Source organism: Salmonella sp. SG203 (assembly GCF_013350575.1).
Lineage (GTDB): Bacteria > Pseudomonadota > Gammaproteobacteria > Enterobacterales > Enterobacteriaceae > Salmonella > Salmonella enterica.
The window spans coordinates 1-54,874 of the sequence record NZ_SNMT01000012.1 but is presented as its reverse complement, the minus strand read 5'-3'; the positions used below and the strand labels follow the sequence as shown (position 1 = coordinate 54,874).

At 54.7% G+C, this 54,874-nt stretch carries 68 protein-coding genes, 1 other RNA gene and 1 pseudogene (1 of these 70 cut by a window edge); 13 read left to right on the top strand and 57 right to left on the bottom strand.

From position 1 onward, the window contains the following. The 19 genes from HV477_RS17225 to terL all read right to left on the bottom strand — a co-directional run. Positions 1-218 carry the 5' portion of a phage GP46 family protein gene (locus HV477_RS17225; RefSeq protein WP_175065230.1) on the bottom strand. 133 nt of this gene lie to the left of the window's left edge, so only the first 218 of its 351 coding nucleotides appear in the window; its start codon is at positions 216-218; its stop codon lies beyond the left edge, outside the window. Positions 219-303: 85 nt separating this feature from the next. Continuing rightward, on the bottom strand, positions 304-1,041 hold the full coding sequence (locus HV477_RS17220) for a phage baseplate assembly protein V (RefSeq protein ID WP_175065229.1): 738 nt from the start codon (positions 1,039-1,041) through the stop codon (positions 304-306). A 5-nt stretch (positions 1,042-1,046) separates the two neighbouring features. Beyond that, entirely contained in the window at positions 1,047-2,231 is a 1,185-nt protein-coding gene (locus HV477_RS17215; RefSeq protein WP_309224833.1) for a phage baseplate assembly protein, read from the bottom strand. Beyond that, positions 2,215-3,615, bottom strand: coding sequence for a DNA circularization protein (locus HV477_RS17210; RefSeq protein WP_175065227.1), 1,401 nt, complete (start codon positions 3,613-3,615; stop codon positions 2,215-2,217). The genes HV477_RS17215 and HV477_RS17210 overlap by 17 nt, the downstream gene beginning before the upstream one ends. Then, positions 3,612-5,885: a phage tail tape measure protein gene (locus HV477_RS17205; protein WP_175065226.1), complete on the bottom strand. Its 2,274-nt coding sequence runs from the start codon at positions 5,883-5,885 to the stop codon at positions 3,612-3,614. Before HV477_RS17205 ends, HV477_RS17210 begins: the two co-directional genes overlap by 4 nt. 160 nt (positions 5,886-6,045) lie before the next feature. Continuing rightward, positions 6,046-6,432: a phage tail assembly protein gene (locus HV477_RS17200; RefSeq protein WP_175065225.1), complete on the bottom strand. Its 387-nt coding sequence runs from the start codon at positions 6,430-6,432 to the stop codon at positions 6,046-6,048. Next, positions 6,429-6,803, bottom strand: a complete 375-nt coding sequence (locus HV477_RS17195; RefSeq protein WP_175065224.1) for a phage tail protein — start codon at positions 6,801-6,803, stop codon at positions 6,429-6,431. Before HV477_RS17195 ends, HV477_RS17200 begins: the two co-directional genes overlap by 4 nt. An 8-nt stretch (positions 6,804-6,811) precedes the next feature. Further along, positions 6,812-8,227, bottom strand: coding sequence for a phage tail sheath subtilisin-like domain-containing protein (locus HV477_RS17190; RefSeq protein WP_175065223.1), 1,416 nt, complete (start codon positions 8,225-8,227; stop codon positions 6,812-6,814). Then, positions 8,220-8,414 carry a DUF2635 domain-containing protein gene (locus tag HV477_RS17185; protein WP_175065222.1) on the bottom strand — a complete coding sequence of 65 codons (195 nt, stop codon included), beginning with the start codon at positions 8,412-8,414 and terminating at the stop codon, positions 8,220-8,222. Before HV477_RS17185 ends, HV477_RS17190 begins: the two co-directional genes overlap by 8 nt. After that, positions 8,374-9,066, bottom strand: a complete 693-nt coding sequence (locus HV477_RS17180; protein ID WP_175065221.1) for a DUF1834 family protein — start codon at positions 9,064-9,066, stop codon at positions 8,374-8,376. The genes HV477_RS17185 and HV477_RS17180 overlap by 41 nt, the downstream gene beginning before the upstream one ends. After that, complete coding sequence (locus HV477_RS17175; RefSeq protein ID WP_175065220.1) at positions 9,063-9,488, bottom strand: gp436 family protein; 426 nt, start codon at positions 9,486-9,488, stop codon at positions 9,063-9,065. Before HV477_RS17175 ends, HV477_RS17180 begins: the two co-directional genes overlap by 4 nt. Positions 9,489-9,498: 10 nt before the next feature. Next, positions 9,499-9,942, bottom strand: coding sequence for an HI1506-related protein (locus HV477_RS17170; protein ID WP_175065219.1), 444 nt, complete (start codon positions 9,940-9,942; stop codon positions 9,499-9,501). Beyond that, positions 9,939-10,850 (bottom strand): Mu-like prophage major head subunit gpT family protein, encoded by a 912-nt coding sequence (locus HV477_RS17165; protein WP_175065218.1) that lies wholly within the window; start codon positions 10,848-10,850, stop codon positions 9,939-9,941. The genes HV477_RS17170 and HV477_RS17165 overlap by 4 nt, the downstream gene beginning before the upstream one ends. Before the next feature lie 9 nt (positions 10,851-10,859). Next, positions 10,860-11,261 carry a hypothetical protein gene (locus tag HV477_RS17160; protein ID WP_175065217.1) on the bottom strand — a complete coding sequence of 134 codons (402 nt, stop codon included), beginning with the start codon at positions 11,259-11,261 and terminating at the stop codon, positions 10,860-10,862. Beyond that, positions 11,258-12,427, bottom strand: coding sequence for a phage protease (locus tag HV477_RS17155; RefSeq protein ID WP_175065216.1), 1,170 nt, complete (start codon positions 12,425-12,427; stop codon positions 11,258-11,260). The genes HV477_RS17160 and HV477_RS17155 overlap by 4 nt, the downstream gene beginning before the upstream one ends. A 217-nt stretch (positions 12,428-12,644) precedes the next feature. Continuing rightward, positions 12,645-13,196 carry a phage virion morphogenesis protein gene (locus HV477_RS17150; protein WP_175065215.1) on the bottom strand — a complete coding sequence of 184 codons (552 nt, stop codon included), beginning with the start codon at positions 13,194-13,196 and terminating at the stop codon, positions 12,645-12,647. Further along, on the bottom strand, positions 13,177-14,337 hold the full coding sequence (locus HV477_RS17145; protein WP_175065214.1) for a phage minor head protein: 1,161 nt from the start codon (positions 14,335-14,337) through the stop codon (positions 13,177-13,179). Before HV477_RS17145 ends, HV477_RS17150 begins: the two co-directional genes overlap by 20 nt. Further along, positions 14,327-15,916 (bottom strand): DUF935 domain-containing protein, encoded by a 1,590-nt coding sequence (locus tag HV477_RS17140; RefSeq protein ID WP_175065213.1) that lies wholly within the window; start codon positions 15,914-15,916, stop codon positions 14,327-14,329. Before HV477_RS17140 ends, HV477_RS17145 begins: the two co-directional genes overlap by 11 nt. 9 nt (positions 15,917-15,925) lie before the next feature. Further along, positions 15,926-17,566 (bottom strand): phage terminase large subunit, encoded by a 1,641-nt coding sequence (gene terL, locus HV477_RS17135; protein ID WP_175065212.1) that lies wholly within the window; start codon positions 17,564-17,566, stop codon positions 15,926-15,928. Between the two features lie 121 nt (positions 17,567-17,687). Between terL and HV477_RS17130 the strand changes: the two genes are divergently transcribed. Next, the gene (locus HV477_RS17130) at positions 17,688-17,858 is read left to right on the top strand and encodes a hypothetical protein (RefSeq protein ID WP_175065211.1); all 171 of its coding nucleotides are present in this window, start codon (positions 17,688-17,690) and stop codon (positions 17,856-17,858) included. 13 nt (positions 17,859-17,871) lie between these two features. After that, the gene (locus tag HV477_RS17125; protein WP_175065210.1) at positions 17,872-18,339 is read left to right on the top strand and encodes a hypothetical protein; all 468 of its coding nucleotides are present in this window, start codon (positions 17,872-17,874) and stop codon (positions 18,337-18,339) included. A gap of 6 nt (positions 18,340-18,345) precedes the next feature. Here HV477_RS17125 and HV477_RS28475 read toward each other — a convergent pair whose 3' ends face one another. The 27 genes from HV477_RS28475 to HV477_RS16990 form a co-directional block, all read right to left on the bottom strand. Next, a complete protein-coding gene (locus tag HV477_RS28475) occupies positions 18,346-18,660 on the bottom strand; it encodes a hypothetical protein (RefSeq protein WP_254621678.1) in 315 nt (104 codons plus the stop codon). 45 nt (positions 18,661-18,705) lie between these two features. Continuing rightward, the gene (locus HV477_RS17115; protein ID WP_175065209.1) at positions 18,706-18,921 is read right to left on the bottom strand and encodes a hypothetical protein; all 216 of its coding nucleotides are present in this window, start codon (positions 18,919-18,921) and stop codon (positions 18,706-18,708) included. Next, the gene (locus tag HV477_RS17110) at positions 18,908-19,408 is read right to left on the bottom strand and encodes a DUF1804 family protein (protein ID WP_175065208.1); all 501 of its coding nucleotides are present in this window, start codon (positions 19,406-19,408) and stop codon (positions 18,908-18,910) included. Before HV477_RS17110 ends, HV477_RS17115 begins: the two co-directional genes overlap by 14 nt. After that, positions 19,408-19,665 (bottom strand): hypothetical protein, encoded by a 258-nt coding sequence (locus tag HV477_RS17105; protein WP_175065207.1) that lies wholly within the window; start codon positions 19,663-19,665, stop codon positions 19,408-19,410. The genes HV477_RS17110 and HV477_RS17105 overlap by 1 nt, the downstream gene beginning before the upstream one ends. After that, the gene (locus HV477_RS17100) at positions 19,643-20,221 is read right to left on the bottom strand and encodes a hypothetical protein (RefSeq protein WP_175065206.1); all 579 of its coding nucleotides are present in this window, start codon (positions 20,219-20,221) and stop codon (positions 19,643-19,645) included. Before HV477_RS17100 ends, HV477_RS17105 begins: the two co-directional genes overlap by 23 nt. After that, the gene (locus HV477_RS17095; protein ID WP_175065205.1) at positions 20,206-20,733 is read right to left on the bottom strand and encodes a lysozyme; all 528 of its coding nucleotides are present in this window, start codon (positions 20,731-20,733) and stop codon (positions 20,206-20,208) included. The genes HV477_RS17100 and HV477_RS17095 overlap by 16 nt, the downstream gene beginning before the upstream one ends. Before the next feature lie 2 nt (positions 20,734-20,735). Further along, entirely contained in the window at positions 20,736-20,936 is a 201-nt protein-coding gene (locus HV477_RS17090; protein ID WP_175065204.1) for a phage holin, read from the bottom strand. A 116-nt stretch (positions 20,937-21,052) separates the two neighbouring features. Further along, entirely contained in the window at positions 21,053-21,361 is a 309-nt protein-coding gene (locus HV477_RS17085; RefSeq protein ID WP_175065203.1) for a hypothetical protein, read from the bottom strand. A 38-nt stretch (positions 21,362-21,399) separates the two neighbouring features. Next, positions 21,400-21,867: a Mor transcription activator family protein gene (locus tag HV477_RS17080; RefSeq protein WP_175065202.1), complete on the bottom strand. Its 468-nt coding sequence runs from the start codon at positions 21,865-21,867 to the stop codon at positions 21,400-21,402. Positions 21,868-21,979: 112 nt separating this feature from the next. After that, entirely contained in the window at positions 21,980-22,423 is a 444-nt protein-coding gene (locus HV477_RS17075) for a regulatory protein GemA (protein ID WP_175065201.1), read from the bottom strand. Between the two features lie 18 nt (positions 22,424-22,441). Then, complete coding sequence (locus tag HV477_RS17070; protein WP_175065200.1) at positions 22,442-22,993, bottom strand: SANT/Myb-like DNA-binding domain-containing protein; 552 nt, start codon at positions 22,991-22,993, stop codon at positions 22,442-22,444. Positions 22,994-23,097: 104 nt separating this feature from the next. Then, entirely contained in the window at positions 23,098-23,475 is a 378-nt protein-coding gene (locus HV477_RS17065; protein ID WP_254621677.1) for a hypothetical protein, read from the bottom strand. Continuing rightward, positions 23,472-23,783 carry a hypothetical protein gene (locus HV477_RS17060; protein ID WP_175065199.1) on the bottom strand — a complete coding sequence of 104 codons (312 nt, stop codon included), beginning with the start codon at positions 23,781-23,783 and terminating at the stop codon, positions 23,472-23,474. Before HV477_RS17060 ends, HV477_RS17065 begins: the two co-directional genes overlap by 4 nt. Further along, a complete protein-coding gene (locus tag HV477_RS17055; RefSeq protein WP_175065198.1) occupies positions 23,780-24,124 on the bottom strand; it encodes a hypothetical protein in 345 nt (114 codons plus the stop codon). The genes HV477_RS17060 and HV477_RS17055 overlap by 4 nt, the downstream gene beginning before the upstream one ends. 184 nt (positions 24,125-24,308) lie before the next feature. Then, positions 24,309-25,001 (bottom strand): DUF4406 domain-containing protein, encoded by a 693-nt coding sequence (locus HV477_RS17050; RefSeq protein ID WP_175065197.1) that lies wholly within the window; start codon positions 24,999-25,001, stop codon positions 24,309-24,311. Beyond that, complete coding sequence (locus tag HV477_RS17045; RefSeq protein WP_175065196.1) at positions 24,998-25,219, bottom strand: hypothetical protein; 222 nt, start codon at positions 25,217-25,219, stop codon at positions 24,998-25,000. The genes HV477_RS17050 and HV477_RS17045 overlap by 4 nt, the downstream gene beginning before the upstream one ends. 2 nt (positions 25,220-25,221) lie before the next feature. Continuing rightward, complete coding sequence (locus tag HV477_RS17040) at positions 25,222-25,494, bottom strand: hypothetical protein (protein ID WP_175065195.1); 273 nt, start codon at positions 25,492-25,494, stop codon at positions 25,222-25,224. Between the two features lie 249 nt (positions 25,495-25,743). Next, the gene (locus HV477_RS17035) at positions 25,744-25,971 is read right to left on the bottom strand and encodes an ANR family transcriptional regulator (protein ID WP_175065194.1); all 228 of its coding nucleotides are present in this window, start codon (positions 25,969-25,971) and stop codon (positions 25,744-25,746) included. A 1-nt stretch (position 25,972) separates the two neighbouring features. Further along, entirely contained in the window at positions 25,973-26,686 is a 714-nt protein-coding gene (locus tag HV477_RS17030; protein ID WP_175065193.1) for a DUF3164 family protein, read from the bottom strand. Then, a complete protein-coding gene (locus tag HV477_RS17025) occupies positions 26,676-26,882 on the bottom strand; it encodes a hypothetical protein (RefSeq protein WP_175065192.1) in 207 nt (68 codons plus the stop codon). Before HV477_RS17025 ends, HV477_RS17030 begins: the two co-directional genes overlap by 11 nt. Positions 26,883-26,895: 13 nt before the next feature. Further along, positions 26,896-27,102, bottom strand: coding sequence for a hypothetical protein (locus HV477_RS17020; protein WP_175065191.1), 207 nt, complete (start codon positions 27,100-27,102; stop codon positions 26,896-26,898). A 12-nt stretch (positions 27,103-27,114) separates the two neighbouring features. Then, positions 27,115-27,336, bottom strand: a complete 222-nt coding sequence (locus HV477_RS17015) for a hypothetical protein (RefSeq protein ID WP_175065190.1) — start codon at positions 27,334-27,336, stop codon at positions 27,115-27,117. Positions 27,337-27,350: 14 nt separating this feature from the next. Beyond that, complete coding sequence (locus HV477_RS17010; protein WP_175065189.1) at positions 27,351-27,632, bottom strand: hypothetical protein; 282 nt, start codon at positions 27,630-27,632, stop codon at positions 27,351-27,353. Next, positions 27,625-27,927, bottom strand: a complete 303-nt coding sequence (locus tag HV477_RS17005; RefSeq protein ID WP_175065188.1) for a hypothetical protein — start codon at positions 27,925-27,927, stop codon at positions 27,625-27,627. Before HV477_RS17005 ends, HV477_RS17010 begins: the two co-directional genes overlap by 8 nt. Before the next feature lie 28 nt (positions 27,928-27,955). Next, positions 27,956-28,891, bottom strand: a complete 936-nt coding sequence (locus tag HV477_RS17000; protein WP_175065187.1) for an AAA family ATPase — start codon at positions 28,889-28,891, stop codon at positions 27,956-27,958. Between the two features lie 11 nt (positions 28,892-28,902). Next, entirely contained in the window at positions 28,903-30,906 is a 2,004-nt protein-coding gene (locus tag HV477_RS16995; protein ID WP_175065186.1) for a Mu transposase C-terminal domain-containing protein, read from the bottom strand. A gap of 9 nt (positions 30,907-30,915) precedes the next feature. Next, positions 30,916-31,188, bottom strand: a complete 273-nt coding sequence (locus HV477_RS16990) for a helix-turn-helix domain-containing protein (RefSeq protein ID WP_175065185.1) — start codon at positions 31,186-31,188, stop codon at positions 30,916-30,918. Positions 31,189-31,355: 167 nt separating this feature from the next. Between HV477_RS16990 and HV477_RS16985 the strand changes: the two genes are divergently transcribed. After that, positions 31,356-31,979, top strand: a complete 624-nt coding sequence (locus HV477_RS16985) for a helix-turn-helix transcriptional regulator (RefSeq protein ID WP_175065184.1) — start codon at positions 31,356-31,358, stop codon at positions 31,977-31,979. A 261-nt stretch (positions 31,980-32,240) separates the two neighbouring features. On the opposite strand, the pseudogene mscK reads toward HV477_RS16985, so the two are convergent. Both mscK and acrR read right to left on the bottom strand, forming a co-directional pair. Next, positions 32,241-35,330 (bottom strand): annotated as a pseudogene (gene mscK, locus HV477_RS16980) (mechanosensitive channel MscK); the annotation flags it as partial. 118 nt (positions 35,331-35,448) lie between these two features. After that, positions 35,449-36,102 (bottom strand): multidrug efflux transporter transcriptional repressor AcrR, encoded by a 654-nt coding sequence (gene acrR / locus HV477_RS16975; RefSeq protein WP_000101755.1) that lies wholly within the window; start codon positions 36,100-36,102, stop codon positions 35,449-35,451. A 141-nt stretch (positions 36,103-36,243) separates the two neighbouring features. On the opposite strand from acrR, the gene acrA reads away from it, so the two are divergent. The 6 genes from acrA to HV477_RS16945 all read left to right on the top strand — a co-directional run bounded on the left by acrA (position 36,244) and on the right by HV477_RS16945 (position 43,042). After that, the gene (gene acrA / locus HV477_RS16970) at positions 36,244-37,437 is read left to right on the top strand and encodes a multidrug efflux RND transporter periplasmic adaptor subunit AcrA (protein WP_001039202.1); all 1,194 of its coding nucleotides are present in this window, start codon (positions 36,244-36,246) and stop codon (positions 37,435-37,437) included. A 22-nt stretch (positions 37,438-37,459) separates the two neighbouring features. Beyond that, complete coding sequence (gene acrB / locus HV477_RS16965) at positions 37,460-40,609, top strand: efflux RND transporter permease AcrB (RefSeq protein WP_001132508.1); 3,150 nt, start codon at positions 37,460-37,462, stop codon at positions 40,607-40,609. A gap of 495 nt (positions 40,610-41,104) precedes the next feature. After that, positions 41,105-41,479: an Hha toxicity modulator TomB gene (gene tomB / locus HV477_RS16960; protein ID WP_000344807.1), complete on the top strand. Its 375-nt coding sequence runs from the start codon at positions 41,105-41,107 to the stop codon at positions 41,477-41,479. 27 nt (positions 41,480-41,506) lie between these two features. After that, positions 41,507-41,725 carry an HHA domain-containing protein gene (locus HV477_RS16955; protein ID WP_001280991.1) on the top strand — a complete coding sequence of 73 codons (219 nt, stop codon included), beginning with the start codon at positions 41,507-41,509 and terminating at the stop codon, positions 41,723-41,725. Between the two features lie 178 nt (positions 41,726-41,903). Beyond that, entirely contained in the window at positions 41,904-42,455 is a 552-nt protein-coding gene (gene maa / locus HV477_RS16950) for a maltose O-acetyltransferase (protein WP_001278792.1), read from the top strand. Between the two features lie 116 nt (positions 42,456-42,571). Further along, positions 42,572-43,042: a YlaC family protein gene (locus tag HV477_RS16945; protein WP_000136181.1), complete on the top strand. Its 471-nt coding sequence runs from the start codon at positions 42,572-42,574 to the stop codon at positions 43,040-43,042. Between the two features lie 55 nt (positions 43,043-43,097). Here the strand turns inward: HV477_RS16945 and ykgO are convergent, their stop codons facing one another. Both ykgO and HV477_RS16935 read right to left on the bottom strand, forming a co-directional pair. Beyond that, on the bottom strand, positions 43,098-43,238 hold the full coding sequence (gene ykgO, locus HV477_RS16940; protein WP_001197749.1) for a type B 50S ribosomal protein L36: 141 nt from the start codon (positions 43,236-43,238) through the stop codon (positions 43,098-43,100). A 5-nt stretch (positions 43,239-43,243) separates the two neighbouring features. After that, entirely contained in the window at positions 43,244-43,504 is a 261-nt protein-coding gene (locus HV477_RS16935; protein WP_000801415.1) for a type B 50S ribosomal protein L31, read from the bottom strand. Between the two features lie 224 nt (positions 43,505-43,728). Here HV477_RS16935 and HV477_RS16930 point away from each other — a divergent pair, with 224 nt between their 5' ends. Further along, positions 43,729-45,279 carry an EAL domain-containing protein gene (locus HV477_RS16930; protein ID WP_000213145.1) on the top strand — a complete coding sequence of 517 codons (1,551 nt, stop codon included), beginning with the start codon at positions 43,729-43,731 and terminating at the stop codon, positions 45,277-45,279. 49 nt (positions 45,280-45,328) lie between these two features. Here HV477_RS16930 and ffs read toward each other — a convergent pair. Further along, positions 45,329-45,425, bottom strand: an RNA gene (gene ffs / locus HV477_RS16925) — signal recognition particle sRNA small type. Between the two features lie 84 nt (positions 45,426-45,509). Here ffs and HV477_RS16920 point away from each other — a divergent pair. Further along, complete coding sequence (locus HV477_RS16920) at positions 45,510-45,899, top strand: MGMT family protein (protein ID WP_079899370.1); 390 nt, start codon at positions 45,510-45,512, stop codon at positions 45,897-45,899. A 32-nt stretch (positions 45,900-45,931) separates the two neighbouring features. Here HV477_RS16920 and HV477_RS16915 read toward each other — a convergent pair whose 3' ends face one another. Then, positions 45,932-46,501, bottom strand: a complete 570-nt coding sequence (locus tag HV477_RS16915; RefSeq protein ID WP_000779802.1) for a YbaY family lipoprotein — start codon at positions 46,499-46,501, stop codon at positions 45,932-45,934. A gap of 214 nt (positions 46,502-46,715) precedes the next feature. Here HV477_RS16915 and tesB point away from each other — a divergent pair, with 214 nt between their 5' ends. Continuing rightward, positions 46,716-47,576 carry an acyl-CoA thioesterase II gene (gene tesB / locus HV477_RS16910; protein ID WP_079899371.1) on the top strand — a complete coding sequence of 287 codons (861 nt, stop codon included), beginning with the start codon at positions 46,716-46,718 and terminating at the stop codon, positions 47,574-47,576. A gap of 99 nt (positions 47,577-47,675) precedes the next feature. On the opposite strand, the gene amtB is transcribed toward tesB, so the two are convergent. From amtB to decR, 5 genes are all read right to left on the bottom strand, one after another. Continuing rightward, entirely contained in the window at positions 47,676-48,962 is a 1,287-nt protein-coding gene (amtB, locus tag HV477_RS16905) for an ammonium transporter AmtB (RefSeq protein ID WP_000684912.1), read from the bottom strand. Positions 48,963-48,993: 31 nt separating this feature from the next. Next, entirely contained in the window at positions 48,994-49,332 is a 339-nt protein-coding gene (gene glnK, locus HV477_RS16900) for a P-II family nitrogen regulator (RefSeq protein ID WP_000780341.1), read from the bottom strand. 212 nt (positions 49,333-49,544) lie between these two features. Then, positions 49,545-51,326: a SmdB family multidrug efflux ABC transporter permease/ATP-binding protein gene (locus tag HV477_RS16895; RefSeq protein WP_001256070.1), complete on the bottom strand. Its 1,782-nt coding sequence runs from the start codon at positions 51,324-51,326 to the stop codon at positions 49,545-49,547. After that, positions 51,319-53,091 carry a SmdA family multidrug ABC transporter permease/ATP-binding protein gene (locus tag HV477_RS16890; RefSeq protein WP_001235572.1) on the bottom strand — a complete coding sequence of 591 codons (1,773 nt, stop codon included), beginning with the start codon at positions 53,089-53,091 and terminating at the stop codon, positions 51,319-51,321. The genes HV477_RS16895 and HV477_RS16890 overlap by 8 nt, the downstream gene beginning before the upstream one ends. Before the next feature lie 40 nt (positions 53,092-53,131). Next, on the bottom strand, positions 53,132-53,590 hold the full coding sequence (gene decR / locus HV477_RS16885; protein WP_000884593.1) for a DNA-binding transcriptional regulator DecR: 459 nt from the start codon (positions 53,588-53,590) through the stop codon (positions 53,132-53,134). Between the two features lie 112 nt (positions 53,591-53,702). Here decR and cdsH point away from each other — a divergent pair, with 112 nt between their 5' ends. Beyond that, positions 53,703-54,758: a cysteine desulfhydrase gene (gene cdsH / locus HV477_RS16880; RefSeq protein ID WP_000987849.1), complete on the top strand. Its 1,056-nt coding sequence runs from the start codon at positions 53,703-53,705 to the stop codon at positions 54,756-54,758. Positions 54,759-54,874 lie beyond the last annotated feature (116 nt).

The window sequence follows — 54,874 nt, the reverse complement described above, 5'->3', positions numbered from 1 at the left end:
TGCAGCGGGGCAAGCGCCTGTTCCGCGTACTGGCGCGCCAGCACAAACACGCGTGACAGGTCTTTCTCGCGAACCAGCTCATGCAGGCGCGAGCCAAGAACCTTATCGGCCCACCACGACCCCAGCGGTGTGACAAGCCGCAGGTATGCCGCGTTGTGCAGACTGGTTGTGCGGGTGCCGGTATAATCACCGGTATCGGGTGAGAGCATTCTGTCCATGCGGGCAGCATGACAGGAAAGGCATCAGGTGAGCAGGTGACGGTGTTCAGCGGTTCGATACCGCTGAACGATGAGTGAGGAAAGGTTACATCGGGCCACCGGTAGGCGCGCCATTGTGGCCGTATGGGTGCTGGTGACCGTTAAGCGAGGTTTTTGCGGTGCTGACGTCACCGTCGGTATTAAAGCTGCCGCCGCGCTGGTTAAGATTACCCTCAAAACTGGAACCTTTGCCACCCTTAACGCTCATACCGCCGTTACCGGAAATCAGCCCCTGCGCCGTCAGGTTCTGGCTGGCGCTCAGTTGCGGGGTGGTGAATGCCGCGCTGGTGCTGGCCTGCGTCTTCCAGGTGTTGCAGTTGACCACAGCCTGCTCGCTCTTAACTGTAAAGCCCGTACAGTTGATATCGGCTTTATTTTTGCTGTTCACTTCAAAATCGGTACAGTTCACACGGAAGGTCTCACAGTCGGCCTCAATGAGTTTACCGCGTTTAAGCACGATTTTAGCGCCTTCGTCGGTATAAAGGGCCACCTCTCCGGGCTTCAGGCTTTTAAGGCGGTATGCGCCGTGCTCGGTGGCGATAATGATACTGTGTGAGCTGACGCCGCCGAGCGGCAACACGATACCCATCGTGCCGGGCTGCGGGTGCGATGTAAAGCCGTACTGCTGGAACAACTCAGCCCCGCGCAGGCTTTCATTACCGATACCCTGTGCCTGAATGCGCTGCACGGCGGCCTCGCTGTCAGTTGCACCCAGGCGGATACGAAACGCCTGACGAATACGCGCCAGCGCCTGGTTAATACGCTGGCTGATGATATGCATCATGGCTGTTACTCCCATACCGGCACGACGGCCGTCTCGTTTTTCGCGTGCTTTTTGCCGCGTTTTTGTGACGGGTACGCATCGGGGATCCAGATACCGTCCTCCTTAAAGCGCAGTTGCGTTATCTGACCGTCGGGCAGACCGCCGGAAAAGGTGCGTCCCATCAGGAAAAGTATCTCGTCAGTGCCGTGGGGTTCGCTTATCACTCGTACCCGCTGTCCGGGCGTCCACAGTACGCCTCCGGGGGTGCGGTGGCCGCTGACCTGGGTCACCACGTCAAGACCGCTCAGGCGGGCGTCCGCCATCGCCTTGCGGGCCTTGTATTCGAGCTGCTGGCGGTTATCAATATCGCCGGTGATGATGATTTGTGGCCGGTAATAAGGCACGGTCGGGTCGTGTTCGGTGTGGCTGCGGTTGTAATGACCGGTCTCTCCGCTGGTGTCATCCATCTGCAGGCCGTCATCGACGCTCACATCACCATCGAGCGGCGCGGTCACATCCACCGGGGCGAATTTCTCACCCCCTCCGGGCAGGGCGTGACTCTGGGCCAGTACCGTAAGATCGGAAAAGCAGCCCTGGATATTACGGATGTCAGACAGTGACATGACGTTGCTTTTGCCCGGTTCCCGACTCAGTACCAGCGTTGCCACCGGCGGCGCGGTATAGTCCGGGCCGCCGATAACCAGCGTGCCGTCAGGATCCATCCACGGCCACAGCCCGCGCCCGGATGCCAGCTTTATCAGCGCATCCCACGCCCGTTCGCCGGGTTCAAGGTGAATACTGTCATGACGGGTCATGCCCTGCGCCTGAATACGTATGCGGGTTATCCCCAGCGGGCGAACGATGGCCGCGATACCTTCATCAAGGGTCAACTGGCGGGCGCTGAATATCGGCGCGGCGCAGTCAACCAGTATCGCCGCCAGATCGCGCCCGGACAGTAGCAGGGTCAGGCCCTTACGCGACACATCCCGGCGTACGCTGTCAATACGTCCGGTCAGAATGACCTCATCGCGCACTTTAACCTTCACCGGCGCACCGCGTACCGCATCAACCGGGAAGACCTGATCCGGCAGACCGAGCTGCAGTTGCCAGGCATCCGCGCCTTTGAGGAAGTCAGAATCAATACGGTAGCGTTGCCATGTGCTGTACTGGCGGCCACCGAGCAGCAGCGTGATGTTATCGGGCGTAAGCACTGAGCGTATCCCCCCGGTGTATGTCATTAGGATCACGTATCTGCGGATTAAGACGCAGCAACTCCTGCGCACGGGTGTAATCCTGATACCAGGTATGCGCCAGCAGGTGCAGGTTACCGTCCTGCGTGGCCGTCCGGGTCGTGAGCGGCGGACGTGTCGCCATAATGGCCTCTGCCATCTTCTGGATGGTCAGCGCGGACTCTTTGAGGTCTTCCACCACAGGACGCCACAGCAGCCCTAATGGTTGTGGATCCTCGCTTAACCGCTCCGTTGCTTCCCGGTAGTTCTCGCGGGTGGCCGTGATGGCCTGCTGAATAAACCCGCGCACGTCGTTTGTCACACTTTCCAGATCCTGCTGCGACAGACCGGCGACGCGCTCATCATCCATAAACAGCATCGCGGCCATCTCTGCGGCCTGTCGGGCGACCAGCGTTTTATGCAGGGTGACCAGTTCGCGCACGTCGGTCGTGATGGCGTTCTCAGGAACCGGCACGCTGCCGCTGACCTCCGCGCGCAGTATCGCCTCCGGCAGCGACACAATCCGGTTCAGGGTGCCGGTCGTCTCCCGCCATGCCGACATGACCGGGGCCGGGCCGTTCGCCTCCGGTACAGCGGATGATACGCCGGGGGCATGGTAGCCTGTGGTCGGTGGTTGTGCGGCTCCCTGCGGGGTAAAGGTGACGGACGGGGCGGCATTGTGTTTATGGTGCAGCAGTCGCCCCAGCGGCAGCGTGCGCGGATCCAGAATGGCAAGCAGGTCATTAATATAATTCCCCGGCGCGTTGAGGTAATTTATGCCAGCCCGGATAGTGCCGCTCAGGTCGCCGCGCATCACATCGAGGGTATTGAGCATGGCTGATGCCATTGTCTGGCCCTTGCTGAACAGGGCGCGTACGCTGTTTACGGGAGCCATTGCCTGCGAAAAGAGCATCTGTGCGCGGTCTTTCAGGCCGTCAAGACGGTTAAAGAGCGCATCACCCCATTGTTCAGGGGCAGCGGGAGCCTCTGACGCCGTGCCGGTGACGGACTCCAGAAACACCAGACCAACCTCCGCATAGTCCGGGCTGTTCGCGTCGTGTTTAACCTGGTACTCAATTAACTGTACTTTCGGGACGGAACCGTACACCGGATGAATAAGCTCACCTGCGCCGGGCTTGTCCAGTTCAGCGGTAAATTGCTGCATCCGGGTATCATAATCATCACCCCAGAAAACAGCGTTTAAACGGAAGTTACGTGCCTTGCGGCCGAGGTCGTGGACGTCCTCACCATCCGTCCAGGGGTAACCATGATCCGCATGATCGCGGGCAACACTGTCCTGAGCGCTGACCACATCAAAGCGCACGCCCCGGAAGGACGCATCCTGTAAATTATCCTGCCAGCTCAAAAGTCACCTCCTGTACTGCGTAGCGCATCATAGCCGTTGTATTCGTTGACTGTTTCGGCAATCTCCCGCCCGTCGAGGTGCAGGTGGGTGTGAACCTCAAAGGGGCGGGACGCATTCGTCGCGCTGATATCGGTGGCGGACGTCGTGCCGCTGCGGGATGTGTTAACGCCGGGAACCTGATCCGGCATCACGATATCGTTACGCGCAGCAGGACGGGGAACCGCGCGGGGCGGTATAGTGTCCTTTTCTTTATTGCCGGTCAGGTCATGCCACCATCCGCGCCATTCGTCGAACACATCGCTTAACCCCGGACTTTCCACCACATTTTTAATTGCATCAGGGGTGGGGCCATATTTTTCCTCCACCCTCTGGCGCTTCTCTTTACCGCTTTCAAGCTGCACTAGAGGGAAGTCCTCAGCGCCTTTTTCATAGACGTAGCCTTCCAGCAGCATCCAGGGCGCTCTCAGCAGCCCGGATAATCCCAGCCCCCGCAAACCGGATCCTTTCGGCATTTCCGGCGAGCCGGGGGTTTTGGGCATACCAGGAATGCCCGGCATTTTATTACCAAGCAGCAGCTTTAACCCGGCGAACGTCACCGCTGCAGCCGTCATCGACTGGATGGCAAGCGAAGCGGATTCGGCCGCCTGAGACAGGCCGGGGAACTTCTGATTAAATTCGGAAACCACGCCTGCAAATTTACCGGCAGCATCGGCGACGGGCTTCATGGCGTCCATCTGCGACAGTTCGCGCAGACTCTTCGCCTGGTCAGTCTTAAAGTCACTGGTGCCGCTGATGGTCTGAAAATTCACCTCGGCCGCGCCCTGACCCTCCGGCAAATCGCGCTGGCGCTGTGTGAGGGCCAGATTGTCCGCGCGGGCCTGCCGCTGGTTACGAAGGGCCGTCATCGCGCGTACCGAGAACGGATCGCCGAGCAGCTTTGTCAGCCAGTCGTTTTCCATCGTCTGCAGGGCGTCGCGGGTGCTGGCCGCCTCGCTGTCACTGAGGTTGCCGCTGTTGAGCTTTTTGCGCAGCGCGCGGATTTTGGGGTCTTTGTCAATAATGCGATCGGAAAGACCAACCAGCGCGTCAAGCGGTGACATACCGTGCAGTTGTGCCTGCGCCAGCGTCCCGTGCAGGTCGATACCCTTACCGCCGATTTTAATGCGCTGCGCGGCCATCTCCGCCCGGTTGCCGTAGATACGCTGCAGCAGCGCGTTGACCTGTGCGCCTGCCTCGTCAACGTTGCCCGACGTGGTGAGCGAGACCTGATCCGCTGAGAGCAGTTGCGCTAACCCGTCAAGGCCGCGCAGCCCCGCACGTCCGGCCTGCTCAAGCTGGCCCGGCAGAATGCGCGCAATGTCTGCCAGCTCCACGCCGCCCGCCTGACCGGATGCCACCATCATATTGACAGCCCGTTTGAGGTCGTCCGCCGAGTCCACACCAAGATGACGACGCAGGGCGTTGGCGATATCGCCCAGCGTCTCACCGCTGACGCCGGTGCCGCTGGAGACCTGCTGCAGGAACGGTAAACGCTCTTTGATTTCATCGAATGAGAAGGTGTTAAGCAGCCTGCCGGTTGCCGCCTGCGCGGTGTCTTTCGTGCCGCCGCCCTGTACGATGGCGTCATGTATCAGGGCGTTAAGCTCCGGCAGACGGGCCAGACGGCCCTCAGCGTCCTGCTGATAAAAGGCGGTATTGGCAAGATTTGCCTGCGAATGCTCGTAAGCCATCTGGTTTCTGACGGGGGCCACGAAGGGCAGCGCGGCCGCTGTAATACCGCCCGCTATAGCCCCCAACTGACCGCCTGTCATACGCACACGCTCAAGGCGCGTCAGGTTACCCATCTCGCCATTGAGTGCGGCGACCTGGTTTTTCATCGCCGTATACGCCCGCGACTGCTCGCGTGCCGTCAGGGTGCCGCTGCGGCTTAACCTGTTGTACGCGGCGATGGTGCGATCGATTTCGCGCTGTATAGCCCGCTCTGAACGGATGGAGAGCGCCTCGCGTGCGCGGGCCGAACGGCGATACTCTTCCACCTGGCGACGGCTGGCGCTGATGTTCTCGCGACCGTCTTTGCGCAGGGTGTCGGCGTGCTGTTTTTCGGCCTGCGTGGCGTCGGTGGCCGCTTTTTTCTGCGTCTCGCCCTGGCGTTCTGCCGCGCGGGTGGCATCGGTGACCTGCTTTACGCCGTCACGCAGCACGCGGGCCATATCCCGTGAAGCGTTATCCTGAAAATCAAGCCCCATAGAAAGGCGAAAATCGCGGCTCATCGTGTGCTCCGTTTCTTGCGCAGGGATTTAAAGGTCTTTTTTGGCGGGGTGTCGGGGGCGTCGTCGGTATGACGCCCGCCCTTACGGCCGCGTCCGGGCGGCCGGTGGAAGGTTTTCAGGGCTGAAAGCCAGCCGTCAAGCTCCTGACGGCTCATGCACATTACCCGTTCTTCGCTGACGCCGTGCTGTCCGAGGGCGAGGATGGCAAGGCGCAGTCCCTGCCGCCTGCCTTCGCGTTCCTGCGCTTTTTTTTAAGCTCTGCGATGGCATCATTCAGGCGCTCGTAGTCCTCTGAGAGCAGCCCGTCGAGCAGCAGTTCAGGCGTCACGGCTTCCGCCGGGATATCACCGAGACGCGTCAGTACCGTCGCCATCAGCGCCATGCGGTAATACAGGTCACCCGCGCCGCTGTCGCTGCTGCCGTGAACCTTTTCGGCCTGATCCAGCGCGCCGTAGATATCCGCCATCACCGGCAGGCGAATATCAAAGTCGTAGTGCGTGCGTCCGTCGTACTCAATGCCGTACAACAGCGTGTTCTGGCCCGTCATTCGATCACCTTACGCAGTGCGCCCATCTTGATATCGACCCGCGCCTCACTGTCCACGGTGTATTTTTCACCCACCGAGATAGTGAAGCAGTCCTGGTACATGGTGCGCTTGCTGCCCTGAATCATCGGATCGATGGTGATACGCGCGCCCTCGATGTCTTCCCATTGAATGCTGTCCGGGACGGGGATAACCGCCGTCACGTCCAGCTCATACGTCTCAATACCACGGGTGATCCCTTTGGCACGGCGGGTGCGATTCATGGTCTTGACCAGCTTGCGCCCGGTCTCATGGGACGGCGACAGGTCGGTGATTTCCACCTCCTGACCGTCAACCTCCATCACGATAGAGCCAATATATTCTTCAATCGCCATTATTCACCTCACAGGTACAGGTCGATACGGGCTGCGATAACGTGTAGCCCCTTGACCACTTGACACGGAATGGCTGCCAGGAACGTCCCCGGCTCCTTACCCTTATCCACCATCAGCGCGTCCTTCATCGCCATCACGTTCTCGATGATTTCTTCCTCTTCGAGCTTGAGCGCCACATCGAGCAGCTCGGAACGCACGCCCTTACGGTTGCGTTCGGTTGCCTTGTCACGCGGGTAACGCAGGGCGATACGATCGCACCAGGCCTTACGGGCATAGTCCAGCGTGCGCATGGTCGTGATATCCAGCAGCGCCGGGTCATCCGTGCCGTTGTCGCTTCGGGTGTGGGTACTGATGGCGCGCACAATCTGCACTTTATCGCCGGGGCCAACCTCCAGCGGAGCAAGCCCGTTATGCAGGGCGTTCTCCTGCTCGCGGCGACCGGCACGCGACGTGAGCGGCGTCACATCCAGCCCCACGATTTCAAGGCCGTTATACGGGCGCGCCGGATCTTCTTCTGAAGCGATCACCGCCGCATAACCTGCGGCAATCTCCGCCTGCAGACAGACCGAGCCGGGGTGCCAGCCAATGGTCGTGCGCCCGTCGTTACTCTTACCGGCAAGCGTGGTGCCGGTGGCAAGAGTGCCGGGCCAGCCAGCCACGCCCACCGCGCCACGTTTTTCCATCGCGTCACCGGCGGCGGCAAGGTGCTCACGCAGGGCGCGCAGCGTGACCTCATCCGTCCAGGGAACGGCAATCACCTGATGACCGGCCGCAAAGACTGCCGTCAGGGCGTCCTTCACGGCGGCATTGTTCTCGCCGCCGGTCATGGCGCTGACGGTCACGGTGACGCCGGGGGCGGTCGTGCGCCCGGAAAGGCGAATGTCGTTACCCCATGCGCCACCGTGGCGGGCGGTCAGGGTGACGCCACTGTCGCCGGTCGCCATCTGCGCCGTCACCGGCAATGCGCCCTGACGTGATACGGCATCCAGCAACGCGCGGCTGATGGTCTGTGCGCTGTCTCCGGCCTGCACCGGTGCGTCAATGCGGGTGTTTGCCACCCAGACCGTGAGCGTGCCGCTTTGCGTGGCAGGCCCAGTCAGGGCAATATCAGCGGTCGCGGGCTTACCCGCCTGTGCGTCAGCAAGACCGATAGCCTGTAGCTGCAGGTAGCGGTTGGCTTTCAGGGCCGACACGGCCATGATGTGCGCAAGCGACCCACGACCAAACAGCACCGCCGCCTCGTCGTCAGAAAAGACGTCATGCAGCTCCAGCGCCTTCGCCTGAACGCCAGCGCCAGACATGGGGGCGATAATCAGCATCCGCTGGGGGTTACCCGGCAGCGAGCGCATCGCCATACGGGTATTAAATTCGGCATAAATGCCGGGCTTGCGGGTGCTGCCCGGAATGGTTTCAATCTCAATCATCTGCGGCCTCTTTACGTTTTGCCTTACCTTTCACCGCCACCAGGTCGCTGACGTCCACCAGGTCACCGGCAGCCAGCAGACGGCGGTAATAAATGGTGTCCGGCACGTCCACGGGCTTTTGTTCGATATACCGGCGGGGCTGGTTCTCATACGGAACCCGAAGACCCGCCGCCGCTTGTACTTTCATCCTGTTCACTCCTGAGTTGTACCCGGTCAGCCGGATGTTCACTGTCACCCAGGCCCGGCGGGGGGTAATGGATATCCACGCGCACAAGGTCGGGAACCGGTTCATCGAGTCGCCCGTTGTGCAGGGTGAAAAGATGATCGGGTCGGGCGTTGTCCCGTTCTTCTTCCGGCCAGCGGCCATTTTCCAGGGCGTGCGTTATCCAGTCGGCATCAAATTCGCAGGCCAGTACCGACAGGGCGTTACTGGCAAGCTGACGACTGAACAGGGTACGCACAACCCCCGGTCGCAGTGGACTGATGGCAAGCCCCATGTCCTGACCGGCCAGCAACCGCCGGACGGCATACGCCAGGCGATAAGTGCCGGTTTCGTCGTCACGCTCGCCCCCGGCGCGTGAGGCGCGCTCTGAGCGGGCGTTATAATCCCCGACGAGCACCACAAAGCGGCCGGTCACCTTCCACTTGTTACGCATGGTGTTCAGGGTCACACTTCGCGTCACGCCGCCGAATGTCACCCAGGCCGCAGGCAGTGAGGTCACCACGCGGCCGGGGTCGTCCCCGTCAAACTCGCCGCCGTAGCTTGCGACCTCGTTAACCATATCGCCCAGGCCCTGCGTCAGACGCGCGATGATGGCCTCCTCGGTTGCCCTTATCAAAACGCACCGCCGTTGGTGTCATCGCGGGAGAAGCGCCGGGGCGTGGACGTAAAGCGCCCCTGCGCCGTTGGCCTGTAGATACTGCCGCTGTCATCGCGACCAAGCCGGATAGTGCCGGCCGCCACCTTCTCCAGAAAGCGGATGGCATCCTCGTAACGCAGCCTGATCTCGTCGGTGAGCGGGTGTTCCGCCGTGGTTAACTGGTAGCGGGCAATGTCGCAGCAGCGCCCGACCAGAATGCGCGGCGTGTCCGTCCACGGCGTCTGATACCGCGCCACGAGATAACCGTCAATCTCGGCGCTGGCCTGAATGAGCGCGTTGGTCATCACCGCCTCGTCAATCCCGTCACGTGAGGAACGGGTCAGCCCGGCACAGTGGCGCTCACCGAATTTATCTACCATGTCGGCAACCGTGGCATACATAGCCACCCCCTTACTTTTTCTTCGCGCCCGCGCGGGTCGCAGGCTTCGGCGCAGTACCATCGCCCGCGCTGTCAGCACCTGCGTCAACAGCATCAGTATCAGCGCCGCCGTCTGCCGTCACGGTAGCCGGTGTTGCCGCCGCCAGTTGTTCACGCAGTGCATCCCGTTCGGCGGTCATGTCCTCGAGCTGCTGATGCAGCACATCACGTTCTGCAGTGACCACCGCCAGTTCGTCCCCGGCGCTGTCGAGGGCGTTTTTCAGGCGACTGATTTGCTCTGCCGCCTGCCCGGCACTCATACCGGCACTCTCGCGGGAGACGATAAGCATCGGCTCGCTTTCGAGGTCAGCCAGTTGCTCAGGCGAAAAGCGATCATCCGGGTAAGACGTGGTCGTTTCACTGAAACGCACGCCGCAGCGGGCAAAGCCCTCGCGTTTTGAGGTGATATAAATCATGCTGCCTCCTCACCGGTGGAGCCGTAAGCGAGCTGCCAGAAGCTGTAGCCGCCAGCCGCGCGGGCTTCCGCGCCGAAACGGAACTTACGACGCATAAACACGTTGTCGTTTTCTTCACTGGTTTGCTCAACCAGCACCGGCGCTTTACGCTCCTGGTAGATGAACGGCTTCACCGCGCGACTGGTATCCAGCAGGAACCAGGCGGTAGGCGAAAGCAGACGCGGCTCAACGACCACCTCAGCCGCTCCCCTGTAGAGGTTGGGCTTGCCGTCTTCCAGACGCTCGGCGGTCATCAGGGTGTTGGCGACATCCTGAAGCTCAGGCGGAACCAGCAGCACTCTGGGAGTGATACTGAGCGGGCGACCTTCATCATCGGTGTAACGCTGCATGACGGTACGGGCTGCGCCGAACGAGGCCATCGCCGCCGCCTGACTGGCACAGGACAGCGCTTTTTTACCCTTGTTGGAGGCAAAGCCGTTACCCTGCGGATGGTCGGTATCAAAGAAATACTGACCATCAAAGCAGGTGTTTTTAAAACCGTTATTCACCAGGTCAAAAACGATATCGCCCGGCAGGTCGGCCGCCGATTCACCGGCGCTTCTCGCCTTGAGGGCATACTGGCCGGTGTTGTCGTCTTCGAGATCGTTACGGTCAACCTCGATGGTCGTTTCCCAGTCGTCGTTAACGATGGTGTAACGGAAGGCGGACAGCAGCTTAACCTTTTTCTCCCCGATCCATTTGCGCATGGCCGGGAAATCGTTAAACCAGTTGTAATCCTCGGATTTGGTATTCGATGGCGTTTTCATCGCCACCTTTTCCCACTGCGCCGGGGCGCGTTCTAACGCATCCTGAAAGGTCTTTTTCAGGTTGACGAAAAACGCCTTAACATTCGCCTTGTTAATAATCATTATTCACCCTTACTCAATCAGAACCTGAACACCGTCATCCGGGGAAACGGTCAGCACGCGACCGGCGATAACCGAACCTTCCGCCGGGGCGGTGGCGGTCACGGTGTACGCGTTTTTCAGCCAACAGGCGTTACCGACCAGCACCTGGGTTACCGGGTTCGCAGTGTCGTTGTCGAAATAAAACGCCTCACGGCGGCGCACCATCACGCTGACGTCTCCATCCTTACCGGCACTGTTGTCATACGCCTCATCGCTGAGACCGATAACATGCCAGCCAGCTTTAATCTGTCCCTCGTGCGCCAGTCCCTTGTCATCGAGCACCACCATCAGTCCACCCCCGATAACCGCACCGGCAGCCATCGGAACGGCGAATAATTTGCCATCGTTACGGGCCGTGTTTCTGTCCATCATTCCCCCATCAGGCGGGCAATCTCCGCCGGGTCGTTACCAAACTGTTGTGAAAGCGCAACCAGCGTCGGATCAAGATCAACGGTGCCTTTACCCTCGTTTCGCGGGTCAGCGCTGCGCGGTGTTGTGACCGGCGCGCCTGATACTCCCGTTACCTGCGTCTGCATCTGGTTGAGCGCGGCCACCGGCCGGGCGGTGTCCAGATACGTTTTCAGGGCGTCTGGGTTTGTCTTACCCAGATCGCGCGCCCACGACTCCATCTCACCCGGCAGCAGACGACGATCGGAGAGTGCTGCCGTAATGAGCTGATCTGTCTCCTGGGTACGGGTATCCGTCACCGCGCCCGCATACGCCGTCTGCAGTTGCGAAAGCGCGGCGAGCGGCACGAACTTCGCCGGGTCGTAGACTTTCTGCGACAGGTCGGCAATCTTCGCCTCCTGCTCTGCAATACGGGCGTCCTTGTCGGCAGCGGTGTTAATCAGCGCCAGCAAATCGACGTTCGTTGCAGCAAGCTCCTTGCCGCCGGAAATGGCGGTAATGATCTTCTCAAGCTCGGTTTTGATATCCGCCGCCGTTGAGGTTTCGGGCAGGTTCAGGATCCAACGCAACTGCGAGAGCAGGTACGCAATCTGTTCTTCATCCATAATGGATTCCTCCGGGAGGGTTGATGATGTAGCCACCAGACGGGACGCGGCGGCAATGACCCCCTCGTCGAGTTCTTCCAGGGCCGGTAAGTTGGTCAGCGCCACGTTAACCAGTTGGCCGACCTCCCCGGTGACGGGGTTGTAATTAAACATGGGGGAGAGATAACGGTACTCGCGGGCCGTTATCATCTGCGAGGCCGTCGCCGTCCAGTCAACGTCCACGGCATACAGGCCGTCTCCCTCGACCCACTCCAGCGATTTAAACCAGGCGGACGCCGGGGCGGGCTTACCGTTGGTAACCGCCCGCAGGGTCTGGTGTTCGTAATCAAAGCTGTAGTCGGTTTTTTTGCTGGCGGCCGCTGCAATCAGACGCTGTGCGCAGGTGGCATTCATCACCCATGTGCGGCACTCTTTCGGGCGACCGTCATTGCTGCGAAACTCCCCGGCCGGGAAAATACGTACCCGTGTTGCCGGGGTGGCGTCGGCAGTAAGAGAGATGGATAAGGCGGCGATACATGTTTTCATGCCGCCACGGTAACAGGGGGAAAAGAACGGGAGCAGATGACGGAGTTCAGCGGCAAAAATACGCGGGAAAGAAAAACGCGGAGGAGACCGTCACTATAAGACCGTCAGGAAGGTATTTAAACACCATTTAAATTTTTATGAACGGGGTGCGGGAGTACGATGGTAGCGGGTAAGACCGAAAACGCCTCAGAACGCGTTACAGGCGTTTTTAGAAAAATCAGTCATCGACGAGGTTACGCAGGTAGTTTTCCAGGGTGTCGCCCATCTGGCGGATATCACTGTCATCCAGCGCCAGGAAGGGACGCGCGGGCATGGTGATACTGTACTCCGGCAGCGTGTGCCACTGGCTGAAATTACTCTGCGACTTTTTAACAAAGCGGTTGCCGATGCGACCGTCCTTATGTTTTTTGTAATACGCCTGCTGGCTGCGCGCCGGGATGGTGACGGTGCCGCCGTACTGGTGGATAGCCGCGTATTTTACATTGGTGCCGACGGTGGCCTGGTCGTTGTCTGAGGCTTCGTGAATGCTGGCCGCCAGTCGTCCCTTACGCTGGAGTATTTTTTCCTGCCCGCGTTTCGCTGCCTGCCGTGCGTAAGGTTTACTCCATTCCTGCCACGCCGGGCGACCCTGCTGCGCAAAGTTCTCTTCCACCGCGTCATGCATATCGGCCGCGAGACTTTGCATCAGATCCCGGCGGTCTTCAAGACCGTTTAACAGGCGTTTAAACACCGTTTCAAAGGCGGTTGTGTCAATGGTTATCCGGTACATTTGCCCCCTCCGGCAGCAGCTCGCTGAGATTATTCCCCTGTTTCAGGGCGGTTAACTGACGATCATGCACCCCGGCCACCTGCCAGACGTTATCCGCCTGGCGTGCATACCAGGTCATATCATCAACGGTCACGACGTGGGCGGGATTCTCTATGGTCTGCTGCGCAGCCACAAAGCCCGACGCCTCAGTGGATAACTCCGGCATCGCCGTCTGTGCCACACTGACTGTGCGCAGGCTGTCAGGCTCGCCCGCAAGCATCGCCACCGGGTACGTCTGCTGCGGGCTGGCCTCCCCGGCAAGGGCTTTAGCGAGACCGCGCGCAAAGTCCGGCCCGGTCAGACTGCCGGTAATGTACTGGCGCGCCGCCTGCGTGGCGTATTTATCCAGCGTCGGGGTGAAGGCCACTTTGCCCGGATTAAACCCGAACCCCGGATCGGCGGTGTAGGTCTCACCGCCAATCTTCATTGCCTTGACGGTGCGGGTTTTGCCCGGAATGCCGTATTCCTGCTCAATGTCGTACAGCTCCGGCTCGTGTACCGCAAAGCCCCGCGCTTCCACCTGCGCTCTGGTGAAAGCCCGGATGCGACAGCGGCAGCCGTACCCGTCAGGGGGATAGAAATAATCCCACACCGGCGAGTCAGCAGCAGCGGTAAAGCCGTTGAGCAGCGCGTGCCGGGGGCGGGTATGTAAGTCCATAACCGCCACCCGCTGCCAGTAGGGGCGCTCCGTTTTGTTGGCGACCTGCTGTTTCCAGCGCCCGGCGGCATAGGATGACTGAATGTTGGTGCTGAATATCGTCCCGATGCGCCGGGGCGTGAGGCGCTTACCCCACAGTTCGCCGGTCTCCGGGTCGGCAACCAGCCCCTTACCAATCCAGCCCTTTTGCTCAAGCAGGGGCAGGAGCTTACGTTCAATGTCGCGCTCCGTATCGCCATCGTTCAGCGCCGGTGCAAGACCGTTCTGAATGTCGGCGAGGATATCGAGCTTCAGCACGCCCGAAACGGTGAAGGCTTTCGCGTTGGCTTCAGCCTGGACGTCATACCAGTTAAAGCCGATGGCGTAGCCTTTTGATGTGAAGTAGTCGATGGCATCGGCGGGAGCCAGCTTCATCGCATACGCCAGATCAACTTTATCGGTCATGATTGAGGCGTCCCCAGATCTCACCGACAAAAATCGCCTGACTTAACAGGGCGCGCAACTGGCCGTCATCGAGCTGCGGGTAGCTGGCGGCGGCAATATTCATCGCCTCATCGGCGGTCTTGCCCTGCGACAGCGCCGCAATCACCGGCGCGACCAGATTCTGCATGGCCTCGCCAATCTGATCCGAGACAGGTTTCATGCCGTCAATAGCCTGCTGCGCCGGGTCATCCTCCGGGATATCAACGGTCTGACTCAGCGCCGCTATCCCCACGCCCGGACTGACGGGCAGCGCCCGGCTCAGTCCGGCGAACGGGTTTGTCATCTGGCGGGGAACCAGCACCGGCTCATCGCCCTGCGGAACGGGGATGCCACCTTTTTTATGCACCCAGGATACCGGTATGGTATTCATCCCGACGCCGTTAACCAGCACCGACACGGCGTTAGCGAACCGGTCAAGATCGACCTGATCGCGGGTATCAAACACCAGACGCGGCTGACGGTGCAGCGGAATATCCCCGTAGCCGTTGACCGCGAGCATCATCTGAATGAGGTTACGGAACATGCCCTCCATCTGGCGGGCGTCGCTGCACATCAGGTCATGGCGTACCTCGTTATGCACTTCGCCGAGCGCGTTCGTCGAGGTCTTGCCGTCGGCCTGAGTCGTCAGCGTACTGCCGAGGATGGCCTTTGACATCGTCCGCTCACACCAGTCGATCATCATCATAAAGGTGTCGCCGGTGCCGCTGGCCGCCGCCTCAAATTTGACCTCGCTGCCCTGTTCCATGACAGCCACCGAGTCATGACCGAGACGCACCAGACTCATCAGCAGCCGATCGCGGTCTTCATCACTGGTGCCAGCTATGTAGTAGGCGATACGGGCGGGCATTCCGTAGATTTCCAGGAACTCGGCAAAGTCACGCACCGCGTAGTTCTTGAAGAGATACGGCCAGACCAGTACGCGGAACAGCCCGGACGTGGCGATAAAGCCGCTGCGGGCGTTATGGCGGTGTATCAGCCAGTTACCGGGCCACAGTTCGGCCCCGTTCATCGTCACGCCGTCAATGAGACGTAGCTGGTCGCCGCGCTCCGGGAGCGTACAGAACCAGTGATGCGGGCGCAGGTACAGGCGGTTAGCCAGCCAGGTGCTGCCGTCCTGACACCATTCAATCTCCTGCGCGCTGAAGCCATGACCGACAGCTTCCATGCCGTTAAGGATGATGTTTTCCATATCAATAATGGCACTGAACCAGTCCTTAACGGCAGCGGTGGCGGACTTCTCTCGCGCGCTGGCGTTCTCCGGCGGCTCCACTGACCGGTCAAGGGTGAGCAGAATGTTTTTGCGCTTTTCCATCTCGGCAAAGAGGTGAGCGTCCTTTTCCTGCATATCGGCAAAGAGGCACGCCTGCGCGGAAAGGTCGCCCTGTTCGGCGGCGGCCAGAATGCGCGGCAGCTTGCGGATGGTCAGCCCCAGCGAGGGGTGATCAACGTAGCGCTGAAAGCTCGCCACATCGACGCTCTGGTTCTTTTTAAGCGAGCTGGTTTTAATCGGGTTGCCGTACTGATCAACAATCTGGGACATAGCTACCTCTTACCATGCTCCGCGCCCGAAGCGGCTGTCGCTTTCGTGACGCGATGCGGTGTGAATTTTGGTTCGTCGGGTACGTGAGACGGCCAGCGCCCACAGCATCTGCAGGGCGTCAGGGCCGTCGTCGTGGTCGGCTTTGGGGAAGTGGCGCAACTGATCGAGCAGCGTGCTCTGGCTGTTGTTAAGTCGTATCAGGCCGTTAGCACAATGCGGCTGCAGGGACTCGATACGCAGGATCTTATCAGTGGACGGAATGACCGGCACGGCCGGAACGGGAACGCCCAGCTTTGCCGACTCCGTAACCAGCACCTGGCGCAGGAACTCCTGGAACTGCACCGACTCAAACGCCCAGGCAATACAGCCATAGAGCTTCTGATATTTAATAATGTCAGCGATGATTTTATCCGGCACGCGGCGGCGGATATCGGCAACCACCACATCCAGAATGCCGGTATAGGGATTAAAACCGCCAACCAGAATAGCTGAGGGGTCGCGCCGGTTGTTACCGAACTTGCCGAGGCTGGGGTCGCAGGATCCGAAAAAGATCCACTCGCGGACTTCTTCAACCCAGAATTTCAGCACCCCCTCAGCGGCGAAGATGGCATCCTCGCCGCTGACCGGGTCGTTCTGGTACTCGGAGTCAAAGGTGCTGTGACCGTCACGCACGCGGATTTTCATCAGTGTCAGCAGTGGACGGGCGGCCCATGACACGACGGCCCCCTGCAGCATGGCCGCCTCATTGGCCGCGTAGAACAGCGCCGCCGTCTCCGGCTCCTCATTGCGGATATACTCTTCCCACGTTTCCCACAGCTTCATGTTGTCAGGCCAGCGAATAATGGCCTTAAAGCGGGCGGTACGCCACATGGGGTTATTCAGGGTACGGGAGAGCACCGAGTCGTAGTGCAGGATAGTCCCGATGTAAACGACGTCGGTTTTACCGCCTGCCTCACCCAGCGGCAGCACTGTCTTTTTAAGCCAGTTATCGAGCTTGTCGCGCTGCTCCGGGCTTTGTACGTTCTCGTCGTTCTCGATGTCGTCAAGGATAACGAGGTCAGGACGGTACGGGCCATGACGCAGGCCGCGCAGCTTCTTACCGCTGCCTGCCACCGTCACCTTGATATTATTGGCGGTGACAATCGTCCCCATCTGCCAGACGCGTCCCTGTACGCACACATCAGGGAAGTCATGACGCAGGCGCGGGTTGTAGAGCAGCTCGGCCTTGATGGCCTCAAGCATGGGATAGGCCTGGTCGATGGAGTCCATAACGATGACCGGGTAGTGCTTAATGCCCCGGATGATGCACCACAACACAAAGAGCTGACTGACGAGCGTTGACTTGGCCTCACCGCGAGGGGCGGCGATGGCGTCGTTCTCACCCTCCGGGCTTGCCACTATCTGCGGCAGCCGCTCAAAAAGGTAATCATGCAACTGGCTTCGCGAGGCGTGGCGAATGTAGTGCGGAAAGTAGGTGGAAACAAAGAAGTCGTAGCCGCTCGCCGGGTCTTCGGTGCAGCGTTTACGCGCCGCGCAGGCAGCCGGATCAACATCAAAATCAAGGCATTCGGTCTCAATGGTCTGGCGCAGACTGGCGATATACTCCGCCAGTTGCTGCCTGAATGCCTTTCTGTCGAGCTTTCTAGCCACACCAAACCTCTCCTGAATAGTGCCGGGATTACCCGCCCGGCGCGGGTGTGTTATGGTTGAAATTGCCTGGCGAACTTTGACGAGGGAACCAGGCGTTATCTCAACCTACGGAGTTAAATTAATGAGCGATAAAATAAAACGTTATCCCGATAACGACAGAAACAACGACGACGACATCCGCATCGGGCATGGTCAACAAATCATTCCTGATAATGTCGCGCCGCTACATCAACGATTTGTCACTTCTCCCCATGATGAAAAAGACAAGGGGAAGGAGAAGACAGATAAATAACAGGACATAAGCTATGCCATCCGATAATGATAAATTCTGGTTGTATTACAATTACTACATGGAAGTTATGATCGAGATTTTCACTCGTCGCTGTAGCAACATCTTATTGTTTTTACAGTTCTTCCTGGGTGGGGCCTCGTTTGCAAACAGTTCTTACGGATGGCTTATTGGTACATTAATCGGCTTTTGTGCCGCCGTTCAGTACACATGGAATCCCGGAAAAATCGCAGCAGACGCAAGACAACAAAGCCGACGCTATAAAAAATTGTGCGATATTTTCGATACGCTTACGTCTGAGGAGTTTTTAAATAAACTCCACAAAATAGAGAAAACCGACAGCATCCCTCTGAACGCCCTTAACAAGCCCGCCTATCAGCGAGCGGTTGTTTGTCTGGGGCTTGATGAAAAAGTGAAATTCACTTTCACCGAAAAAGTAATATCCTTTATTGCTGGCGGCACTCCCGGTCTTGGTATGCATTAATCAGGCTTAACCCTGAATTAAACTCACCGAACTATTGAGGGCATTATTTAAGCCCTCAATATCATCATTAATAATTAACCGCATCAGGTGGAGTTTCATTTCTTCCGTGTAAGGCATAGACAGGGGCTTTTCCTGCACCTCTCCGAGCGCCAGAACGCCACCATCCTCAGACGTGGAATACGCGATAAGCCCTGAATATCCTGCGAAGCCAGCCTGCGCCGGAATCTGACCATGAGACAGGGTGTAAGCATCCTGCCCGTCTTCTGCCGCAAACGCGGCCAGTGACTTAATCATCGCTGCGGTTAAAGTAATCTTGCTCATTTTTCATTCTCCGTTAACGGGTTTTAAATGCCATTTAAACGGGTGTTAAAGCCCGTTTTTCATCAAGTGATCCACTACCGCAATCAGGCCGCCCACAAGACCTTTTTGATCGGGATAATCCGCTTCAAGCCGGGCAATAAACGCCCGCGTCTTCTCTTCGGACTCCTTCACCATCTGCTGTACCGGCTCGGACTCTTCACTCACCGCACCGCGCAGCGTATACAGCATTGTCTTTAACTCTTGTTGCTCAAGTGAACTCATCTTCAATCACCCCCTGAAAGGTCTCCAGTACCCCGACGAACTCCGCACGCAGCTTCGGGTACTTCTGGTTGATGTGCTCACCGAACAGGTGAAGCACGCTAATCGCTATCGCCAGTTTGTCGGTCTCCGGCAGTATTTTTTTACTGGCCGCCACCGCTTTGTTAAACGCATCCGACAGGCTTGCCAGCATCTCAACCCGTTTTTCGGCGCTTAAATCCGGGTCGGAGTTAATCTTCTCCATCGTCGCCTGACACTGGACTACCAGCGCCATCAGCACCGCACGCCCGGCTTCTTCCATCCCGCCACCGGCGAGCGCATTCGCCGCGCGTAACTTGTCCCAGTCGTCGCCGTTCTTCTGCGCCTCACGCTTCCAGCGCAGGGCGGTCGGTGAACTGATCCCAAACTGTGCGGCTGTCAGTTCAAGCGACAACTGGCTGAAGATGTAGGCCCGGCGAAACCGTGCGCGATCGTCTTTCGAATACGCCATTACAGCCCCATGCGTGTACGTATCAGCCCGATGGCCGTTGCCACCACCGCACCGGCAATCGCCCCGGATACGGCCCCGGACAGCGCACCGCGCTTAATGGCGGATTCTTTGGCCGCATCCTGCACGGCGGCCATCTGCAGGCTGAGGTGCGTCAGCTCAATGCTGATCCCTTTGAGCAGGTCTTCACTGACCGCCGGGGCCTGCGACTGCACGACGTAGCTGCGGCGCTGGCGCTTAATTTTTTTTCGTTGTTTCACTGACTCTCTCCTTATCAATACGTCTCAGACCGGCCTTGTCGCTGTTACAGGACTGGATATCGCCCATCAGCAGCGGCAGCCACTCAACCGCTTGCCCCCAGGTTAATCGCCGGGCGGGAGTGACGGCAGTGTCGGTGCCAGAAGCTCCGGCGGCATCCGGGTGTAAGGCTTCATCACGCAGCGCGTTGACGTAGCCGAGCAGCCGGTCAGAATCATCAGCAGGCAGCAACACACTGCTGCAGGACTCCGACGAGATATGCGCGTGAATATCGCGCCGAATGTTTTGCGCGGTGATAGCGCTTTGCTGCCTGACACGCCGGGCCTCCTCGGTTATCTGGTTAACGCGGTTAAAGTTCATCGCCTGCAGGGCCGTCTCGGCGCGGGCCTCGTCGCGTTCGTCGCGCGCGGTATCCCGCTCACTGGTAAGCGTCCCGGCCCGTTCGCTCAGGTCGCTGACCTGATACGCCAGCACCGCCACCACTGCCAGCAGGGCGAGCATCACGCCGCCACAGACCCACAGGGCGACGCGGTTAGCGGGATTCAGTGACCAAGACACCAGGCCTCCTCCCGCGCACGTCGCGCGGCCAGCACCGGTACGCCGCCACTGTTGGGAAAGTCCGGGATACGGTGACACATGGCCGTCCAGTTTCCGGCCTGCGCCTCGCGGTAAATCTGCGTGGGTCGCGCGGCCTTACGGTTCCAGCGCACGCCATAGCAGCCAACGTTAAGGACCAGCGACGTCATCGCCTCAAAGGGCCGCTGCGGCATATCCTTACCCCGGAAATACCGGTTAACGCAGTCCTCGGCATCGGCCATATCACTGACCCACCGGGTCGCAATCTCTTCATCGCTGTAGGTGCGCTGCTCAACGTGACCGGTACTGCCAAGCCCCACGGTTAACACGCCAACGCCGTCACAGTAGGGGTTACGGCGACAGCCTTCTTCGTTGCCAATCAGCGCCTGACCGGCGGCCGACGTGCGCAACGTATCGGGATAGAGCTTCACCGACAGCCCGATGATGACGGCAACGGAGCAGACCGCGCCTGCAATGCGTGTTTTCAGCCCCATAGCTACTTCCGGGGACGATGCCAGCGGCTGCGCTGGAGCTGAAAGAATTTGCGGCGGTAATACCAGTTGGCCCAGCAGGTAAAGACCGTGCCGACGATACCGACCATAATGCCAATCACCATCCACTCTTCGGGACGGAACAGGCTTATCAGAAAGGTCACCCCTGACATAAACAGGGCCGACCAGGAAAATCCGTTATTCATGACTGATACCTCAGTGTTGTGATATCAGGCTAACGGATCTAAAAAACGGGAGTGTATGAAGGGGTTCAGCGCTAAACCGGAAGGGGTACGCCCCGGCAGTCCGGGGCAATACACTATTATGACTGTCGTTTACCGAATTTGAAAAGCAGACTTCTTACGGTGATTTCAGGCTTGCCACATAACGCGGCTACGGCATTAACACGCTGAACCACTTTGCGCAAGGATTGATCCGCATCTTCCAGATTCTTAGCCATCGCTTTTAATCTGGTCGCATCAATGGGGTCATCTTCATCCAGACTGCGAACCTCGTAAGGTATATGGTTCAGCATAGAACGACGCATTCTTGCATCATCCTCCGCTTTCTCTTTCAGTTCGTAATACTCCGCAATCAGTAATTTATGCTCAATTTCTTTATCATCAGCCATGTTATTGACTCCTGTTGATTAAAATTTACCAGGCCCCATTAATCAAAAAGCCCCGTCTGAACGGGGCCTTTCGGTAGAGTCTGATTGTCTTTTTGCCGTCGCCTCAGCGACCAGGCGTACCGGTCACTGAACCCGTAACGGGGACAAAGCCGGGCCAGCGCCTGACGTGTCGATAAACCACCGGCAACGCTGGCCTCCAGTTCGGCAATAAAACGGCTGTTACGCAGCTCGCGCAACGCAACATCGCAGCGGGGAATGTAGACTCCCGCACTGCCAAAGTGGCGGATCAGCTTTTTAACCTCATCTTCCGTCAGCGCTTCACGCAGCATCTGATGCACGCCGCCGGTACGCTCCCGCGCCCGCCCGCTGGTGCCGGATACGGATACACCGCCAAAGAGCGAGACCAGGCGCATCGCCGCAGGCCAGCCGAGCACCTCGACCAGCTCAAAGGCGGAATCAGGCAGATAATGCTTCACACTGGAAAAGTCGGTGATATCGGCGGACATGGACACCTCCGGGGAAGACGTTCAGCAGATAAGGAATGCTGCTATTATAACCACAACTGATCGCCTGTACAGTCCATAAAAAAAGCCCTGAACGCAACGTCAGGGCTTTTTGTTACTTCTGTTTATCCTGCTTTTTCTTTTTCCTGGCGCGCTTAACCATTGCTACCATCACAGCATGAATCTTTTTATTATCGAAAGGATCATCTTTGTTATTCAGCCACTCAAGCAAACTCTCATTCCACATCTGCAATGCGATCCCTTCAGCATACGCCCACGACAGACCACCCTCAGCCAGCAGCGCCTCAATCTTGGCAACTATCGCCTTGCGCTGTTCTGCCACATTGGGCCTGCGGCCTTTGCCCTTTGGAGCCTGACGTGGAAAGCCCTGGCTATGCATGTACTCTATGACGTCTTTCAGCTCCCGGATGGAACACTTTGTCGAGCTATCCTTGCCGGTGAGACGCAGCAGCACGCTTTTATAGGTGGCGTTATCCCAGCCAAGCCGGGACTGACCGGTTTTGATCGCCCTGATAAGACTTGTCGTAACAGGCTTCATCGTGCATTCTCCGGGGTATTATCGCGGCATGTATTCGCGCACGCTGGCGTAATCAGCGGTCAGGCGGTTGTAGAGAGACCAGGCTGTCGATCCTGGTATATTCAGCCTTCTGCCAATCTCTTTAAAGGTCAGACTGAGATCATCCCGCCAGTCCTGAACACGAATAACGAGTTCATCAGGATATCTGGCTTTTGGGTGTTGTTCGCCGAACTTTGCGAGACTTACACCTATCGCTCTGGCCCTTTCATGTACCGAACTCATGCTTCTGTCGTCAAGATGTGTTGCAATTTCTGCCGCAGTCATCGTATGGCAATTTTTGCGGATAAAATTATCCTCCTTCGGTGTATACAGGCGTCTGATGCGACTCATCCGATCCGGATAGCGCGCCAGTAATGCATCCATTCTTTTCTGTATTGCGCCTTTTGTTCTGCCTGGCGCAGGCAGAAGGGGCACTATTTCTGCCGTGGTCTTTTTCCCGTGCAGACTTATCAGCAACTCGTCTTCCTCTGGCGTCCAGGGGCGTACATGCTTCGGGCATACTCCCGGTTTACCCATAGGCTTAAGGATCATATTTATTTCCTCTTTTGCTGTATGCGGGCCGAGCGCGGCCCGCCGCATAAGCGGTGTTTAAAAACGATTTACGATTCAGTTAATACGTTAAATAAATAATGATGTTATTTCTGGTCGCCCTGAGACTGGCGATCGACCCGTTCAAGTTCAGCCAGTAGCAGGGCTGCCGCTTTGACCAGATTGCGCCGGTAGTCCGAGGGTTTAAAACTGTCATCAAGCCAGTCGGCAGGCCAGTAATTTTCAGCCTCCATTGGCTCTATATAGCTGATGGCCGCCGCAGCCAGTTCGAAGCCGATATAGGTATCATCATGCTCTGGCGTCCAGCCCTTTACCGCAATCTGTCGGTGACGTTCAGCCAGCACATCAGCCGCAGCCGGGGAAAGGTTAAGGTGTTCCAGGTAATCGCTGTAGCGTACATAGTCGCCCTGTTTCGACAACATGATTGCTGACGACGCTATGGGCATGAAACGTTGAATAGTCATAGCTTGTCTCCTTTCTGGTTACGCTTTAATTCGCCATACTGGTTTTCTGTGTCAATACGAAAAGCGATCCCCTGTTGCGTGAGATAGCGCTGTACAAGGTAATGACAGATGTTATAGCCGGCGTCGATATCGTCAGGCTCAAGGTCGCTCACTGGCGGTAACAGCACCATCGGCGGAGTGGTATATAACTCATGAACCCCGTCCGCTAATTCTGGTGCGCCAACGATGATCCCTGCTGAATTTTCTACCGGCCAGCCGTCCTTAATGATGATGCTGATTACCGGCTCAGGTGTAAAAATAGCGTTCACTGTTTGCCTCCTTTGGTTTTCTCACTGCACATCTGATACCCCTGCGCGTCCATACGTGGTGTCAGGCCGCTGCCGTTCCCCAGGTACTGACAACCCGTTTTATGGTCGGTATAAAGATTAAGACCTGACCGGGTTTTGCCATCGGTGTCATCACGGCCAACATCCAGCTTAAAAAGAACCCATTGCGTCCCGAAGAGAATCACACTCGCTACCGCCACCCCGAGCGCAAAAGCACCAACCGCACGACGGCCAGCGCTCACGAACGCCGAATAAACACTTTGGGCGAGGTTGGTTCGAGCCTCAACACTCAGACCTTCAACATGTATATCGATGCGTTTCATAACGTGAGTCCCCACCGGAAAATTCCGCAGACAAGCCATATGATGGCAACCCCACCGACAATATTTCGGATTACGCCGCCATACCCTAAATCCCGAAAGACGTTACGCCACACAACAAATGAAAGGAGACCAATGAATGCCAGCACTCCAACCACATATGACACACTGGCAATAATGATGAATTTCATTCCATCACCTCATTAGCCAACACCTCACACAGGATGCTGTACGCTTCACCCGCTGCGGCCTTAACCTCGCCGAGGTCATCGAGCTTTAACGGCAGCGACGCGAAACGCTGCTGTATGCCTTCCAGCATCCCGGAAATCCAGGTGAGTTTCTCCGCTGCATCAGTCACACCCTGACGGGGCAGCAGGGCAAACTCACGTTCAGACTTCGGCAGCGACCCGGAAATCTCCACCTGACGGCAGCGGAACCCATGAGGCACATGGAACTCTTCCCGGCCTTTCGCTGATGGCCGCATGGGATTAGAAAGCGCAGAACGCCGGGCATGACTACCAGTGGTAAACGCCATCCACAGCACCTCTTTTAACTTTTCCCGCATAGCGCCATCAAAGCCCATAGGCCAGATATTGCGCTTCAACGCGTATATCACTTCCTGCCGTGCGCCGTTACTGTCTTCCCAGCCCGGCAGCAGACAAACGAAATCAGATACCCGAATCATCCCGCGCGTGATGGTCAGGTACTGCTCATGCTCCAGACCATCAGGCAGCGTGGCGGGGTTGAGGACAACATCGCTATCCCCCCAGTAAATTAAATCCCTTTCTGCTTGCATAAAGGCATCGCGGTTATAATTTTCATACCCGGTCATCGGGCCACAAATAAACACCACTTTCTTTTTATTCTGCTGATTATTCATTTCGCTAATCTCCACTTTTGTTTATGCCGCTTAATGGCGGCTTTCATTTCATTAATAACGGCGGTTTTATGTATGCGACTTCCGGCAGCGTTATAGCATTTCAGGCCGGAACGCCCGGGAACTTTCGGCAACTCCTCAGCCACAGAACCATTGCTCATGTTGTACACATGCAGCTCCCCGGGGCGTCGGTATTGCGCGCTGGTGACTGTGAGCGTCATACTCAGTCATCCTCCATATCATCAGCATTGTCCTCACTTTCAGAACACTGCGAATTAACCTCTTTCAGCGGAAACGTAAACTGCGCACATGCCAGGGTGACACCAATACGAAAGCCTTTTTGTTCCTCTTCTGATAACGTAAATTCGTCCATGCCAGGAATGCAGAATGTTTTATCCGCATTATCACGCATCAAATCACAACCCTCGACAGCGCGTTTATGCCATTTGCGCAAGCCTTCAATTAGCTCAACTAATTCATGGTTAGTTATATTCATAAATATAATTTCCTTAATTTTGGCGTAAGTCAGCCCCTGACGATTTACGCCATATTTAAATCAGATTTAAAAAGCCGTTAAAATGGTACTGCTGGTATCAGTGTGTTAATCCTGACAAAATACGGAATAACGTTAATTTCAACGATAGCACCACATTTAAAGTCATTTGCCTTCCCGGCTGTCCTGACTATGGGGCCGAACTCCAGATTCGTCTTACGGATAAAGCAAGTACCAACCTTATACTTCCGGTTAAACTCTTTTGCGTTCATCTGGTTTACCCCAGCGCCCTGTAGCTGCATGACGGCAGAAGTCGGCGCGGTCTTCCGCCCACTTACGCGCACGTGCCTTACAGGGCCGTCCTGACGCTTTAAGCCATAACCTGGCAGCTTCAAGGTACTCCCCGGCCTGCTCACAACGTACAGCGCCAACGGCATAGCAATGATAAGTATTGCGGGCGCGGTCGTTGACGTTCGCCATATCACACCGCCGCAAGGTCGAGGGAGAACGGCACATACTGATTGCTGTCACCAGACCGCTTATAGATGCGCACATACTTCTTGCTGCCCACAATCAGGATGGCGTCGTTGATGGCCCGCATCGCATTCATCCAGCGTTCATCCGCAATATCCAGACGACGCAGACGCAGGATACGGCCGGTGCTGACTTCGCCTTCCTTATCCACCTGGAACGCTTCATCGATAAGCGACACCACTTCCGGGCGCGAGCCTTCCGTCCAGTCTTTCAGGCACTCGTCAATCAGCGCCTTAGCCGCCTGCAGACGTTCGTCAAAGGCCAGACGCTCCGCGATAGCAACAACCACCTTCCAGACCCCATCCCACGTATAGAAGGTCATATTGCCTTTCTCGCCGCCCACCTTCGCGCCGTACAGCTCCCCCGACAGCTCCCGAAACGCCTGCGTGTCAGCGAACACGGTGGATTTGAACTCAGTCAGCCCCTTATGCAGGGGAAGCGCACGCTCAATAATCTCACCGACCAGCGCGTCACGGTCTTTGTCTATCGGCTTAACCATATCCGCAGGCGTCATCACGCCGCGCGCATCAATCCAGTAACCCTCCGGGGCGTTAAGACTGGTGTACTGCTTCTGAGCCGATGCAGCCACAGCCTGACCCGCATCAACGCCAGCATCCGCCGCCACATCCGCAACAACAGACGTATTCTTTTCAGCTAACATATTTACTATCCCCATCAATAAAATTAACATTGTTGAACCCAGTGACGGTGGCAAAGCGCTCCTTCAACATCAACGCCGCCATCGTCGCCTCTCGCATCTCCTCACTGCAAAAATCAGGCGACGCCGTAGCCACATCAATCTCCGTCATCGTCACCCCACCAACGCGCCTGAACACAGCTTTAACCTCAACGGCCATAAGCCCTCCGTAGTCAGTGAACGCAACCATCAGGCGCAAGGTCAGGGTCTGCCTTTAATGCGTTATTAACAAACTTCACCGCTTCCTGCACATGCTCGATAGCTTCAGCGGCAAATGCCGTTTCACAGTGACAGCACCCATCAGCAGCAGGCACAACTTCACACTTAACATCGATCCCGTCTTCGGTGTGCGTAAATTCAAATGTCACTCTTACCGTCATAATCATTTCCCCTTAATGCGTTTCAACACCTGCAGCCTTCATCGCCTTTGCCACATCAGCTTTGAAGTACGCGATTTCACCACCCGATGCGGCCAGCGCATTTTTTATTAATTCCGCAATAGCCATTACACGTTCAACCTCTCCCTGTGTTACTTTGCCTTTTCCACCGCCAGACATAACGGTTTCAATGCGACCATTTTTGCTTTCAATAACGATATTTAAAACAGTAGCCATAATTAACCCTTTATTTAATGAATGGATTCAGACCAGACGACTTTGCAACCGTCCTGCATATAAACGCCTTGCTTGTATTTCCCCCTTGTTCCACAACCTAACCAGACATAAGACGCTTTACCGTTATCAATTAAATGCGCGGTAAATGAATTACGATTAATACGAACTACAGGCATACCGCCACGAACGGAGACAGAAACCACATCAGCCCCACGCGCAACGAGCGACGACACCAGACACTCAGCTCGGTAGACGCCTGACACGATGGCCTGAGTAACCTGCTCTGGATTAGCCATACGTCCTCCAGTGCAAGAGCACCTCACGAGAACGGGGACGGCCACGCAAAAGCCGCGCCAGCCGATACACACGGCGAAATTCATCACGACCGGAAAACGGCAATATCATTTTCTGCGCTTCCCACTCGTCAACATCCCACGCGCTGTTATCATCGACCAGCGCACGATTGCGCTCGTAAAAATCAACATAGATATATCCCGGCTTAGTGGAACCAATAAAAGGCGCAATATCCCCGCCGTGAGATATTCTTTCGCAGATACGGCGCAATGATTTAACTTCGGTTTTAACTGACATAATTAATTCCTTATTAGTGGATTAATACTTAATGAACAGAAGATTTATTTTTTCTCTTTGAACTATTCATCAGCTTATCGGTGTACTTCTTCACCGCACCGATACCTACAGGGATATTAAGCCTGTCGCACATGTCATACACGCCACGAACGATATTAAGCAGGCGGCGAACATTGTTACCAGCACAGTAATAAAGCAGGTTTCTGACGTCGTCGCTCTCCGCCTCCGGCATCATCCTGACCGCGATAGCGTCAAAACACTGGCGCTTAAACTCTTCATTCAGATCGAGATACTGCGCAATACGGCTGTAAAGTTGCACATGCTCACCGTCTGCACCGACGAGGTTATCAGTAAGACGCGGCAGGCCAGCAAGTACAACTCCCGTCTCGACCATGTCATACAGACGACGCAGCGCCTCAAGCGCCTGATAGGGCAGCAGCTCGGCCTCGTCAACCAGGATAAGGCGCGGGGTGGCATTCAGCCCGCTGATACACTCTTTCATCAGTTCGGCAGTGGACGCGCTCTTGCTGGCATCAGGCTTAAGCTCCGTTAGCAGGGCTTTCATCAGCGCACGTGGGGTAAAACCTGATGTGACTTCTATCAGTATTGTGTCGGTACGTCCGGCCCTGTACTCCCTGAGAATGGTGGATTTACCCAGGCCAGAATCCGCCGTTAAGACACAGATAGTCCGGTACTTCATGGCAAAATTAATAAGCTTTTCCGCCTCTTTTGTTGAATCGGTTTCCACGAATGAAGGCGCTTTAAATCTGGCGTTAAAACGTGCTTCCTCAGTTTCCACAAATTCACGGATACGGGCCGCAACGTCTTCTTTATTGCCTTTATATTTACCCTGTAAAAACTGATTAATCACCGCCGGACTGCGATCTATTTTTAGCGCAAGTTCATTCTGCGAATAGTTATTCCGCTCCCTGATTTTATTTACCCGGTCAATTAAGTCCTGCATATAAACCTCGCTTAATTATGTGTGCCTGTCTTTAATTCCGCTTCCCGCTGGGCTATCAGTGCGGCCTCTTTATCAGCCCGCGCCAGCAGGTCGGCAAACTCGTCATCCTGCTTGTGCGCCAGCGCTGGCCGCAGCTCGCGCCTGGCGTCTTCTACGCGCTCCATGCCGCGATCGATACGACCTTTGACACGTTTTTCCTGCAACTGCTGCCGTACCGACTTAGCGAACCCGTCAACCTTGTTACCGTTCCAGATAGCATCACAGATATAGGTGCCGTCCATGCGGCGAACAATGATCGAATCAGCATCATGAATATCGTAATTAACCCTGACTTCTTCCCCGGTATAGAATTTAAGCTCCGTGGAATAATAAATATTATTGAATATCCGTATCTCGCCCCGTGTGGTCGTGCAGACTTTTTCCGGCCTGAACATTTCGTGTAACTCTGCCGGGGTGAGGAAGTCGATCATCACATCCTGACCCTGCTCACGTATCAGCTTCTTGCGGTATGCCGCCGGGCTGTAGTGCTCGCCACTCTCACGACGTGGCAGCGACGAATGCGGGCGGTTGTTATAGTTGGCGACCTCCTGTTCAATGGCAGCCATCAGTTGCTCCCATGTCGGGATTTTCCCCATCGCCTTAACCTGGCGGGTTGTCAGGTCTTTGCCTTTGTGCATTGCCTTCACCGCAGAACGGGCAATGCGCATCTGTAAGTTGACTGTCTCCTCGTCCGCGCCCTTATGGCAGTAACTCTCAAACTGGCGGGCCACCTCATGCGGAACCTCTTTGTTAAAGCGCTCAATAATCCCGCGCCCCTGTGGGTTGCCTGGTATCCCGGTAAAGTGCTCGATACCGAGACGGGGCAACATACCGACCACGTCGGCATCCAGCATTTTACCCGTCTCACCCGGCCCGTTATCCGAGTAGTAAATCAGCGGTACGCCGTGCTGTGATATGGCATGACGCAGGGCATCAGCAACGGCTATCGTGTTTTCGGATAACGCTATCGACCAGCCCACAATGAAGCGCTGCCCGGCATCCATGACAAAGGTCACTTCCGGCTGGAAGGTGTTACCCGTTAGCGGGTTAAACGTCTGCATCTTCATGCAGTGACCATCCCCGACCCACACGGCATTAACCGGCATCTGTGACCAGTCACGACGCTTAAACGGATTAAGCGAACGCCAGGCGGAACCGGTTGTGCGATAACGCTCACGCACTATCTTCGGCACTTTCTGCATTTCGCGACGTACCGTGTGTATCCCCGGTATCGCCGCCAGCATCCCGCTATTATCGGCATAAGTCTCACGCCACCACTTTTCAAAGTCCCGGTAAGCCTCGGCAACCGATGGCCGCTGCCATACCCGATAGAAGGCAAAGAAGTCATCGAGCCAGGGGAGTTGCTGCCACGGCACGGCTTTATGATGACCGGCTGACAGCAACACCAGCAGCCGGTTAGCATCGCCCTGGGCTAGCAACCAGGTTGAATACCATTCCTGCAGCGAACTCTTGCCGACGCCGACGCGCTTACCCTGACGGGCGTTAGCGACGCTGGCCGCTTCCAGAACGCGGGGCGGAAGATTGCCGGTACGGGAACCCTGGACTATCCAGTCAATGGCCCCGGTGCGAGTCATGCCTGCATGTTCGCGCAGGGTGTGAACCTCAACGGCAAGCAGTATCCGCGCACTGGCGATAGCCTTTTGCGCATCGGTCAACTGGTGCAGCGCCTGCTCAACCACGGCGGGGCATTGCTCCATGATCCCGACTTCATCGCGGGCGGTGACGCGGTGCTTCACTGTAGTTTCAACTGGTAAGGCCGGGGCAATTTTGGTGATGACGGCTTGCCTGATCTCTTCCGCCAGGCAATCAACGTGATACTCAAACGCCTTTGTGCCTTCACGCTTGCGACGCCACTCAGGATTATCCTTAACTGCACTGCCCAGCCGCGCCCGGACGTTTTTGTCAGCGGTGGGAAATCCTTTTACTCCCATGCATTCTTTAGCCGTTACCCACATAACATCCCCTTACGCAGCTTTTGAATCAGTATTTTTACCCTGGTATCTGCTGGGCCAGATTACGGATGGAGGGACCCCGATAATATCGGCAATCACCAACTGGTAATCTGGACATCTGCGATAGAACACATTGCGCATAACTCCAGCTTTTAATCCTTTAGATCGCTCTAGCGAAGCAATATCAACCCCTTTATTTCCAAGAGCCGTATGAATTGCCCTGGCTGACCAGTCCTGCCCCTCATGAATGAACAACGCTAGCAAGTCTTGTGTCGATAACTGCATTGTGTGATCCTTTATTGTTTATCTTTATGGATAATCAAATCTAATAATCTATTCTAAGATAATAATCCTTTATAAAAGTACAGGTCAAGAACTTTTTTCGTATTTTTATGCCGTACTATTGTGAGTGATGATTTTTACTTAAAACTATCTATATAACAGGCGGTTAGATGGAAAAATACAGTGATGCTCAAAAACTCAGGGAGCGTACTATTGTGAGCCAGTCAATAGTACATTTTGGTGAACGGTTGAAAGAAGCTATGGCGGGTATGAGTTATGTAGAGCTTGCGCGTAAGAGCGGCCTTTCCGAATCAACAATAAGAAAGTATGTCCAGGGGAAAATGTACCCAGGAATAGATAGCGTAGCTATGGTTGCTCAGGCGTGTAACGTATCGATGATGTGGTTGATTACGGGACAAAAAGACGGCCAGTATAATAATACAGGTAATGTTGATTATAGTGTCCCTCCTGTTACGTCTCATGCAAATGTCATGGAACATATGACAGATGTAGTCCGCGACTGGCTGCGTGTGTTTGAGCGCCTGTCTGATGAGGATAAAACTAAGGTGACTGACTTCATTGCTATGAACGGGATTCGTTGCCTGTTGCTGATGTGTGACGCTGGTAGCCTTGATCTGCTTACTCTAGAACCGTTCAAACGTGAAGTAGCCCTATTGTTTAAGCAGATGACCGTAGATGAAGTCAGAGAGATTTTACGACAGATTAGACGAATTGAAGACGCGCGTTCACAGGGGCATTATGGCGGTGGTTCACTAAGTAGCGGCGTTGCATAACTTTCGGGCTGTAGTTGCATTGACCAGGTACAGCCCATCATTTAAAGTGTCTTTAAAGGCCGTTTAAACTCTATCAGTCTGACGATCATTTACCCACAGGATCCAATCAAAACGATCCAGAAAACTGATCAAAAAGGAACGGTTTTCGAACATTCCTAAAAATGTTGTCCAAAATCTCCACTCCTCTCTAACCCGCGTCAGTCAAGGCTTGCGGGATTTTCCAGACGGCTCCGAACGATCCAGAATTGATTGTCCCCCCACAGGATGCTCCATCGCCGCCTGTAGCAAGACTCTTTTCACTTTCTCCAGATCCGAGCCATAAGCCACGCCAAGCCGGATCACCAGACGTGTCGTGGTATCGGAGAGGGACCAGTTAATTAGCCGCTCCGTTACGAACGCTTTGTTCGGAATGATCACTTCTTTACGATCAAAATCGGTAATAGTGGTGGCGCGAATACGAATCTTACTGACCGTGCCGGAGTAGGTGCCGATCGTTACCGTATCGCCAATGCGTACCGGACGTTCGAAGAGGATGATTAAACCCGAGACAAAGTTACCGAAGATCTCCTGTAGCCCAAAGCCGAGACCCACCGACAACGCCGCCGCCAGCCACTGGAGTTTATCCCACGAGACGCCGAGCGATCCGAATACTGTCATCGCGCCAACAGCGATAATGACGTAGTTAAGGATCGTGGTGATCGCATACGAAGCCCCCTGGCGCATATTCAGACGTGAAAGCACCAGCACTTCCAACAGGCCGGGTAAGTTGCGGATGAGCGCCCAGGCCACCATCGCGGCAATAATGGCGAATAGCAAGCTGCCCATCGTCACGCTTTTCACCACCGCAGCGCCAGCTTCGGAGCCGTTGTAGTGCCACAGCGTGATGCTATCAAGATAGCTGAATACGGTGATCAAATCGGACCAAATCGCCCAGAACATAACGCCGAACAGGGCAAGCATTAGCAGCATCGTGATACGTAATGTTTGCTGGTTAATCTGCTCCAACGCGATGGTGGGTTCTTCCTGTGGCTCCGCGCCTTCCGCCCCCTCTTTTACCAGGTTCTGACGACGAGCCAGCGCGCGTCGCCAGGCAATCCGGCGCGCCGCTACACTTAACCCGCGCAGCACCGTTTGATAAAGCAGGTTCCAGATAATGACCAGATAGACGGTTTCAATCCAGCGCCCCGCCAGGCGCAGGGTGGTATAGAAATAGCCGGTCGCCGTTAATACCATTAACGCCACCGGAATGATGGAAAGAATCGTCACGGTCACCAGTCGAATGCCGTGAGATTCTTTATCGCGCCAGCTTTCCCGGCACAGTGGCCACACCAGCAATGTTATGACCAGCAGATTGAGGAAAATAACCGCCTGCCCCAGCACGTCATCCATCAGATTCAGCGGCGACAACTCCGCCACCACAGACCAAAAGTGCAGCGGCAGCAATGCGAGGCTAATGCGTACAATCTGGCGACGCCAGTGGCTGGTCAACTGCGCCGGCATACCAAAATGGCGTATCGCCACGCCCTCTTTTTCCAGCACCTTCCAGCACAGCCCAAAGACCAGCCAGAACATCGCGAGCTTTTTACTAAAGGCCCAGAGCAGATCGCTGATATTTAGCTGCATGGTCAGCAGGATCAGTCCAAGCGCGAGGATAATCAGGCACACCGGCAGCGCGCGGATCAGATCGATCAGAATAGCTTTTGGCGTATTGAGCTGACTATCGTTACGCAGCGATCCCACGGCGGCGGCCAGCTTCTGTTGATACGCTTTTAACCATTTCAGACGCCAGCGGATTAAACCGGCGATGAGCAAGAGCGGCAACCCGGCCAAAAAAGCAATAAATACCGCGGGCCAGGCTTTTTGCCAGTTCACCGTGATTTTCATGGCGCTGAATTGCTCTTTTAACGTTTGGGGGAACGCTTTAAGCCAGTCCCAGTCCATAGGGCGGTTACTGTTCACCCAAAAAATCTGCTGCGTCAGAATGGCTTTCAGATTTTTCGAGACGCTCATCAGCTGCTGCTGGTTAACTTGCAGGTTAATCGCCATCATCAGCTGGTTACCCAACTGTTTATTTAGCTGATCCAATAGCTCACGGCGCATCTCCACCACCTGAAGCAACGCATCATGAACTTCATCATTCACCTCGCTGGTATGCCCCTCCTCCAGCTTGTCGACAAAGGCATCGCTTTGGAATAAGGCATCACGCTGCTGGTTGATTTCAAACTGCTCCAGACGCAAATCCGCAATGCGGTTGGTCATATCTTCGAGTTCGTCGGCGGAGGGCAGAGTTTGCTGCTGTTGATAAAGAATACGCGACAGCAACAGGCTGCCTTTTAAGACGGCAATCTGTTCTTTGATATTTCTTTCCGACTGCAGCGCGCGATCGAGCCAGTTTTTTACTTTAATGTTTTGCTGCATCAACATATTGCCGTTTTCGGTCGCGACAATCAGACGCTGGCTGAGTTGATGGTTAATATCCAGTTCCTGTTTTACCAGTGGGTTCGCCTGGATACGCGCCGTTTCGTCCGGCGAAATGGCCTCCTGGGCCGTTTTTTCCGTTAGCGTAAGTCGTTTACTGTTGACCGCCTCCTGTAAAAGTTGAAGCTGATGTTCAAGGCGATTACTGTTGGCCGTCACGTAATCCCGCTGTTTTTGCAGGGTGTCCTGCAAAACGGTATTCCCTTCAAGACTCTTACGTTGCTGGTCGATCTGCGCATTAAGCAGCGCCTGCTGTGCCTGTAATAACACCTGTTGGCTGGGGCGAAGCGCGGCTTCGCCGACGTTATTGCCGTCCAGACGGTTACGGATTTGCTGTATTTGCTGTGAGGCGGTATACATGGCGTTTTGCACGCGCTCAGGCTGGGTCTGTAGCGAAACAAGCTGGCTGTTATAAGCGGCAAGATCGTTTTGCGAATTTTGCAAATCATCCAGTACCTGCGCCACGCGCAGCTCAAGCTGACGTAGCGAAAGCGCACTCAGCGTTTTTCGCATTTCATCATCATTATCGACGTCGCTCAGCGCATTCAACGCAGCCGTCGCCTGACGCATTTTTTCAGGCGCCTGCGCCACCTTCTGCCGTAGCTGTACGGTTTCCTCTTTTACCCGCTCGATTTTCTCCAGCGTAGCTAACGTATCAATAAGGTCCTGCTGGACAAGCTTATCCTGGGCAGAGAGATCTTTTTGCTTATTCAGCGTATCCAGCTGGTTTTGCACATCCGCTTTTGACGGCAGGTCGCCATTCGTTTGTCCCCGGGCAAACGCCAGAGACTGACAGGACAGCAGGATAATAAGGACGCTAATTGTAATAAAAACAAAATGCTGTGAACGTTTATAAAGCTGCAACATAGTCATGAGAATGAAGTGTCTGAACCGGCAAGCAGACCGGAAATAATTGAGTCGCAAGAATATCACGCCTGTAACAAACAGAATAGCGACACAGAAAATGTCCAGGAGTTTTCCTGGAATATTATCAGGGGGAGCCGTTGACCGTCGACGCGCGCAGCGTCGGACACAATTGATACATCTCCAGCAGGATCGTGACGTAGGCGCGAGCTTCTTTTTTTAAATCAAACGATTGCGGAGCAAATAACCAGTTTTCCATGAGCCCTGAAATAAAGCTGCGCATCAGTATCGCCGCACGACGGGTCAGCAGATTTTCAGGCAGCATTTTAGCATTAATACAATGTTTTAACGTTTGTTCAATCCGATCGTAACTTTCCAGACAAAGGCTACGTTGCGCCTGTTGAACCACAACCATTTCTCCGACAAACTCACATTTATGGAATATAATCTCCATCAATAAGCGGCGTCGTTCTTCTGTTACAGTAGCTTCAAGAATATGAACTAAAATTTCTCTTAATACAGATAGTGGATCGTCGGGGAATTTTGCCTGATACTCAATCTCAAGCTCACCAATATTGGATTCTGATAGCTCCCAGATCTCACTGAATAAATCCGACTTATTTTTGAAATGCCAATAGATTGCGCCGCGCGTCACGCCAGCAGCGTTCGCAATCTCCGCCAGCGAGGTTGCCGATACGCCTTGCTGCGAGAACAAACGCAGGGCCACATCCAGGATGTGTTGTCGTGTCTCCAGCGCTTGTTGTTTGGTTTTTCGTGCCATATGTCGGTGAATTTACAGGCGTTAGATTTACATACATTTATGGATGTATGTACCATAGCACGACGATAATATAAACGCAGCAATGGGTTTAAGGACCTTTGACCATTGACCAATTTGAAATCGGACACTCGAGGTTTACATATGAACAAAAACAGAGGGTTAACGCCTCTGGCGGTCGTTCTGATGCTCTCAGGCAGCTTAGCGCTAACAGGATGTGACGACAAACAGGACCAGCAAGGCGGCCAGCAGATGCCAGAAGTTGGAGTTGTCACACTAAAAACGGAACCACTGCAAATCACAACTGAACTTCCGGGTCGTACCGTTGCTTACCGTATCGCCGAAGTTCGCCCGCAGGTAAGCGGCATTATCCTGAAGCGTAATTTCGTTGAGGGAAGTGATATCGAAGCGGGAGTCTCTCTCTATCAGATTGATCCTGCGACCTACCAGGCGACTTACGACAGCGCTAAGGGCGATCTGGCAAAAGCGCAGGCCGCCGCGAATATTGCTGAACTGACGGTGAAGCGTTATCAAAAGCTGCTGGGTACGCAGTACATCAGTAAGCAGGAATACGATCAGGCGCTGGCTGACGCACAACAAGCGACTGCCGCTGTTGTCGCAGCAAAAGCCGCCGTTGAAACCGCACGTATCAACCTGGCGTATACCAAAGTCACCTCACCGATTAGCGGTCGTATTGGTAAGTCGTCCGTAACGGAAGGCGCGCTGGTACAGAACGGTCAGGCGTCGGCGCTGGCGACAGTGCAGCAGCTGGACCCTATTTATGTCGATGTGACCCAGTCCAGCAATGACTTCCTGCGCCTGAAGCAGGAGCTGGCAAATGGTTCGCTGAAACAGGAAAACGGCAAAGCGAAGGTCGACCTGGTGACCAGCGACGGTATCAAATTCCCGCAGTCCGGTACGCTTGAATTCTCCGACGTTACCGTTGACCAAACCACCGGGTCTATTACTTTGCGCGCCATCTTCCCTAACCCGGATCACACCTTATTGCCAGGAATGTTCGTTCGCGCACGTCTGCAGGAAGGGACAAAACCGACGGCATTACTGGTTCCACAACAGGGCGTTACCCGTACTCCACGCGGCGATGCCACGGTGCTGGTGGTTGGCGCTGATAACAAAGTGGAAACCCGCCAAATCGTCGCAAGCCAGGCGATCGGCGATAAGTGGCTGGTGACTGACGGATTGAAAGCGGGCGACCGCGTAGTCGTCAGCGGGCTGCAAAAAGTACGTCCTGGCGCACAGGTTAAAGTGCAGGAAATTACCGCGGATAACAAACAGCAAGCCGCAAGCGGTGATCAACCTGCTCAGCCCAGGTCTTAACTTAAACAGGAGCCGTTAAGACATGCCTAATTTCTTTATCGATCGCCCTATATTTGCGTGGGTGATCGCCATCATCATCATGTTGGCAGGGGGGCTCGCGATCCTCAAATTGCCGGTAGCGCAATATCCGACGATTGCGCCACCAGCAGTGACGATCTCCGCAACCTACCCTGGCGCTGATGCGAAAACGGTACAGGATACCGTCACGCAGGTTATCGAACAGAATATGAACGGTATCGATAACCTGATGTATATGTCCTCCAACAGTGACTCCACGGGGACCGTGCAGATCACGCTGACCTTTGAATCCGGCACCGATGCGGACATCGCGCAGGTTCAGGTTCAGAACAAGTTGCAACTGGCAATGCCGTTACTTCCCCAGGAAGTACAGCAACAGGGCGTGAGCGTTGAGAAGTCCTCAAGTAGCTTCCTGATGGTAGTGGGCGTCATTAACACCGACGGCACCATGACCCAGGAGGATATTTCGGATTACGTTGCCGCCAATATGAAAGATCCGATCAGCCGTACCTCTGGGGTGGGCGACGTCCAGCTGTTTGGTTCGCAGTATGCGATGCGTATCTGGATGAATCCGACAGAGCTGACCAAATACCAACTGACGCCGGTCGACGTGATTAACGCGATCAAAGCGCAGAACGCCCAGGTCGCGGCAGGTCAGCTCGGTGGTACGCCGCCGGTTAAAGGCCAGCAGCTTAACGCATCGATTATTGCCCAAACGCGTCTGACCTCAACGGATGAGTTTGGCAAAATCCTGCTGAAGGTGAATCAGGATGGCTCTCAGGTTCGTCTGCGGGATGTAGCGAAAATTGAGCTTGGCGGCGAAAACTACGACGTCATCGCGAAATTTAACGGTCAGCCAGCGTCAGGTCTTGGCATCAAACTGGCTACCGGCGCCAACGCGCTGGATACCGCTACCGCTATTCGCGCCGAACTGAAAAAAATGGAACCGTTCTTCCCGCCAGGGATGAAAATCGTCTACCCGTATGACACCACGCCGTTCGTGAAGATCTCTATTCATGAAGTGGTAAAAACGCTGGTCGAAGCGATTATCCTCGTGTTCCTGGTGATGTACCTGTTCCTGCAGAACTTCCGCGCGACGTTGATTCCGACTATTGCGGTTCCGGTGGTGTTGTTGGGAACCTTTGCCGTGCTTGCGGCATTCGGTTTCTCGATAAACACGCTGACGATGTTCGGGATGGTGCTCGCCATCGGCTTGCTGGTGGATGACGCCATCGTGGTGGTCGAGAACGTCGAACGTGTTATGACGGAAGAAGGCCTTCCGCCGAAGGAAGCGACGCGCAAATCCATGGGCCAGATTCAGGGCGCATTGGTGGGTATCGCGATGGTACTGTCGGCGGTATTTATTCCTATGGCCTTCTTTGGCGGCTCAACCGGGGCAATTTATCGTCAGTTCTCTATCACCATCGTATCGGCGATGGCGCTGTCGGTGCTGGTCGCGCTGATCCTGACGCCCGCGCTGTGCGCGACGATGCTCAAACCCGTCGCCAAAGGCGATCATGGCGAAGGGAAAAAAGGCTTTTTCGGCTGGTTTAACCGCCTGTTCGATAAGAGCACGCATCACTACACCGATAGCGTAGGCAATATTCTGCGCAGCACCGGGCGTTATCTGCTGCTCTATCTCATTATCGTCGTCGGTATGGCTTATCTGTTCGTTCGTCTGCCAAGCTCTTTCTTGCCGGATGAAGACCAGGGCGTATTCCTGACAATGGTCCAGCTCCCCGCCGGCGCGACGCAAGAGCGCACGCAAAAAGTGCTGGATGAGGTCACGGATTACTATCTGAACAAAGAGAAAGCCAACGTTGAATCGGTATTCGCCGTCAACGGCTTCGGTTTTGCAGGGCGCGGTCAGAATACCGGTATTGCATTCGTGTCGTTGAAAGACTGGGCCGATCGTCCAGGCGAAAAAAACAAGGTTGAAGCGATTACCCAGCGGGCAACCGCAGCGTTTTCACAAATTAAAGATGCGATGGTCTTCGCCTTTAACCTACCGGCGATTGTTGAACTGGGCACCGCAACCGGGTTTGACTTCGAGTTGATTGACCAGGCGGGACTTGGTCATGAAAAACTCACCCAGGCACGTAATCAGTTGTTCGGCGAGGTGGCGAAATATCCTGATCTGCTGGTCGGCGTTCGACCTAACGGTCTGGAAGATACGCCGCAGTTTAAAATCGATATCGACCAGGAAAAAGCTCAGGCGCTGGGCGTGTCTATTAGCGACATTAATACCACGCTGGGCGCAGCATGGGGCGGCAGCTATGTAAACGACTTTATCGATCGCGGTCGTGTGAAGAAAGTTTACGTGATGTCCGAAGCGAAATACCGCATGTTGCCGGATGATATTAACGACTGGTACGTTCGTGGTAGCGATGGTCAGATGGTGCCGTTCTCCGCATTCTCCTCTTCCCGCTGGGAATATGGTTCGCCACGTCTGGAACGCTATAACGGTCTGCCTTCGATGGAAATTCTGGGTCAGGCGGCGCCAGGCAAGAGTACTGGTGAAGCGATGGCGATGATGGAAGAACTGGCCAGCAAGCTGCCGTCAGGCATTGGGTATGACTGGACCGGGATGTCCTACCAGGAGCGGTTGTCCGGCAACCAGGCCCCTGCCCTGTATGCTATCTCGCTGATCGTCGTCTTCCTGTGTCTGGCGGCATTGTATGAGAGCTGGTCTATCCCGTTCTCCGTAATGCTGGTTGTTCCGCTTGGGGTTATCGGCGCGCTGCTGGCTGCCACCTTCCGCGGACTGACTAACGACGTTTACTTCCAGGTGGGCCTGCTCACAACCATTGGGTTGTCGGCGAAGAACGCGATACTTATCGTCGAATTCGCCAAAGACTTAATGGATAAAGAAGGGAAAGGTCTGGTAGAAGCGACGCTGGAGGCCGTCCGGATGCGTTTGCGCCCGATTCTGATGACCTCGTTAGCGTTCATGCTGGGGGTTATGCCGCTGGTTATCAGTTCCGGCGCGGGTTCCGGCGCGCAGAATGCGGTAGGTACTGGCGTACTGGGCGGGATGGTAACGGCAACCGTACTGGCTATTTTCTTCGTACCGGTCTTCTTCGTGGTGGTACGCCGCCGCTTTAGCCGTAAAAGCGAAGATATTGAGCATAGTCATTCGACAGAACATCGCTGATTTGCTCACTGTTGATAAGGCCGCGCAAGCGGCCTTTTTTACGCAAAAATCATAAAATACGCTTATTGTTAGATTGATTATTTTTTGCCATATTAATAAAAGGTATAATCCTTACTGCGTTAAAGGCTTTTCTTAGGAAAGTTGGCCATTTCTTAATTCAGCCATTAATTAAGAAATATTAAGAATATTCCTGGCTATTTTCTCCTGTCAGAGTCTATTGTTTTAGCCTGAAAAGCTAAAAAACGTTAACCCAATGATTATACGAGCAATAAAACTGGTTCCTTTTTAGGCGACCGACGTTCACTGTTAAAATTCGAAAAAGTATGGCGACACACGGCTTTCACGCAATTGTAATTTTTAGTAATATGACGATGAAAAGTTTTTTAGAGTAGATTATAGTTAAATCATAAGGTGACGTGGGAAGTACCAGGTTAGTTAGTTGTATCCATCCCGAAGGTGTTCGGTTAGTTTAAGCCACTAAAAAGGGGATGCATTATGGACGAATACTCACCCAAAAGACATGATATAGCACAGCTTAAATTTCTTTGCGAAACCCTGTATCATGACTGTCTTGCAAACCTTGAAGAAAGCAACCATGGCTGGGTTAATGACCCGACCTCAGCAGTCAACCTGCAGCTCAATGAGCTGATAGAGCATATTGCAACTTTCGCGCTTAATTATAAAATTAAGTACAATGAAGACAATAAATTGATTGCGCAGATAGATGAATACCTGGACGACACCTTTATGTTGTTCAGCAGCTATGGTATTAATACGCAGGATTTGCAAAAATGGCGTAAATCGGGCAACCGCCTGTTCCGTTGTTTCGTCAACGCCACCAGGGCTAATCCTGTTAGTTTGTCTTGTTAAAAATTATTACAATCATAGGTAGAATTTATGTCTGATAAACCATTAACTAAAACTGATTATTTGATGCGTTTACGGCGCTGTCAGACAATTGACACTCTGGAGCGCGTCATTGAGAAAAATAAATATGAATTGTCCGACAATGAGCTGGCTGTATTTTACTCAGCTGCGGATCACCGTCTTGCAGAATTGACGATGAACAAACTCTACGACAAGATCCCCTCTTCAGTATGGAAATTCATTCGTTAATCACGCTACATTACTTTTTAGAGAACACGCAGGTGTTATCTGCCTCCTCGTTCTGGCTAATAACACAACGGGCTATTATAGAACAGTGATATAGATCACATAGCAATAGCAGGGAACGTTCCCTCTAATACTTTATTATTGCTTCTATTGCGATAATATCCACCAAGGGGAGCGCGCGATGAGTGACGAAAAACAAAAAATGATCGCTGGGGCACTGTATTGCCCGACCGATGAAACTTTATGCCAGGATCGACTGCGGGCGCGTCAACTCATCCATCAATACAATTATACTACGCCTGATGAAATAAATAAGCGTCAGGCGATTTTACGCGACCTGTTGGGTCGATGCGAAGACGCCTATATTGAACCTTCCTTCCGTTGCGACTACGGCTATAATATTTTTCTTGGTCACTCCTTTTACGCTAACTTCGACTGCGTCATGCTTGATGTTTGCCCAATTCATATTGGCGATAATTGTATGCTCGCGCCAGGGGTACATATCTATACCGCCACGCATCCGCTGGACGCCGTCGAACGCAACAGCGGCAGAGAATTAGGTAAACCCGTCACTATCGGAAATAATGTCTGGATAGGCGGACGAGCCGTCGTTAATCCGGGCGTAACCATCGGCGATAACGTCGTCGTCGCTTCAGGCGCTGTGGTGATAAAAAACGTACCGCCAGACGTTGTGGTAGGCGGAAATCCGGCGCGAATCATTAAAAAATTGTAGTCAAAATGATAACTGTTATGCTAATTCGTGGTTAATCTGTTACTTTTTTCACGTTACACCTCCCTTTAAAATGGGCTGTTACTACCCCTATGTCGCAGAAATCATGAAGGCAAAAGATGACAGAGATACAGCGCCTGCTTAGCGAAACTATTGATGACTTAAACATCCGTGAAAAACGCGATAACAGGCCGCGTTTTAGTATCAGTTTTATCCGCAAGCATCCTGGGTTATTTATCGCGATGTATGCAGCCTGGTTTGCGACGCTGGCGGTCATGCTGCAATCAGAAACGCTGGTGGGGTCAGTGTGGCTGTTAGTGGTGTTATTTATCGCATTTAATGGCTTCTTCTTTTTCGACATCGCCCCGCGTTATCACTATAACGACATCGATGTGCTGGACCTCCGGGTCTGTTACAACGGCGAATGGTACAACACCCGCTTTGTTCCCCCCACGCTCATTGAGACGATTCTTCAGTCTCCACAGGTGGATAATGAACATAAAGTCCAGCTGCAAAAAATGGTTGCCCGTAAGGGCGAACTTTCCTTCTACGATATTTTTACGCTGGCCCGCGCAGAAGCCAGCCGGTAATAAAAAAGTGCGCACCCTCCCTGGTACGCACTGCTTTCCCTGAACTGTTGGTTTTTTAACGTCTTTTTTTACGCCCCTGAACCGCCTTAAAACGCGGATTTGTTTTACAAATCACGTATAAGCGTCCTTTGCGTTTGACTATCTGGCAATCCGGATGCCGTTGTTTTGCATTGCGAAGTGAGTTTAACACCTGCATTTCATTTACCCCCTTTTAGCGCCGATAAAATGACCAAAACGTTTCTGGAAGCGTGCGGCACTACTTTCGCTATCAAACGTTTTCTGTCTACCGGTATAAAAAGGATGCGATTTTGATGACACATCAATAGTGACATACGGATATGTCACGCCGTCCAGTTCGATTTCACGTTCAGTTTTGATAGTTGATCCCACTTTCACATATTCATTTGCGCTGGTGTCGTGAAATACGACGGTGCGGTATACAGGATGAATATCAGGTTTCATTGCGCCCCCTCAATTATGTTATAACATAACAATAAAATACGCTATCAATGCTCCTTTTTCAACCGGTAAACATTCACGATCTCTTCCTGGCGGCAAAAGCAACGTGGCGTAACGCGTTAGTCTGGCCCCTGTATCTGTAAAATCGATAAAATAGCTTTATCATTCAAGGGCGCGATTTACGATCGGATATACTTTCTCTACGCTGTGTTTATAAGGACATCACTGTGACAACACGACATCTGGTCAGCCTGGTAACGGGAGTGCTTATCCTGTCTGTCCTTTTCCCGATAGGATTGAGCCTGTGGCTGGCGCACCGTCAAGTTGAAAAAAGGTTTAACGAAGAGCTGGATATCTTCTCGTCCCGGGTGGCGCTACGTACAGAAAGGGTCAGTGACCAGGCAAAAGCCGCGTTAACGCATATTGCCTCCTTTAAAGGCGAGCCCTGCAGCAGCGCCCATTTACTCGCCATGCGCCGCGTGTCTTATAGCTTTCGGTATGTCCAGGAAGTTCTGTATCTTAAAAATTCGATTCCCGTTTGCTCCTCACTTGAAAAAGAGAGCCATATTCCCGCTTTCCCTCCGCCCATGAAAATCACTCGCGACGGTTATCGCGCCTGGTTTACGGCGCAAAACGATCTGGGTATAAAACGCTATATGGCGGCACTCGGGAGCGACAGCTATATCGTGATGATCGACCCGGCGTCCTTTATCGATGTGATTCCGTTTGGCGCATGGCCGATTGACGTCGCTATTATTGGCCGGGAACGCAATACTGTGGTTGCCAGCAGCGGTAACCTTGACCCCGCTATTCTTCCGCTCATTCACCATGAGACGCCCCTGCGGCTGGAAAACCGAGGCATTCAGTATGCTATCCACCCCTTTCCGGAAATGGGCATTACTATCGTAAGCTGGGCACCGACCGCTCCGCTGGAAAGGAGCTGGTATCGACAAGCGTTTATCTGGCTACCGGCGGGCATCGTAACGGGTCTGCTGGCCGCGGCCTTTATTCTGCGTATTTTGCGTCGGCTACAGTCGCCCCGCCACCGTCTCCAGGATGCGATAGACAATCGCGAAATTAACGTACACTATCAGCCTATTGTCTCCCTGAGCAGCGGAAAAATTGTCGGTGCCGAAGCCTTAGCTCGCTGGCAACAGGCGGACGGCACCTTCCTTTCGCCGGAAATTTTTATCGCGCTGGCTGAACAAACCGGGCTCACGGAGCCGCTAACCCGGCTAATCATCGAAACCGTTTTTGAAGACATGGGGAGTTGGTTAAAGTCCCATCCCGAACAACATATTTCAATCAATCTTGAGGCATCCGATCTGGCGTCGGAAACGTTGCCGACGCTGTTAAGCACGCTGCTGAACCGTAGCCAAATTTCTCCGTCGCAAATCGCGCTTGAGTTAACGGAGCGCGAGTTCGCCGATCCGAAAACCAGCGCGCCCATTGTCGCCAGATACCGTAACGCGGGACATTCCATTTATATTGATGACTTTGGCACCGGCTATTCCAGCCTCAGCTACTTACAAAATCTGGATGTGGATGTCCTTAAAATTGATAAATCTTTTGTCGATGCGCTGGAATATAAAAACGTCACGCCGCATATTATTGAAATGGCGAAAACGCTCAAACTTAAGATGGTCGCAGAAGGCATCGAAACGACCAGGCAAGAACAGTGGCTACGCCAGCATGGCGTACATTATGGTCAGGGCTGGTTATACAGTAAGCCCCTACCCGCTACGGCATTTATTCTTTGGGCGGAACAGCGGCTATAACGTCGCACAGCAGAAAAGAACAGTGTGGAGAGGCACAAATGGGTGGGGGCCCTGCCAGCTACATCCCGGCACACGCGTCATCTGCCTTGGCTGCTTCCTTCCGGACCTGACCTGGTAAACAGAGTAGCGTTGCGGGAGAACCAACAGAGCCCCCATTGAGAGCGTTGTGAACCAACGCGCAGGCGCATTATCACTGCTATATCGTGCAATTGCAACCCATCAGGCATCGGATGCTGGTTTCTTGCGCATCCGGGCTTTCCCCCCCCCTTATTCCAGATTATCCTGAAGCATTAACGCAGGATTCTATTATGGATATTCAGGACACATTTCCTCAACGCGTCTGGCAAATCGTCGCCTCGATCCCGGAAGGGTTTGTCACGACCTACGGCGATGTCGCCCGGCTTGCCGGTTCGCCTCGAGCGGCGCGTCAGGTCGGCGGAGTTTTAAAACGTCTGCCGGAAGGCAGCACTTTACCATGGCATCGGGTGGTGAACCGCCACGGCGCAATATCACTTACCGGGCCGGATCTACAGCGGCAACGTCAGGCATTACTGGCGGAAGGCGTGGTGGTGTCGGGAAGCGGACAAATCGATTTACAACGCTATCGCTGGGTGTATTAACCCTCTCCGTAACGGAGAGGGTTGGCGCAGGATTAATACTGGGTAGGCGCAGGAACGGCAGAAGACGGATTGACCTGGGTCGGCGAAGTCGATGGAACCGTCGTCGTCGCACCGCCGCTGGCCTGCACAGGCACCGCCGTTTGCTGTACCGGTACCAGCGTCAGATCCGCTTTAGTGCCGCCATTGTTAATCACCGGTTTCACGCTATCGGTAATAAATACCAGCTTATTGTCAACGGTGATGGCCGCGCTCAGGAGAATACGCGCGTTAGGTTGAATATCTGATGGGTTAAACGGCAACACAAAACTGAAAGGCGCCTGTTTACCTTCGGTACGTACCGCTTTTTGCGACAGCACCTTAGACGGCGCATCAGCCAGCGAAGCATCTGAAAGCGTCACGGTCAGCACCGCATCTGGCGGCAGAGCGACCTTCTGGCGGATCCAGACGGTACCGGAAACATTGGGTTGCTGAATAGTAGACTGGTTAGCTGTAATCGACATGTTAGGGTTTGGCGCAGGCGTCTGGATATCAGCGCTTTTATCAGCGCAGGCCGCCAGAGATATCGCAACCGCTAAACCACTTACGATGTGCACGAGTTTCATTCAATTCTCCTTATCATCAATGCACCAGCAGGCCTTTCCCCCCGCCGGAAGAGTGGTTAACAGAAACATAACGTGATTAAGTGTGGCACATGTCACTCATTTTTGCCTGGAATTGGTCTGTTATTCAGACTTTTGTACCCATCGGACCACTTGCAAAATTGCGTTATACTCTGCCCTACCTCGCTTCGGCATCGTTGTCACCTGGAGAGTATGTATGAGTCAGACACTGAATAATTTGCTGACATTATTGAATCTGGAAAAAATTGAAGAAGGACTCTTTCGGGGCCAAAGTGAAGACTTAGGGCTGCGCCAGGTATTTGGCGGTCAGGTGGTGGGCCAGGCGCTCTATGCCGCCAAAGAAACGGTGCCGGAAGCGCGACTGGTGCATTCATTCCACAGTTATTTTCTGCGGCCAGGCGACAGCCAAAAAACCATTATCTATGACGTAGAAGTGCTGCGCGATGGGAATAGCTTCAGCGCCCGCCGCGTTGCCGCTATTCAGAACGGGAAACCCATCTTTTACATGACCGCCTCATTCCAGGCGCCGGAACCGGGTTTTGAACATCAAAAAACCATGCCGACGGTAGTCGGGCCGGAAGGACTACCGTCAGAAACGGAAATCGCGCAATCGCTGGCGCATTTACTGCCGCCGATTCTGAAAGAAAAGTTTCTCTGCGATCGCCCGCTGGAAATTCGTCCCGTCGAATTTCACAATCCGTTGAAAGGTCACGTCGCCGCGCCTGTGCGTCAGGTATGGATTCGCGCCAACGGCACCGTTCCGGATGACATTCGCGTCCATCAATATTTACTGGGATATGCCTCTGACCTGAATTTCCTTCCCGTCGCGCTTCAGCCTCACGGCATCGGTTTTCTGGAAAAGGGCATTCAGATCGCCACTATCGATCACTCTATGTGGTTCCATCGCCCGTTCAATTTTAATGAATGGCTACTTTATAGCGTGGAGAGCACTTCCGCCTCCAGCGCCCGGGGCTTTGTTCGCGGCGAGTTTTATACTCAGGATGGCGCGTTGGTCGCTTCAACCGTGCAGGAAGGGGTAATGCGTAATCACAATTAAAAAACATGCCGCTATGCGGCGTTAATGGCCTGATGACGCTGCGCTTATCCGGCCTACGGTAGACTGGGTCAGCGCAGCGCCATCAGGCATGTTGCGCAATCACGCGTTATACGCATTCTCGCCGTGACTGTTCACATCCAGCCCCTCGCGCTCCTGCTCTTCCGGTACACGCAGTCCAACAAGGATATCCGCCAGTTTGTAACCAACAAACGCGACAACGCCGGACCAGACGACCGTAATAGCAATACTTTCCAGCTGTACCATCACCTGATGTCCCATCGTAACGCCGTCGACAAAGCCAACGCCGCCCAGCGAACTGGCGGCAAAAACGCCGGTCAGGATACAGCCGACTATTCCGCAAACGCCGTGAACGCCAAATACGTCGCACGGATCATCTACCCGTAGCAGACGTTTAAGCATGGTGACTCCCCACAATCCCGCCAGACCCGCAATAACGCCGATAACCAGCGCGCCGCCAACGCCAACATAGCCACAGGCTGGCGTCACGCCGACCAGACCGGCAATCGCGCCGGAACACGCTCCCAGCAGGGAAGGCTTACCGCGTAGCGTCCACTCGCCGATAATCCACCCCAGAATCGCGGCGGCGGTCGCCACCACGGTGTTCACAAAGGCCAGCGCTGCTATCTCGTTTGCGCTACCGGCAGAACCCGCGTTAAATCCAAACCAGCCGATATACAGAATCGCAGTACCGGTAAAGACCATCGGCAGGTTATGGGGTTTAAATGCTTCCTTCCCAAAGCCGACGCGTTTGCCAATTAAATAAGCCCCCACCAGCCCAGCGATAGCGGCGTTAATATGCACCACTGTACCACCAGCAAAATCCAGCGCGCCGTGAGCAGCCAGCAGGCCGCCGCCCCACACCATGTGCGCAATCGGGATATAAGAGAGCGTGAACCACACCACGACAAAAATCAGTACCGCCGAAAAACGAATACGCTCCGCCAGCGCGCCGACAATCAGCCCGACGGTAATACAGGCGAAAGATCCCTGAAACGCGACATGAATATACTGATAAATCGTCCCCGTTACCGCCGTCAACGCGATATTCTTCAACATCGCCCCATCGGCATTACCGAAAAAATGATTCCCTTCGCCAAAAGCCAGCGAATAGCCGTACACCACCCATAAAATACAGACCAGCGCAAAGGTGACGGTCACTTGCGTTAACATTGACAGCACGTTCTTGGCGCGAATTAATCCGCCGTAAAACAGCGCGATACCCGGTATCGTCATGAACAGCACCAGCGCGGTGCAAATCATCATAAAAGCACTATCCGCTTTATCGGCAACCGCCGGCGCGGCTATCGTTAGCCCAGGCAGCAGCGCCAGTGAAGCCAGTGTAGTTTTTATCATCGCTATCTTCATTTTTTCATTTCCTGTTGCTGTGTGGCGGGTCTTACAGCGCTGCTTCGTCAGCTTCGCCGGTACGAATCCGAATAACGCGCATGAGCTCCGCGACGAAAATTTTGCCGTCGCCAATTTTTCCGGTGTAAGCCGCTTTACTGATGATATCGATCACCTCTTCCAGTTGGTCGTCGGCGATAGCCACATCAATTTTGACCTTCGGCAGGAAATTCACGCTGTACTCCGCGCCGCGATACAGTTCGGCGTGTCCTTTCTGACGGCCAAACCCTTTCACTTCGGTGACGGTCAGTCCCTGAATGCCAATGGAAGAAAGCGCCTCCCGCACGTCCTCCAGCTTGAACGGTTTGATAATTACGGTAACCAGCTTCATAGAACCCTCCAGTCAGAATTAGGTAACGGCTGCCGCCGCGCATGGACTCTTCAGAATGGATATTGCAAAGGATGTGCCAGAAGCTGGCGAGCGAGGAAAAGCGCGGTTAGCGGCGCGTCTTTATATTGACGCGCCCCAAAATCGAAGCAGGGAAAGAAAAACGCACCACGACGGTGCATGATGGGCGAGGCTTTGCCCTGTGGCGCCAAGCCTTACGCCGCAGGGCCGGGTTCTTCGTGTACGCTGGCGGCTAACTCCTCGCCAACTAACTGTAATTGATACATTTGCCAGTAGCGCCCTTGCGCCGCCAGCAATTGTTGATGCGTCCCGCGCTCCACCGCCTGGCCGCGATGGAGAACCAGAATGGTATCCGCCTCCACGATTGTCGATAGCCGATGGGCAATAACCACCAACGTGGTGCGCTCGCGAATCGCCGCCAGCGCCTGCTGTATCGCCTGCTCAGTGCCGGAATCGATGCTGGCCGTCGCTTCATCAAGAATTAATATTTGCGGGGCGTCAACCAGCACGCGCGCCAGCGCCAATAGCTGTTTTTGCCCGACGGACAGCGTATTTCCCTGCTCGCCGAGATGCGTATGCAGCCCGTCGCTCAGGCCGCGCGCCAGATCTGCCAGTTGTACCGTTTCCAGCGCCTGCCACACCTGCGCCTCGGAGACATCGCGCCCCAGCGTCACATTAGCCAGAAAGGTATCCGCCATCACTACCGGGTCCTGTTGAACCATCGCCACGCCCTGGCGTAAAACGCGATGATTAAGAGAGGCGATTTCTCGCCCATCCAGCCGAATTTCGCCTTGTGTCAGGGGGTAATACCCCATTAATAAGCTGGCGAGCGTGCTCTTCCCGCTGCCGGTGTGCCCCACCAGCGCCACAAAGCTACGGGACGGTACTGATAGCGTAATGTCCTGTAAAACAAGATTATCGTCGCGGTAAGCAAACGACAGATGATCAATATCAATCGCCCCGCTTTGTAACGGCCTGTCGTCGCTGCCATAGCGCTGGCGCGGGCGATCCATCAGTTCAAAAACACGCTCTCCCGCCACAACCGCCTGCTGTAGCATGGATTGCTGGGTGGTCAGTTCAATGAGCGGCTCGTTCAGACGTGACAAATAGCTAATGAACGCATACAGCACCCCGACCTCAATCGTGCCGGCAGACGTAAAGCTGAAAAGCATCAACAAACCGCATAAAATGAGCGCGGAAAAGAGGCTAAGCAGCGGACGCAATAAAAAGCCGTCCAAGCGCAGCGTCTGCATCCGCGCCATGTAGTGCGAGCGGCTGGCCTCGCCCATGCGTTCGCCGAAGCGCGCCTGCTGGCGAAACTGCTGGATTACGCTCATCCCATTGATGATTTCGTTAAAGCCGTCGTTAATATCCGCCAGGTATGCCCGCACGCGGCGTACAATCGGCGTGCTGTAGCGCTGATAAATGATCATCACGGTCAATACCGCCGGAAAAATCAAAATCGCCACCAGCGCCATCCGCCAGTCAAGGCTGAACATAGCGACCAGCATGGCGCCGATCAACGCCGCGCTACGTAATACCGTTGCGACGACCGTGACGTACAGATCGCGGATGACTTCCGTATCGTTGGTCACGCGTGAAATTAATTGTCCGACAGGCTGCGTGTCGAAGGCGCTTAGCGGCTGGCGCAAGGCGGCATCCATGACGTCCGTGCGCAAAGACTGAACCACGCCAACGGCCGCCCGGTTAAATAATAAAGACTGGGCGTAATGGAGACCCGCCGCCAGAAACTGTAGCCCCACATAGGCGGCCGCCAGCCCCGCGACCTTGCCCAATGGTAAATGGTGGCGGGCCACCATGTTATCAATGAAATAGCTGATCAGCAGCGGACCGCTAACCTCCGCCGCCGCCGCAATCCACAGCATCATCACCGCGACAGAGAGCGGTTTTCGCCATGGCGAGCCATACGCCAGCAACCGTTTCAGCGTCGGCCATAGCTGTCCAAAACTACGCATTCACCGCCTCCTCGCCGCGTTCCGGCGCGTCATCCAGAGCGGCCTCCAGTTGCTGATAGCGATACATATCGCGATACCAGCCAATCTGCTGCGCCAGTTGATCGTGATCGCCGCGCTGAACAACATGACCATGTTGCATAACGATAATTTCATTGGCGTCGGTCAGCGCGGATAAACGATGCGCGCTGATGATGACCGTACGCCCTTCGCCCCACTGGCGCAAATTATGCAAAATCTGATGCTCCGTACGACCATCTACTGCTGAAAGCGCATCATCGAGAAGCAGAATTTCCGCATTCAACAGCAGCGCTCTGGCAATCGAGATACGCTGTTTTTGCCCACCCGATAACATGACGCCACGTTCACCTACCTGCGTGTCGTAGCCCTGAGGCAAACGGAGAATATCCTCATGTACGCTGGCTAAACGCGCCACCTGTTCAATCTCTTCCTGGGTCGCCTCCGGGCGTCCGAGCGCAATATTATTGGCAATAGAGTCCGAGAACAAAAACGGCGTCTGGCTGACGACCGCCAGTCGGCTACGCCAGCTATCCAGTTGCAGATGCGTCAACGGCATGTCATGGAAACGGATTTCTCCCTGCGTCACATCAAAATGGCGCTGGATAAGCGACAATATTGTGCTTTTCCCCGCGCCGGTCGGACCGCATATCCCCAGCATCTGACCCGGTTTAAGACGAAAGTTCACATTCTCCAGCGCCGGATGCGTCGTTTGCGGATAGCAAAACTCACGAATGGCCGCCGTCAGTTCGCCGCGCCCCGCCGGGACCGGCTCTTCGCCATCCTTAACTACCGGCGCTTCCGCCAGCATGGCGCGGATGCGGCTGTAAGCGGCGCTACCCCGCTCCACGATATTAAACATCCAGGCCAGCGCCAGCATCGGCCAAATCATCAACCCCAGATACATCATAAAGCTGGTGAGTTCGCCCAGCGTCAGGCTGCCGTTAACCACCATCCAGCTTCCGCCGCTAATCGCGAGCAGGTTCGCCATGCCAATGGCGATGTAAATGGTTGGATCAAAACGCGCGTCAATACGCGCCACGCGCATATTTTTCTTGCCTGTATCTTCGGCATCCGCCGCAAACAGCGAAGACTGGCGGTCCTCCAGACCAAACGCTTTGATCATGCGGATGCTGGTCAGACTCTCCTGCGTGCGGTCGTTCAGGCTGGAGAAGGCGGCCTGCGCCAGTTTGAAATAATCATGCAGCCGATCGCCGTAACGTTTGATCATCAGCGCCATAATCGGCATCGGCAACAGCGCTAATAGCGTTAGCTGCCAGCTAATTTGCGTCGACATGACAATCAGTACCGCGCAGCCCATTACCAGCGAGTCAACCAGCGTCAGAACGCCCTCGCCCGCCGCAAATACGACGCGATCCACATCATTCGTCGCGCGCGCGATAAGATCGCCCGTCCGATGGCGCTGATAAAATTCAGGATGCTGACGACTCAGCTGGCGATAATAATCTTCACGCAGTTCGACGGCTAATTGATAAGAAGCGCCAAATAGCAGCACGCGCCAGACATAGCGCAACAAATAGACCACTACGGCGATCAGGGCAATGGTGCCAATCCACATCGCTATTCGGCCTGGAGTAAACTGCTGTGCGGTTACGCCATCCACGACAATCCCCACCACTTTGGGCGGGATCAGCTGAAGCATCGCAATAAGCATAAGCAGGGCCACCGCGCCAAGATAGCGACGCCATTCCCGGCGAAAGTACCAGCTTAATTGAGCAAATAATCGCACGCGTTATTTCCTGATATGATTTCCGGCAATACCGGGAGAATTATTCAATGGGCAGAGAGGTGGTGTACTTAATCTGTTCCATCGCAAAACTGGAGGTGACGTCTGACAGTCCTGGGACGCTATTGACCAGACGTTTATAGAAGTCGTCATACCGCTTCATGTCGGCCACCTGAACTCGCATCAGATAGTCGTATTCCCCCGCCATCCGCCAGAAGCCAAGCACTTCCGGCATCTCAGAGACGACGGTCACGAACCGACAGTACCATTCACTGCTGTGGTGCTGCGTTTTTATCAACACGAAAGCGGTTAATCCCAGCCCCAGTTTTTCCGGGTCCAGCAGCGCGACCCTGCCAAGCAGGATACCGTCATCTTCCAGGCGTTTAAGCCGCTTCCAGCAAGGCGTTGTCGTCAGATTAACGGCATCCGCCAGCGCCTGCAAAGAGAGGGTACAGTCCTGCTGCAATAAGCAAAGCAGTTTACGGTCAATTTTATCTAACATACCCACCCCATAGAGAATATTTTTCTCCTTACATTGTAATTTAAAGGTCAAATAGCAACAATTTTTTCCGTACTTTTCGCTACTCTTGGCACAAAATGATAAATGGATATTAATGATGAGTAGCAATTGGGTTAAAAATGCCATTAATGAAATTAACGCTGACCACCAGCGCTCGGCGGATACGCATCTTATTCGTTTGCCCCTGTCGGCATTTCCAGGTATCCAGCTTTACCTGAAAGATGAAAGCACGCATCCCACCGGTAGCCTCAAGCATCGTCTGGCGCGCTCGCTGTTCCTTTATGGGCTGTGCAATGGCTGGATTAAAGAAGGCACTCCGATTATTGAAGCGTCATCAGGCTCAACGGCGATTTCCGAAGCCTGGTTCGCGCGTTTACTGGGACTGCCGTTCATCGCCGTCATGCCCGCCTGTACCGCAAAACGTAAAATCGAACAGATTCAATTTTATGGCGGCCACTGTCATTTTGTGGAGAGCGCCTGCGAAATTTATGCCGCCTCCGAGCGGCTGGCGCATGAACTGAACGGTCACTATATGGACCAGTTTACCTACGCAGAACGAGCTACCGACTGGCGGGGCAACAATAATATTGCCGACAGTATTTTCCGCCAGATGCGCAACGAACCCCATCCGGTACCGCGATTTATCGTCATGAGCGCCGGAACGGGCGGAACCTCTGCGACGATTGGGCGCTATATTCGCTGCCAGGGCTATGATACTCAGCTCATGGTGGTGGATCCGGAAAATTCTGTCTTTTTACCTTACTGGCAGGATCGCGACGCTTCATTACGCAGCCCGGTGGGCAGTAAAATTGAAGGAATTGGTCGTCCGCGAGTAGAGCCTTCTTTTATTCCGGATGTCGTGGATGAGATGCTGCGCGTACCGGACGCCGCCAGCGTTGCCACCGCACACTGGCTGGAAACGCAGCTAGGCCGTAAAGTCGGCGCCTCTACCGGCACGAATATGTGGGGAGCGCTGCAGCTTGCGGCCCGGATGCGCGAGGCTGGAGAAACCGGCGCTATCGTAACGTTATTGTGCGATAGCGGCGATCGCTATCTGGATACCTATTACCATCCGGCCTGGGTTAGCGACCATATCGGCGATTTGACGCCGTGGTCAGCGGCCATCGCAAAATTACTTACCGGCGACTAGAAACCAATAAATATCCTCCGGCATAGCCGGAGGTTTTTCAGATGCGCCTGTAAGGCTCTCTTACCAGCCGCGCCCTAACAGGCGCATACGATCTGACATTTGCATCAAACTTCGTT

Excerpts from the sequence above, each read along its gene's own strand:
- HV477_RS17065 (WP_254621677.1), bottom strand. The coding sequence starts at position 23,475 with ATGACTATTCAACGTTTCATGCCCATAGCGTCGTCAGCAATCATGTTG.
- HV477_RS17115 (WP_175065209.1), bottom strand. The coding sequence starts at position 18,921 with ATGAGTTCACTTGAGCAACAAGAGTTAAAGACAATGCTGTATACGCTG.
- HV477_RS17025 (WP_175065192.1), bottom strand. The coding sequence starts at position 26,882 with ATGGCCGTTGAGGTTAAAGCTGTGTTCAGGCGCGTTGGTGGGGTGACG.
- HV477_RS16895 (WP_001256070.1), bottom strand. The coding sequence starts at position 51,326 with ATGCGTAGTTTTGGACAGCTATGGCCGACGCTGAAACGGTTGCTGGCG.
- tesB (WP_079899371.1), top strand. The coding sequence starts at position 46,716 with ATGAGTCAGACACTGAATAATTTGCTGACATTATTGAATCTGGAAAAA.
- acrB (WP_001132508.1), top strand. The coding sequence starts at position 37,460 with ATGCCTAATTTCTTTATCGATCGCCCTATATTTGCGTGGGTGATCGCC.
- HV477_RS16990 (WP_175065185.1), bottom strand. The coding sequence starts at position 31,188 with ATGCAGTTATCGACACAAGACTTGCTAGCGTTGTTCATTCATGAGGGG.
- HV477_RS17125 (WP_175065210.1), top strand. The coding sequence starts at position 17,872 with ATGCCATCCGATAATGATAAATTCTGGTTGTATTACAATTACTACATG.
- HV477_RS16955 (WP_001280991.1), top strand. The coding sequence starts at position 41,507 with ATGTCTGATAAACCATTAACTAAAACTGATTATTTGATGCGTTTACGG.
- HV477_RS17205 (WP_175065226.1), bottom strand. The coding sequence starts at position 5,885 with ATGAGCCGCGATTTTCGCCTTTCTATGGGGCTTGATTTTCAGGATAAC.
- HV477_RS28475 (WP_254621678.1), bottom strand. The coding sequence starts at position 18,660 with ATGAGCAAGATTACTTTAACCGCAGCGATGATTAAGTCACTGGCCGCG.
- cdsH (WP_000987849.1), top strand. The coding sequence starts at position 53,703 with ATGATGAGTAGCAATTGGGTTAAAAATGCCATTAATGAAATTAACGCT.
- HV477_RS17050 (WP_175065197.1), bottom strand. The coding sequence starts at position 25,001 with ATGAATAATCAGCAGAATAAAAAGAAAGTGGTGTTTATTTGTGGCCCG.
- HV477_RS17000 (WP_175065187.1), bottom strand. The coding sequence starts at position 28,891 with ATGCAGGACTTAATTGACCGGGTAAATAAAATCAGGGAGCGGAATAAC.
- HV477_RS17090 (WP_175065204.1), bottom strand. The coding sequence starts at position 20,936 with ATGAATAACGGATTTTCCTGGTCGGCCCTGTTTATGTCAGGGGTGACC.
- HV477_RS17045 (WP_175065196.1), bottom strand. The coding sequence starts at position 25,219 with ATGACGCTCACAGTCACCAGCGCGCAATACCGACGCCCCGGGGAGCTG.
- HV477_RS17190 (WP_175065223.1), bottom strand. The coding sequence starts at position 8,227 with ATGATTGAGATTGAAACCATTCCGGGCAGCACCCGCAAGCCCGGCATT.
- HV477_RS17070 (WP_175065200.1), bottom strand. The coding sequence starts at position 22,993 with ATGATCCTTAAGCCTATGGGTAAACCGGGAGTATGCCCGAAGCATGTA.
- HV477_RS16935 (WP_000801415.1), bottom strand. The coding sequence starts at position 43,504 with ATGAAACCTGATATTCATCCTGTATACCGCACCGTCGTATTTCACGAC.
- HV477_RS17155 (WP_175065216.1), bottom strand. The coding sequence starts at position 12,427 with ATGAAAACATGTATCGCCGCCTTATCCATCTCTCTTACTGCCGACGCC.
- HV477_RS17150 (WP_175065215.1), bottom strand. The coding sequence starts at position 13,196 with ATGTACCGGATAACCATTGACACAACCGCCTTTGAAACGGTGTTTAAA.
- maa (WP_001278792.1), top strand. The coding sequence starts at position 41,904 with ATGAGTGACGAAAAACAAAAAATGATCGCTGGGGCACTGTATTGCCCG.
- amtB (WP_000684912.1), bottom strand. The coding sequence starts at position 48,962 with ATGAAGATAGCGATGATAAAAACTACACTGGCTTCACTGGCGCTGCTG.
- acrR (WP_000101755.1), bottom strand. The coding sequence starts at position 36,102 with ATGGCACGAAAAACCAAACAACAAGCGCTGGAGACACGACAACACATC.
- HV477_RS17040 (WP_175065195.1), bottom strand. The coding sequence starts at position 25,494 with ATGAATATAACTAACCATGAATTAGTTGAGCTAATTGAAGGCTTGCGC.
- HV477_RS17015 (WP_175065190.1), bottom strand. The coding sequence starts at position 27,336 with ATGGCTACTGTTTTAAATATCGTTATTGAAAGCAAAAATGGTCGCATT.
- HV477_RS17220 (WP_175065229.1), bottom strand. The coding sequence starts at position 1,041 with ATGATGCATATCATCAGCCAGCGTATTAACCAGGCGCTGGCGCGTATT.
- glnK (WP_000780341.1), bottom strand. The coding sequence starts at position 49,332 with ATGAAGCTGGTTACCGTAATTATCAAACCGTTCAAGCTGGAGGACGTG.
- HV477_RS17055 (WP_175065198.1), bottom strand. The coding sequence starts at position 24,124 with ATGAAACGCATCGATATACATGTTGAAGGTCTGAGTGTTGAGGCTCGA.
- acrA (WP_001039202.1), top strand. The coding sequence starts at position 36,244 with ATGAACAAAAACAGAGGGTTAACGCCTCTGGCGGTCGTTCTGATGCTC.
- HV477_RS17080 (WP_175065202.1), bottom strand. The coding sequence starts at position 21,867 with ATGTCCGCCGATATCACCGACTTTTCCAGTGTGAAGCATTATCTGCCT.
- tomB (WP_000344807.1), top strand. The coding sequence starts at position 41,105 with ATGGACGAATACTCACCCAAAAGACATGATATAGCACAGCTTAAATTT.
- HV477_RS17175 (WP_175065220.1), bottom strand. The coding sequence starts at position 9,488 with ATGTATGCCACGGTTGCCGACATGGTAGATAAATTCGGTGAGCGCCAC.
- HV477_RS16985 (WP_175065184.1), top strand. The coding sequence starts at position 31,356 with ATGGAAAAATACAGTGATGCTCAAAAACTCAGGGAGCGTACTATTGTG.
- HV477_RS17095 (WP_175065205.1), bottom strand. The coding sequence starts at position 20,733 with ATGGGGCTGAAAACACGCATTGCAGGCGCGGTCTGCTCCGTTGCCGTC.
- HV477_RS16915 (WP_000779802.1), bottom strand. The coding sequence starts at position 46,501 with ATGAAACTCGTGCACATCGTAAGTGGTTTAGCGGTTGCGATATCTCTG.
- HV477_RS17075 (WP_175065201.1), bottom strand. The coding sequence starts at position 22,423 with ATGAAGCCTGTTACGACAAGTCTTATCAGGGCGATCAAAACCGGTCAG.
- HV477_RS17160 (WP_175065217.1), bottom strand. The coding sequence starts at position 11,261 with ATGATGGACAGAAACACGGCCCGTAACGATGGCAAATTATTCGCCGTT.
- HV477_RS17030 (WP_175065193.1), bottom strand. The coding sequence starts at position 26,686 with ATGTTAGCTGAAAAGAATACGTCTGTTGTTGCGGATGTGGCGGCGGAT.
- HV477_RS17195 (WP_175065224.1), bottom strand. The coding sequence starts at position 6,803 with ATGGCGATTGAAGAATATATTGGCTCTATCGTGATGGAGGTTGACGGT.
- HV477_RS17010 (WP_175065189.1), bottom strand. The coding sequence starts at position 27,632 with ATGGCTAATCCAGAGCAGGTTACTCAGGCCATCGTGTCAGGCGTCTAC.
- HV477_RS17110 (WP_175065208.1), bottom strand. The coding sequence starts at position 19,408 with ATGGCGTATTCGAAAGACGATCGCGCACGGTTTCGCCGGGCCTACATC.
- HV477_RS16920 (WP_079899370.1), top strand. The coding sequence starts at position 45,510 with ATGCTGGTTTCTTGCGCATCCGGGCTTTCCCCCCCCCTTATTCCAGAT.
- HV477_RS17035 (WP_175065194.1), bottom strand. The coding sequence starts at position 25,971 with ATGGCGAACGTCAACGACCGCGCCCGCAATACTTATCATTGCTATGCC.
- HV477_RS16995 (WP_175065186.1), bottom strand. The coding sequence starts at position 30,906 with ATGTGGGTAACGGCTAAAGAATGCATGGGAGTAAAAGGATTTCCCACC.
- HV477_RS17140 (WP_175065213.1), bottom strand. The coding sequence starts at position 15,916 with ATGTCCCAGATTGTTGATCAGTACGGCAACCCGATTAAAACCAGCTCG.
- decR (WP_000884593.1), bottom strand. The coding sequence starts at position 53,590 with ATGTTAGATAAAATTGACCGTAAACTGCTTTGCTTATTGCAGCAGGAC.
- HV477_RS17170 (WP_175065219.1), bottom strand. The coding sequence starts at position 9,942 with ATGATTTATATCACCTCAAAACGCGAGGGCTTTGCCCGCTGCGGCGTG.
- HV477_RS17165 (WP_175065218.1), bottom strand. The coding sequence starts at position 10,850 with ATGATTATTAACAAGGCGAATGTTAAGGCGTTTTTCGTCAACCTGAAA.
- HV477_RS17130 (WP_175065211.1), top strand. The coding sequence starts at position 17,688 with ATGAGCGATAAAATAAAACGTTATCCCGATAACGACAGAAACAACGAC.
- HV477_RS17200 (WP_175065225.1), bottom strand. The coding sequence starts at position 6,432 with ATGACGGGCCAGAACACGCTGTTGTACGGCATTGAGTACGACGGACGC.
- ykgO (WP_001197749.1), bottom strand. The coding sequence starts at position 43,238 with ATGCAGGTGTTAAACTCACTTCGCAATGCAAAACAACGGCATCCGGAT.
- HV477_RS16945 (WP_000136181.1), top strand. The coding sequence starts at position 42,572 with ATGACAGAGATACAGCGCCTGCTTAGCGAAACTATTGATGACTTAAAC.
- HV477_RS17185 (WP_175065222.1), bottom strand. The coding sequence starts at position 8,414 with ATGAAAGTACAAGCGGCGGCGGGTCTTCGGGTTCCGTATGAGAACCAG.
- HV477_RS17145 (WP_175065214.1), bottom strand. The coding sequence starts at position 14,337 with ATGACCGATAAAGTTGATCTGGCGTATGCGATGAAGCTGGCTCCCGCC.
- HV477_RS17085 (WP_175065203.1), bottom strand. The coding sequence starts at position 21,361 with ATGGCTGATGATAAAGAAATTGAGCATAAATTACTGATTGCGGAGTAT.
- HV477_RS17020 (WP_175065191.1), bottom strand. The coding sequence starts at position 27,102 with ATGACGGTAAGAGTGACATTTGAATTTACGCACACCGAAGACGGGATC.
- HV477_RS17005 (WP_175065188.1), bottom strand. The coding sequence starts at position 27,927 with ATGTCAGTTAAAACCGAAGTTAAATCATTGCGCCGTATCTGCGAAAGA.